This is a genomic window from Salipaludibacillus daqingensis (assembly GCF_029891575.1).
Lineage (GTDB): Bacteria > Bacillota > Bacilli > Bacillales > Salisediminibacteriaceae > Salipaludibacillus > Salipaludibacillus daqingensis.
The window spans coordinates 1-57,671 of the sequence record NZ_JARZHF010000013.1 but is presented as its reverse complement, the minus strand read 5'-3'; the positions used below and the strand labels follow the sequence as shown (position 1 = coordinate 57,671).

General features: G+C 38.0%; 56 protein-coding genes and 1 pseudogene (1 of these 57 running past the window's edge). 14 read left to right on the top strand and 43 right to left on the bottom strand.

The annotated features are described in order from the left end of the window. A protein-coding gene (locus tag QDN89_RS20590) for a MotA/TolQ/ExbB proton channel family protein (RefSeq protein WP_280772060.1) crosses the window boundary here: on the bottom strand, positions 1-487 show its beginning. 1,340 nt of this gene lie to the left of the window's left edge; only the first 487 of its 1,827 coding nucleotides appear in the window; the start codon lies at positions 485-487; its stop codon lies beyond the left edge, outside the window. Between the two features lie 234 nt (positions 488-721). Between QDN89_RS20590 and QDN89_RS20585 the strand changes: the two genes are divergently transcribed. After that, on the top strand, positions 722-1,171 hold the full coding sequence (locus QDN89_RS20585) for a cupredoxin domain-containing protein (RefSeq protein WP_280772059.1): 450 nt from the start codon (positions 722-724) through the stop codon (positions 1,169-1,171). A 313-nt stretch (positions 1,172-1,484) separates the two neighbouring features. Then, the gene (locus tag QDN89_RS20580; protein ID WP_280772058.1) at positions 1,485-2,387 is read left to right on the top strand and encodes an acyl-ACP desaturase; all 903 of its coding nucleotides are present in this window, start codon (positions 1,485-1,487) and stop codon (positions 2,385-2,387) included. A gap of 106 nt (positions 2,388-2,493) precedes the next feature. Here the strand turns inward: QDN89_RS20580 and fdhF are convergent, their stop codons facing one another. Together fdhF and QDN89_RS21970 are read right to left on the bottom strand one after the other, a co-directional pair. After that, a complete protein-coding gene (gene fdhF / locus QDN89_RS21975; RefSeq protein ID WP_342394395.1) occupies positions 2,494-4,440 on the bottom strand; it encodes a formate dehydrogenase subunit alpha in 1,947 nt (648 codons plus the stop codon). Beyond that, positions 4,429-4,572 (bottom strand): annotated as a pseudogene (locus QDN89_RS21970) (hypothetical protein); the annotation flags it as partial. The pseudogene QDN89_RS21970 and the gene fdhF, both read right to left, overlap by 12 nt. A gap of 1,223 nt (positions 4,573-5,795) precedes the next feature. Between QDN89_RS21970 and QDN89_RS20565 the strand changes: the two are divergent. Further along, the gene (locus QDN89_RS20565) at positions 5,796-6,470 is read left to right on the top strand and encodes a Crp/Fnr family transcriptional regulator (protein ID WP_280772057.1); all 675 of its coding nucleotides are present in this window, start codon (positions 5,796-5,798) and stop codon (positions 6,468-6,470) included. 167 nt (positions 6,471-6,637) lie between these two features. Next, positions 6,638-7,117 (top strand): DUF302 domain-containing protein, encoded by a 480-nt coding sequence (locus QDN89_RS20560; protein ID WP_280772056.1) that lies wholly within the window; start codon positions 6,638-6,640, stop codon positions 7,115-7,117. Positions 7,118-7,536: 419 nt separating this feature from the next. Here QDN89_RS20560 and QDN89_RS20555 read toward each other — a convergent pair whose 3' ends face one another. The 4 genes from QDN89_RS20555 to QDN89_RS20540 all read right to left on the bottom strand — a co-directional run bounded on the left by QDN89_RS20555 (position 7,537) and on the right by QDN89_RS20540 (position 12,560). After that, a complete protein-coding gene (locus tag QDN89_RS20555; RefSeq protein ID WP_280772055.1) occupies positions 7,537-9,330 on the bottom strand; it encodes a glycerophosphoryl diester phosphodiesterase membrane domain-containing protein in 1,794 nt (597 codons plus the stop codon). Positions 9,331-9,547: 217 nt separating this feature from the next. After that, entirely contained in the window at positions 9,548-10,108 is a 561-nt protein-coding gene (locus QDN89_RS20550; protein ID WP_280772054.1) for a TetR/AcrR family transcriptional regulator, read from the bottom strand. A gap of 24 nt (positions 10,109-10,132) precedes the next feature. Next, complete coding sequence (locus tag QDN89_RS20545) at positions 10,133-11,527, bottom strand: efflux RND transporter permease subunit (RefSeq protein ID WP_280772053.1); 1,395 nt, start codon at positions 11,525-11,527, stop codon at positions 10,133-10,135. Then, the gene (locus QDN89_RS20540; protein WP_280772052.1) at positions 11,520-12,560 is read right to left on the bottom strand and encodes an MMPL family transporter; all 1,041 of its coding nucleotides are present in this window, start codon (positions 12,558-12,560) and stop codon (positions 11,520-11,522) included. The genes QDN89_RS20545 and QDN89_RS20540 overlap by 8 nt, the downstream gene beginning before the upstream one ends. A 610-nt stretch (positions 12,561-13,170) precedes the next feature. Here QDN89_RS20540 and QDN89_RS20535 point away from each other — a divergent pair. Both QDN89_RS20535 and QDN89_RS20530 read left to right on the top strand, forming a co-directional pair. After that, positions 13,171-13,728, top strand: coding sequence for a class I SAM-dependent methyltransferase (locus QDN89_RS20535; RefSeq protein ID WP_280772051.1), 558 nt, complete (start codon positions 13,171-13,173; stop codon positions 13,726-13,728). A gap of 87 nt (positions 13,729-13,815) precedes the next feature. Further along, positions 13,816-14,487 carry a DUF421 domain-containing protein gene (locus QDN89_RS20530; RefSeq protein ID WP_280772050.1) on the top strand — a complete coding sequence of 224 codons (672 nt, stop codon included), beginning with the start codon at positions 13,816-13,818 and terminating at the stop codon, positions 14,485-14,487. 105 nt (positions 14,488-14,592) lie between these two features. Here the strand turns inward: QDN89_RS20530 and QDN89_RS20525 are convergent, their stop codons facing one another. From QDN89_RS20525 to QDN89_RS20515, 3 genes are all read right to left on the bottom strand, one after another. After that, positions 14,593-14,796, bottom strand: coding sequence for a hypothetical protein (locus QDN89_RS20525; RefSeq protein WP_280772049.1), 204 nt, complete (start codon positions 14,794-14,796; stop codon positions 14,593-14,595). Between the two features lie 230 nt (positions 14,797-15,026). After that, on the bottom strand, positions 15,027-16,391 hold the full coding sequence (locus tag QDN89_RS20520) for a PcsB-like coiled-coil domain-containing protein (RefSeq protein WP_280772047.1): 1,365 nt from the start codon (positions 16,389-16,391) through the stop codon (positions 15,027-15,029). Between the two features lie 297 nt (positions 16,392-16,688). After that, positions 16,689-17,165: a hypothetical protein gene (locus QDN89_RS20515; RefSeq protein ID WP_280772046.1), complete on the bottom strand. Its 477-nt coding sequence runs from the start codon at positions 17,163-17,165 to the stop codon at positions 16,689-16,691. Positions 17,166-17,569: 404 nt separating this feature from the next. On the opposite strand from QDN89_RS20515, the gene QDN89_RS20510 reads away from it, so the two are divergent. Then, positions 17,570-17,779 (top strand): hypothetical protein, encoded by a 210-nt coding sequence (locus QDN89_RS20510; protein WP_280772045.1) that lies wholly within the window; start codon positions 17,570-17,572, stop codon positions 17,777-17,779. Between the two features lie 355 nt (positions 17,780-18,134). Here the strand turns inward: QDN89_RS20510 and QDN89_RS20505 are convergent, their stop codons facing one another. From QDN89_RS20505 to QDN89_RS20475, 7 genes are all read right to left on the bottom strand, one after another. Beyond that, positions 18,135-18,767, bottom strand: a complete 633-nt coding sequence (locus QDN89_RS20505) for a TetR/AcrR family transcriptional regulator (RefSeq protein ID WP_280772044.1) — start codon at positions 18,765-18,767, stop codon at positions 18,135-18,137. A 100-nt stretch (positions 18,768-18,867) separates the two neighbouring features. Continuing rightward, positions 18,868-19,269: a hypothetical protein gene (locus QDN89_RS20500; protein ID WP_280772043.1), complete on the bottom strand. Its 402-nt coding sequence runs from the start codon at positions 19,267-19,269 to the stop codon at positions 18,868-18,870. A gap of 774 nt (positions 19,270-20,043) precedes the next feature. Next, positions 20,044-20,451, bottom strand: coding sequence for a DUF1667 domain-containing protein (locus tag QDN89_RS20495; protein ID WP_280772042.1), 408 nt, complete (start codon positions 20,449-20,451; stop codon positions 20,044-20,046). Beyond that, positions 20,448-21,716: an NAD(P)/FAD-dependent oxidoreductase gene (locus tag QDN89_RS20490; protein ID WP_280772041.1), complete on the bottom strand. Its 1,269-nt coding sequence runs from the start codon at positions 21,714-21,716 to the stop codon at positions 20,448-20,450. The genes QDN89_RS20495 and QDN89_RS20490 overlap by 4 nt, the downstream gene beginning before the upstream one ends. A gap of 33 nt (positions 21,717-21,749) precedes the next feature. Continuing rightward, the gene (locus tag QDN89_RS20485) at positions 21,750-23,198 is read right to left on the bottom strand and encodes an NAD(P)/FAD-dependent oxidoreductase (protein WP_280772040.1); all 1,449 of its coding nucleotides are present in this window, start codon (positions 23,196-23,198) and stop codon (positions 21,750-21,752) included. A 241-nt stretch (positions 23,199-23,439) separates the two neighbouring features. Continuing rightward, complete coding sequence (locus QDN89_RS20480; RefSeq protein ID WP_280772039.1) at positions 23,440-24,147, bottom strand: nucleotidyltransferase domain-containing protein; 708 nt, start codon at positions 24,145-24,147, stop codon at positions 23,440-23,442. 169 nt (positions 24,148-24,316) lie between these two features. Continuing rightward, positions 24,317-24,412: a YjcZ family sporulation protein gene (locus tag QDN89_RS20475; protein WP_280772038.1), complete on the bottom strand. Its 96-nt coding sequence runs from the start codon at positions 24,410-24,412 to the stop codon at positions 24,317-24,319. A 319-nt stretch (positions 24,413-24,731) separates the two neighbouring features. On the opposite strand from QDN89_RS20475, the gene QDN89_RS20470 reads away from it, so the two are divergent. Continuing rightward, positions 24,732-25,895 (top strand): DUF2157 domain-containing protein, encoded by a 1,164-nt coding sequence (locus tag QDN89_RS20470; protein WP_342394394.1) that lies wholly within the window; start codon positions 24,732-24,734, stop codon positions 25,893-25,895. Further along, entirely contained in the window at positions 25,892-26,338 is a 447-nt protein-coding gene (locus QDN89_RS20465) for a GDYXXLXY domain-containing protein (protein ID WP_280772036.1), read from the top strand. The genes QDN89_RS20470 and QDN89_RS20465 overlap by 4 nt, the downstream gene beginning before the upstream one ends. Before the next feature lie 81 nt (positions 26,339-26,419). Here the strand turns inward: QDN89_RS20465 and QDN89_RS20460 are convergent, their stop codons facing one another. Both QDN89_RS20460 and QDN89_RS20455 read right to left on the bottom strand, forming a co-directional pair. Continuing rightward, a complete protein-coding gene (locus tag QDN89_RS20460) occupies positions 26,420-27,505 on the bottom strand; it encodes a Gfo/Idh/MocA family protein (protein ID WP_280772035.1) in 1,086 nt (361 codons plus the stop codon). 53 nt (positions 27,506-27,558) lie between these two features. Next, entirely contained in the window at positions 27,559-28,548 is a 990-nt protein-coding gene (locus tag QDN89_RS20455; protein WP_280772034.1) for a D-alanyl-D-alanine carboxypeptidase family protein, read from the bottom strand. A 288-nt stretch (positions 28,549-28,836) separates the two neighbouring features. Between QDN89_RS20455 and QDN89_RS20450 the strand changes: the two genes are divergently transcribed. Both QDN89_RS20450 and QDN89_RS20445 read left to right on the top strand, forming a co-directional pair. Then, a complete protein-coding gene (locus tag QDN89_RS20450; RefSeq protein ID WP_280772033.1) occupies positions 28,837-29,118 on the top strand; it encodes a hypothetical protein in 282 nt (93 codons plus the stop codon). Positions 29,119-29,169: 51 nt separating this feature from the next. Beyond that, the gene (locus QDN89_RS20445) at positions 29,170-29,328 is read left to right on the top strand and encodes a hypothetical protein (RefSeq protein WP_280772032.1); all 159 of its coding nucleotides are present in this window, start codon (positions 29,170-29,172) and stop codon (positions 29,326-29,328) included. A 197-nt stretch (positions 29,329-29,525) separates the two neighbouring features. Here the strand turns inward: QDN89_RS20445 and QDN89_RS20440 are convergent, their stop codons facing one another. The 4 genes from QDN89_RS20440 to QDN89_RS20425 form a co-directional block, all read right to left on the bottom strand. Next, a complete protein-coding gene (locus QDN89_RS20440) occupies positions 29,526-30,776 on the bottom strand; it encodes a TraB/GumN family protein (protein ID WP_280772031.1) in 1,251 nt (416 codons plus the stop codon). A gap of 484 nt (positions 30,777-31,260) precedes the next feature. Beyond that, positions 31,261-32,721 carry a protoglobin domain-containing protein gene (locus QDN89_RS20435; RefSeq protein ID WP_280772030.1) on the bottom strand — a complete coding sequence of 487 codons (1,461 nt, stop codon included), beginning with the start codon at positions 32,719-32,721 and terminating at the stop codon, positions 31,261-31,263. A gap of 74 nt (positions 32,722-32,795) precedes the next feature. Continuing rightward, positions 32,796-33,095: a hypothetical protein gene (locus QDN89_RS20430; RefSeq protein WP_280772029.1), complete on the bottom strand. Its 300-nt coding sequence runs from the start codon at positions 33,093-33,095 to the stop codon at positions 32,796-32,798. 65 nt (positions 33,096-33,160) lie between these two features. After that, the gene (locus QDN89_RS20425) at positions 33,161-33,559 is read right to left on the bottom strand and encodes a nuclear transport factor 2 family protein (RefSeq protein WP_280772028.1); all 399 of its coding nucleotides are present in this window, start codon (positions 33,557-33,559) and stop codon (positions 33,161-33,163) included. A 724-nt stretch (positions 33,560-34,283) separates the two neighbouring features. Here QDN89_RS20425 and QDN89_RS20420 point away from each other — a divergent pair. Further along, complete coding sequence (locus QDN89_RS20420) at positions 34,284-34,766, top strand: PaaI family thioesterase (RefSeq protein ID WP_280772027.1); 483 nt, start codon at positions 34,284-34,286, stop codon at positions 34,764-34,766. 519 nt (positions 34,767-35,285) lie between these two features. After that, entirely contained in the window at positions 35,286-36,710 is a 1,425-nt protein-coding gene (gene pepV, locus QDN89_RS20415) for a dipeptidase PepV (protein ID WP_280772026.1), read from the top strand. A gap of 408 nt (positions 36,711-37,118) precedes the next feature. Here the strand turns inward: pepV and QDN89_RS20410 are convergent, their stop codons facing one another. The 16 genes from QDN89_RS20410 to QDN89_RS20335 form a co-directional block, all read right to left on the bottom strand. Beyond that, positions 37,119-38,594, bottom strand: coding sequence for a type VII secretion protein EssB/YukC (locus QDN89_RS20410; protein WP_280772025.1), 1,476 nt, complete (start codon positions 38,592-38,594; stop codon positions 37,119-37,121). Between the two features lie 105 nt (positions 38,595-38,699). Beyond that, entirely contained in the window at positions 38,700-39,488 is a 789-nt protein-coding gene (locus QDN89_RS20405) for a zinc-ribbon domain-containing protein (RefSeq protein ID WP_280772024.1), read from the bottom strand. 15 nt (positions 39,489-39,503) lie between these two features. Beyond that, complete coding sequence (locus tag QDN89_RS20400) at positions 39,504-40,421, bottom strand: serine/threonine protein kinase (RefSeq protein ID WP_280772023.1); 918 nt, start codon at positions 40,419-40,421, stop codon at positions 39,504-39,506. Between the two features lie 7 nt (positions 40,422-40,428). Continuing rightward, on the bottom strand, positions 40,429-41,367 hold the full coding sequence (locus tag QDN89_RS20395; protein ID WP_280772022.1) for a PP2C family protein-serine/threonine phosphatase: 939 nt from the start codon (positions 41,365-41,367) through the stop codon (positions 40,429-40,431). Next, the gene (locus QDN89_RS20390) at positions 41,358-42,908 is read right to left on the bottom strand and encodes a DUF6382 and FHA domain-containing protein (RefSeq protein ID WP_280772021.1); all 1,551 of its coding nucleotides are present in this window, start codon (positions 42,906-42,908) and stop codon (positions 41,358-41,360) included. The genes QDN89_RS20395 and QDN89_RS20390 overlap by 10 nt, the downstream gene beginning before the upstream one ends. A gap of 29 nt (positions 42,909-42,937) precedes the next feature. Then, positions 42,938-43,462: an A24 family peptidase gene (locus tag QDN89_RS20385; RefSeq protein ID WP_280772020.1), complete on the bottom strand. Its 525-nt coding sequence runs from the start codon at positions 43,460-43,462 to the stop codon at positions 42,938-42,940. A gap of 16 nt (positions 43,463-43,478) precedes the next feature. Then, positions 43,479-44,048, bottom strand: coding sequence for a TadE/TadG family type IV pilus assembly protein (locus tag QDN89_RS20380; RefSeq protein ID WP_280772019.1), 570 nt, complete (start codon positions 44,046-44,048; stop codon positions 43,479-43,481). 389 nt (positions 44,049-44,437) lie between these two features. After that, positions 44,438-44,728 (bottom strand): hypothetical protein, encoded by a 291-nt coding sequence (locus tag QDN89_RS20375; protein WP_280772018.1) that lies wholly within the window; start codon positions 44,726-44,728, stop codon positions 44,438-44,440. 263 nt (positions 44,729-44,991) lie between these two features. After that, positions 44,992-45,645 (bottom strand): DUF4352 domain-containing protein, encoded by a 654-nt coding sequence (locus tag QDN89_RS20370; protein WP_280772017.1) that lies wholly within the window; start codon positions 45,643-45,645, stop codon positions 44,992-44,994. A 20-nt stretch (positions 45,646-45,665) separates the two neighbouring features. Then, positions 45,666-47,870, bottom strand: a complete 2,205-nt coding sequence (locus QDN89_RS20365; protein ID WP_280772016.1) for a DUF5702 domain-containing protein — start codon at positions 47,868-47,870, stop codon at positions 45,666-45,668. A gap of 45 nt (positions 47,871-47,915) precedes the next feature. Continuing rightward, the gene (locus QDN89_RS20360) at positions 47,916-48,518 is read right to left on the bottom strand and encodes a TadE/TadG family type IV pilus assembly protein (protein WP_280772015.1); all 603 of its coding nucleotides are present in this window, start codon (positions 48,516-48,518) and stop codon (positions 47,916-47,918) included. Between the two features lie 12 nt (positions 48,519-48,530). Beyond that, complete coding sequence (locus QDN89_RS20355; RefSeq protein ID WP_280772014.1) at positions 48,531-48,713, bottom strand: Flp1 family type IVb pilin; 183 nt, start codon at positions 48,711-48,713, stop codon at positions 48,531-48,533. Between the two features lie 35 nt (positions 48,714-48,748). Next, positions 48,749-49,612 (bottom strand): type II secretion system F family protein, encoded by an 864-nt coding sequence (locus tag QDN89_RS20350; protein WP_280772013.1) that lies wholly within the window; start codon positions 49,610-49,612, stop codon positions 48,749-48,751. Between the two features lie 5 nt (positions 49,613-49,617). Then, complete coding sequence (locus QDN89_RS20345) at positions 49,618-50,556, bottom strand: type II secretion system F family protein (protein WP_280772012.1); 939 nt, start codon at positions 50,554-50,556, stop codon at positions 49,618-49,620. Positions 50,557-50,575: 19 nt separating this feature from the next. Further along, on the bottom strand, positions 50,576-51,799 hold the full coding sequence (locus QDN89_RS20340; protein WP_280772011.1) for a TadA family conjugal transfer-associated ATPase: 1,224 nt from the start codon (positions 51,797-51,799) through the stop codon (positions 50,576-50,578). Next, positions 51,792-52,916: an AAA family ATPase gene (locus tag QDN89_RS20335; protein ID WP_280772010.1), complete on the bottom strand. Its 1,125-nt coding sequence runs from the start codon at positions 52,914-52,916 to the stop codon at positions 51,792-51,794. Before QDN89_RS20335 ends, QDN89_RS20340 begins: the two co-directional genes overlap by 8 nt. 525 nt (positions 52,917-53,441) lie before the next feature. On the opposite strand from QDN89_RS20335, the gene QDN89_RS20330 reads away from it, so the two are divergent. Beyond that, a complete protein-coding gene (locus tag QDN89_RS20330; RefSeq protein ID WP_280772009.1) occupies positions 53,442-54,878 on the top strand; it encodes a zinc ribbon domain-containing protein in 1,437 nt (478 codons plus the stop codon). 237 nt (positions 54,879-55,115) lie between these two features. On the opposite strand, the gene QDN89_RS22035 is transcribed toward QDN89_RS20330, so the two are convergent. The 4 genes from QDN89_RS22035 to QDN89_RS20315 form a co-directional block, all read right to left on the bottom strand. Further along, a complete protein-coding gene (locus tag QDN89_RS22035; protein WP_425335432.1) occupies positions 55,116-55,376 on the bottom strand; it encodes a hypothetical protein in 261 nt (86 codons plus the stop codon). A 188-nt stretch (positions 55,377-55,564) separates the two neighbouring features. After that, positions 55,565-55,807, bottom strand: a complete 243-nt coding sequence (locus tag QDN89_RS20325) for a hypothetical protein (protein ID WP_280772008.1) — start codon at positions 55,805-55,807, stop codon at positions 55,565-55,567. A gap of 231 nt (positions 55,808-56,038) precedes the next feature. Further along, positions 56,039-57,259, bottom strand: a complete 1,221-nt coding sequence (locus QDN89_RS20320; RefSeq protein ID WP_280772007.1) for an MFS transporter — start codon at positions 57,257-57,259, stop codon at positions 56,039-56,041. A 244-nt stretch (positions 57,260-57,503) separates the two neighbouring features. Continuing rightward, on the bottom strand, positions 57,504-57,671 hold a 168-nt coding region (locus QDN89_RS20315; RefSeq protein ID WP_280772089.1), incomplete at its 5' end, for a zinc ribbon domain-containing protein.

Below are 57,671 nucleotides of genomic sequence, written 5' to 3'. Positions count from 1 at the left end.
CAATACTCGTGTAAAATGCCACATCAATACCAGCTAAGACAAGAGCGACATTTTCTACAAGCTGATCACCTGTAGCATTAATCGTTCCAAGTGACATCGTAAGCCCAATAAATGTCCCTAACACACCTACTAAAATAAACATCGAAACGGTCATTTGAATCATCTTTATAAGACTGATGACAGGAACGTTAAACATACGCCAACTGGAAAACTTCTGTTGCACAAACGTCTCCACTTTTACTGATTCTTCTTTTTGTTTCTTGTCAAAATCAGCTTTAAAATCCCGTATTGGTTCCACATCCAATGAGTTTGTCCCTTGTAAGACATGGCGTATTTTTCGAAGTTTGAAAAACAAAAGAAAGTGAATGACAAATGCTATGACAAAGAAAACAAATAGTACCATAAAAATCATTTCAATTAGTTGATTAGATAAAACCGATTGTGCTTGTTGCTCACTCATGAAACGCTCTAAAATCGCTTGCACCATAATGGCTGTCCCCCTAAAATAAAACTTCCGACTATCTTCAGAATTACTTCTTATCTCATGTTATTCCATTGGTGGACAAATCATGTTTGTTTTTCCAAGCACGAGGAATGGGGACGGTTCCCATTCGGCAAAATCAAAAATCATCCCCCATACTTTTCAACTATTTTTTGAAAAAGGACAAGTTTCCAACATTCCTACGTATAAATAACTATCAAACGAGAATGGAGGAGAGAAATGAATTTTATCACTTTAAAAGGGAAATGGATCATTATTGCATTGATTAGTTTTTTTATTGTCGTCACATTCCTTTTTTTAAACTCATTTACTCAAGTGACTGGAGGAATATTTAGTTCTGAAGATGATGAACCTTATCACATCAACATGATCACCACTGAATTTAAATCGGAAACCGAATCTGGGGAAAAAATTGAATCTTACCGCTGGGATCCTGGGACGGTTCATCTATCTAAAGGAAAACCGATCAAGCTGAGTATTTACGGGGTGAATGGAAAAGAACATCCATTTATCATTGAAGGAACAGACGTAACAGGTACCGTTAAAAAAGGAGAGGAAACAATCTTAAACCTTCAATTCAATAAATCAGGAACTTACAGACTGATCTGTACAGCTCACGAAACGATCGATGATAACGGTCCAATGATCGCTTATTTAGTTGTTGATTAAAGTTTGAGAGTGAATCTTGAGAGAGCATATTAAAAAATCTATTTTATGTTTCATTTAAAACCACCTGACTCAACTGTTAATCACATTTCACTCAGGTGGTTTTCATAAAATTTGTGCTATCTCCCTCACCTACACCATTTTTCACAACATATCCGTTCCCCATTTATCCTCTCAAAGTATTAAATATTATTAATTTATTAAAAATACAGATAATTATCTAAATTATCTGTATAATTAACCCCAACTAGATTAATACTTTTAAAACAGTGCTAATGATAGAATCGGCTCAAAAAATTATTAGGAGGAACCTGTTTTGTTAACGAATCATTTAGATTATAGGTTAGAACCTAAGTTACGAGAAATGTATGAAGAACATAAGGTAAGGGCTGCAAAGATTGATTGGGGTTATCACGAATTTTTACCATGGGACAAGGCCCAAAGTTTTCAGAGAGTGCCATGGGATGAAAGCCAAGTCACCTTGCCAAAGTCAATCATTACTGCTGTGGAAACAGCGCTGTTAACGGAGGTCAATCTCCCTTGGTTTACGTCACACTTAGATCAAACGTTTAAAGGGTCTTTGTCTGTCATTCGGGATTTTGTACATACTTGGACTGCAGAGGAAGACCAGCATTCCAATTTATTAGAAAACTATCTTTTAATAACTAGAAACGTTGAACCGATGCGTTTGCATCAGCTTCATAAACAAACGGTAGAAAGTGGATTTGATCCTGATTTTGAAACTCCGTTTGAAACGATGGTGTATACGACATTACAAGAATTAGCGACAATGGTTTTCTATACGAATGTGGCAAAGCTTGCAAATGACCATGATAAGGATTTAGCTACTATGCTCAGGCGTCTAGCAAAGGATGAAACGTTACACTATGCTTTTTATCGAGACGTCATAAAGCATCATTTGCAACTAGAGCCTAATTATTGCTACTATTTAGGACATGTTATTAAAAACTTTCAAATGCCAGGTGCTGTTATGCCTGACTTCGAAGATCGAATGTCGATTATTGCAAAAGAAGCAAACTATGGTCCATTAGAATATTTTGATCAAGTACTAGACGTGATCGTAGATTATTGGGAACTGGAAAAATTACGCCCTAAAAACGGACAAGCAGAAGAAGCTCGGTTAGATATTTTACGCTATCATGCAAGACTAAAAAAGGTGAGAGATCGTTTCTACAGACAAAAAAATCAAGCTAAGTAGAAAATCCTCAGATCACTTTTCCGCATTCGAATCATTACACATTAGGACATTTTTTCATAAAAAGAAAAAGCAAGGGCATAAACATATACCCTTGCTTTTTTTCGTTTCAATCTCCATGGGCAGAAACTGGGGAACTTTCCCGCTGTTTCCGGTCTGCTCGTTCTATTTTTACGGCACATGCTTTGAATTCTGCAGTTCCAGCGAGTGGATCGGTTGCGTTAATCGTTAACAAGTTCGTATCGGTTTGATCTGGGAAGTGGAAGGTCATAAATAACAGTCCTTTATATAGCTTTTTACTAATTTTAACTTTGGCCGTAACATGGCCCCTTCTAGAAATAATCCTTGCCATATCCCCATTTTCAAACCCTAGTTCATCCGCATCCTCTTGGGAAATTTCAAGAAATTCTTCATTGTCTTTGATTTTTTTATAATCTTGCGTTTGTACCCCTGTGTTATAAAAAGACAGACGTCTTCCGGTTGTCAACTGGAACGGATAATCATTATCCGGCATTTCCACGGGAGCTTGATAATTTGTCGGATGAAACGGCACTTTTTTCGTGACATTCTTTTCCCAAAGTCTATCGTGAAGAAAACCTGTTCCTGGATGAGATTCATCCGGACATGGCCACTGAATCCCCCCTTCTTTTTCCAAACGGTCATAGCTAATTCCTGCAAAATTCGGTGATAACAACCTCACTTCGTCCCATATCTCACCCGCCGACTGATAGTTCCAATCAAGTCCCATCGCATTCGCTATATCCTGAAGAATTTCATGGTCGTGACGTGCTTCGCCTGGCGGGGCAACGATTGATCGAACCCGTTGCACACGACGCTCTGAGTTCGTCACTGTTCCATCACTTTCAGCCCAACTCGCTGCTGCAGGCAAAACCACATCGGCCATTTGCGCCGTTTTTGTCATTAAAATATCTTGAACTACTAGAAACTCCAAGTCATTAAACAACTTCTGGATATGATGCCCATCAGCATCTGACTGAACAGGATTTTCTCCGATAATATAGAGTGACTTGATCTCCTTTTGTTCCATTGCAGCTAACATTTCCGTCTGGTGTTTTCCCTTTGTTTCAGGGACCGGAACTCCCCACACGTTTTTAAAAAGTTCCAGAGCTTTCGGGTCATCATAATCCCAACCGCCAGTTAAGCGATTCGGCAAGGCTCCCATATCTCCTCCACCTTGCACGTTATTTTGACCGCGTAAAGGATTTAAACCTGAACCATATTTACCGATATGCCCCGTTAATAGAGCTAAGTTGATGAGAGCGAATACATTCTCCGTCCCATTGTGGTGTTCTGTAATACCGAGGGTCCAGTTAATGATTGCTTTATCTGCTTTTGCATACATCCTCGCCACTTCGCGGATATCCTCTGCCGGAACACCTGTGATTCCCTCGGCAACTTCCGGTGGATACTCTTTCACACATTCTTTATATTGGTTGAAATGTTCTGTCGCTCGTGAAACAAATTCCTCGTCATACAATTCTTCTTCAATGATCACTTGGGCCATAGAATTGGCTAATGCAATATCAGCTCCTACTCGAACTGGCAGCCATTTTTCTGCTAATTTCGTTTGATCAATTTTTCTCGGATCGATAACGATCATCTTCGTTCCATTATTTTTAATTCCCCTTCTAATATGATTAAATATGATCGGGTGACATTCTTGCGTATTGCTTCCCCAAGCAATAAGGACATCGGTATTTTCCATTTCATCATAAGAATTTGTTGTCGCTCCTGTACCGAATACAGCCACCAAACTGGTGACACTTGGTGCGTGTCAGGTTCGATTGCAGCTATCAATATTATTCGTTCCGATGACTGTCCTCATAAATTTCGCTGCTAAATAATTCAACTCATTGGAAGATCGTGATGAACTGAAACACCCTAATGAATCCGGTCCATGTTTTTCTTTCAATCCATTAAATTTATCTGCAATAACTGCTAGTGCTTCCTCCCACGTTCCTGGAACAAGCTCCCCATTTTTTCGAATCCAAGGGTGTTTGATTCGTTTATCGCTATAAAGATACCTCCAGCCCATCGAACCTTTCACGCACGTTTCTCCATGGCTAGAAGCATTTGCTTTCGTGCCGACGACTTTCGAAATTTTATCATCTTCCACCTTTACGGTTAAACCGCAACCCGTTCCACAAAAACTACAAATCGTCTCCATCGCTCGTGGACTTTGTTCTTGCTGCAAATGATCCATACTAACCTCTCCTCTCTTTTTCTATTCATCTAGGAAATGGATGTGGACAAAACCTTGTTATAGAAGAATACCTCCAGCAAACATATACCGTTAATTCCTTTAAAGCCTTCTCGTCTGAAAAACAACAAAAGTGCCTGATCTCCATTAATTCCATTTTTAATGAATTGGAGGTCTGGCACTATCAATACTAGAACAAAGTTTGATGCATAAGCTTTGACTTATGAGGATTAACTATGAAAAACTCTAACGTATGCACTATTTGCACTATTGTAAACATTTAACTAAATTTTATATGTAACCGCTTTCAAAGTCAAGTTATTAGCTAGTTGGAAAGATTAGCGTATGCAAGATTTGAGGACAAATTAATTTGGAGATTAACAGAGGTAACAATTGCACTAGTTGATTGCATTGACACAATACGTACACCAAAAATATGCTTATCTACGATGTAAAAACCGACCTGACCGTGAGTTACAATCACTTTCAGGTCGGTTTTTGTGGCGTAACTTCCAATTTACCATTTACCCCTTTAAGAATCGCTCCTACACATCTTTTTTCTCTACTGGAATTTGAAGTTCTGTTTGTCACAACCAATCTTTCCTTGACGTTCCAGATTCTAAATTTGCTATAGGTTTGCCTCAGCTCACCTTTTTTCTAATAAAGTGATCTATTCACAATCATTCCTCCTTAGTTATCAATCAACAAAAAACCCTTTAACACTATGTATGAAGGGTAGTCCTAAGCACGCTAAAAGTAACCTTTTTATCGAACGGCACAGCGATTCGGTACAATTTCCATTTCCAGATTCTTCTCCATGCCTGGATCAAGTTTACCCATGAATGTTATCATTTTTACTTAGTTCTTCAAAACGTTGTTCTAGTTCACCAAGAGGTATATTTTTCACAAACTATATCCTCTTTGTTTAGAATCATGTAAATTTCAATCAAATACTCCTACAGTCCATTAAAATTTCCCAATTTGTATTGATTTCACTAAAGCTTCTTCTAAGCCTAAACGCATTATTTTCGGTATAATATAAAATAATATAAATAGTCAGAAAACCCGTTTTTTTTCAAAAAGCTATGTTATAGGTTGTTACAGAAAAAGTTGTGGATCGTTTCGTTAACAAATTATCGAGTTAACTCGGAGAACAGATAAATACAATCATCGTTTTTGGAGGGTACAAAATGATAAACGAACATACACTCGAAAAAGCTCAAAAACTATTTCCATTTTTCAATGAAATGACAGGAGAGGAAGAAAAGTTAACTCAAAATCATATGACTTTTTCTCAAATGGAGAAAGATCAAATTTTGATGGGTGAAGGATTCCATTGTCTTCATATTTTTTTTATTTTAAAAGGAGTAATTAGAGTATATAAATTATCTGAGGAAGGCAGAGAAATCACATTGTATCGCATGGGTGAAGGAGAGACGTGCCTCATGACCGCTTCTTGTATCATGACGGATATGGAGTTTAATGCAATGGCTCAAGTAGAGAAAGACATCGAGGTTGTTGCAGTTCCGGCAAAAATTTTTAAAAAGTTGTTATCTCAAAACGGAGCTTTCCAAAAATTTATATTCGCAAAAACATTTGAGCGAATGCATGACATCATGTCCGTTGTTGAAACGATCACTTTTGATAACATGGACAAAAGAGTTGCTTCCTTTTTATACTCCTTAACAGAGGAAAAACCAAACTTCGTTTATAAATTAACCCACGAAAATATTGCCTATGAAATAGGAACAGCTCGTGAAGTAGTAAGCAGAACGTTAAAGAAATTTGCTGCGAAAAATATTGTTCAGATATCAAGAGGGTCTATAAAAGTCATTGACCGAAATTCCTTGGAAGAGCTGTTATGAAACTGCTTTACATAATAGTGATTTTATATAATTCATTGCTTATGTGATTTAGTCACAGAACCTTTTTTCCTATCCGTGTATTCTTTAGTTAAGGTCATACTTTGAATGAATAAACAATTCATTTAATGGATGTCAACTTTAACAGAATGAACATAGGAGGAATTAAAATGAAAAAAAATATTGGTATTGGTATTCTAATTGGGGTCATCATCAGTCTTATTTCTATGCTTATTTTTGCTTTTCAGGCGGGACCAACCATCATGATGCATGAAGATGAGAGTAAATATGATTTTGACGAAACGATTGAAGTTTTTGAAAATGCAGTGGAAGAGGCAGGATGGAGTGTAGCTGGCACACATGATATGCAAGAAATTTTAGATGGACACGGTCATGAAGTCATTCCAATTAAAATTTATGAACTTTGTTCTTCTAAATACTCAGCTGAAATTCTTGCACTTGATGATGAAAGACTTGTATCACCATTGATGCCTTGTCGAATTTCATTTTATGAAAAAAGTGATGGGACAACATATATTACTCGAATGAATTCTAGCCTTATGGCGAAACCTTTTGGCGGTACAATTGACGATGTAATGCAAAAAGCCGCACAAGAAACAGAAGAAATCCTTGAGTCTGTTATTAAATAGAAATCATATCAAAAAAGAAGGTGGTTCATTCACCTTCTTTTTTGTCTCTTTAATCACTATCGAATCAATCCAAGCTATTCTTCTATACTTCACAGCAAAAAAATCATTAATGCCGAACGAGAACCGTCCGAGACCAGTGAAAAAGTGTTATATTTTCAGAAACGTTATTAAAATTATAAGGTGAGCCGCATAAAGAGGTTGACGAGCCCTGCGCAAACTCGCTTTCCGCGGAGAAGTCGTCAAGCCGCTTCGGGCTTTCCCTGCAGGGTCTTGACTGACTTCCTTTTCCGCAGGAGTCTCGCTTGCTCCAGTCTCATCAACTACCTCTGTAATAAGTCAAATTGGATTATCATGCATTTTAATATTGGTAAATTGACTTTTTCAGCAGTCCCGAACCGTCCCTGCGCATCACCTACACATCAATCCTGGACCATTTCAATTCCTGTCATGCGCTGAACTCTTACTGGGTAATCTGTAATGATGCCGTCAATGTCATATTTGAGTACTTCTCGTATGTTTCTTGGAAGATTAACCGTCCAGACCCATACTTCTCGATCTTGAGCTTTCGCGGTTTCTATAAATCGTTCGGTCAACATCGTTTGTCTAATTGTGTAAAAATCGACGTCTAAACTATCTAACCCTCCAGCCACTAAATAAAGGATTATACCAATTTTAATTTCACTATTCTCTTTACGCACTTCTTGAAGTGGTTCATAATCGAACGCTTGAACATATGCGTTATCTTCCATTTCATATTTTTCAACTAATTCAACGATACTTTTTGCCATTTCATTGCTTCGCGTAAGATCTTGAAGTTTAATATCAATGATCACAGTAACTGGTTCATCTTGCAAAAGGTCCAAAGCTTCGTCTAATGTGGGAATCGTTTCTCCAATAAACTCCTCTGAAAACTGGCTGCCAATATCTACTTCGGCCACTTCTACATAGGGCATTTCTTCCACTCTGTCGGGCATATCTGCAACCCGTCTGAGTGTTGGATCATGATTTAACACGATGACACCATCAGATGTTAACATAACATCGATTTCAATGGCATCGACACCTTTTTCTAAAGCTGATTCGATGCTACTTAACGAATTTTCTGGTGCATTTTGTAAATCCCCTCTATGAGCAGCTACTTGCACATTCCACTTTAGATATACAAGTTGATCATTCACCGTATAATTTAATGCAAACACTGTCGTGACATAGATAAAGATTACAGCTACAAGTGAGTATTTTCTTTTTGCGAAAAATCCAGTCAGTCCATTTTCAACCTTTGCTAATCTCTTCGATGGATAGACGATTAATTTATTTTTGACTGATTCGCCTCTGCCTTGCTGATTTTTAAAATGATAATATAAATTCGTCAAAATAATGATGTTCAATGGAATAAAGAGCAAAGAAATAATTAGCGCCATAAAACTGGAAAATGTAATCAAATAATTCTCGATGATTTGACTAACAAAAATAGTATCTGCCACGTTTGGTATATAGGACAGAATGGTAATGATTAAAAAACCAGATACGAATATGACGAGATTTAGCAATAGAACATTTACGATGATGTACACTTTTTTATATTTTGTAAACTTCCAGCTTTCTTTCATGGCATTCCATACAGACTTTTGTTCAATAAAAATGAAGTGAAGTGTGAATATTAATCTTGTTAAAAAGAAGACTGCCATGAGAAACATGATTAAAAATAGAATCATTGCGACTGTTGACATAGAGTAGAATTGGCTCGTTAGAATAATCGGTATATTAAAATCTAACAAAGCCGGAAACACTGGTGAATCAATAAACGGAAGAATCATGAAGAAAATGACCATAAGCTGGATCATTCCAAATCCAAGTAAAGCAGGTAGTTTCTTCACTGTTGTTACCAATGCTTCTGAAACGAGAACATCTCTTTTAAAGTAGGTTTGTTGTGCGATAATAATCATCACACCAAATTCAATAAAGAAAATAACTACTGTTAAGAAACTAATAATCAGCAATCCTATTAAACCGACCGTGCTTAAACCGATACGATACACTTCAGCATTGAGAAGAGAACCCGAACCGAATGCTTTTAACATACGATTAAATAAAAATGAAATGACTGGAACGAACAGAAAACTTGTCATCAACATATAGATTAATGCAAAAGCTACATATTTTTTATAAGAAAGATAAAAGTCTTGTAAACTTCTTTTTACAATTACTAACATAGCTATCCCTTCTTTTCATGCCTAGAAGGCTAACCATAACCTTATTCAGCGAGTGATCACTAAAATGAATTCTTTTCTTCATTATATCAAAAAAAGAACGGGAATCTCGAAACGAATTTGACTTTATTACTATACTCTTATTTTTTCAGTTCAGATTTGAAAAATATATTACTTCGCAAAAAAACGAACCAATTGGCTCGTTTTCAAAAAAATTCTCTTATATGTTGCCAATCATAGACGAAACATATCGGTCTAAAAGGAGATTTTTTTCTTCTTCCGAAAGTTCATGATAAGCTTTACTAGATGGTAAGATGAGATGGCTTAAAAATATTCCACTCAGTTGCCTAGCAAGCGTTTCTGCATCAATAGTTTGTTCCTTATGCTCAGCATGAAGAACAATCCCTTCTTTTAATGTGGCAAAAATAATCTCCGGTAAATCAATTTCTGGAGGCAAATGCCCCATTAAACTTTCAGAAATAAGCATTTTAACAAGAGCTTGGTGCCGAGAAAGCACATCTAATCGATTATCGATCAGTTCCCGCAAAAACTTTTGTGAATCACTTGTTTTAGCTTGTTTCATTAATTGACTAGAAAACTTGTTTTCGATAACTGATTTAAGTACAGTGACGAACAATTGTTGCTTGTTGCCAAATTTACGATATAGCGTAACTTCAGCTACATTTGCTTCATTTGCTAATTCTTGAGTTGTTGCTTGTAATCCTTTACGAATGAACACTTCGATTGCAGCATGGATGATTTGGTCTTTTTTATCTTTCAAGTTATCCCCTTCAATCTCTTATTGTCATGACACTGATTTTACATTAATCCATCTCCCTACAATCATCAAAAGGGCGGGCATGACAACTAAGGTACTAACGACGGCCAATGCGATGTTTATCAACGTCATCATACCAAAATTACTCAAAATTTCAAAGTCAGAAATAAGAAGTGCACTAAAACCACCAAGGGTGGTCAAAGCAGAAGCAAGAATTGCCTTTCCTACTTTCTGATTGGCAATCAAAATAGCACGTAAGTTTAATTCACCATTTTTTCGCTCTTCGTAATAGCGCTCCATTAACAAAATTGTAAATTCTGTTCCAATACCGATGATGAGTGCTCCTAACGTTGCAGTAAGAGGTGTATATTCTATACCAAGTAAAGAAACAGCAAGACCAGACCAGCCAACGATCAATACTATCGGAAAAAGTGGTAACAGCGCTTTTATTGGACTTCGATAAAAAGCGAACAATCCAAGAAACACAAAAGCCATACCAAGGAGTGTCATTTGATATCGACCAGATGTTAGTGCAGAAACCATTTCTAAGTCTACAACTGATTGACCAGTAATCGTTGTCTCCACACCCCCAATTCGTTCCTCTTCTATAAAGATTCCTAAGTCCTCAATAAATATTTCCAAATCTTCCGTAGGTAATTTTTCTATTCCAATGTGGAGAACCCCTTTTGTCATAGAGGGATTAACGAGACGATCACGTTGATCAGTTGGCAAGGAATCTAGTACATCTCTACCAAACTTTTCTTTTCCATCCATTTCACCGGTACTCTCTAATACTGCTGGTAGCGATTGTACTGTAACGATTTCATTGAAAAACTCTTCTTCTAAATCCCCCCCTAGATCATCAACCCACTGCATTGTTTCTTCAGCCAAAACGTTTTCACTTTCGTACACAATTGATACTTGTTCCGTTGTACCAAGAACATTTCGAACAGTTTCAATATTCATTAGTGCTTGTGACTCTTGTGGCATAAATGACTCCACATCGGTTTCTGCCTTTGCATCAAGATCTAAGTAGACACCAACACTTGCTGCAACAATTGAAACGATAAGAATCACCCATTTTAATTTTCCGACTATATTCGTCCATCTACGCAAAATAACATCCATCTTCGAAATAGATCGATTTTTTTGCGACTTTTGAGAGTCATTATTTCTTACAAAATATCCATCTCGGATAAATAAGAGAGGAATTAAGATAAATATACCAACAATAAAACTGATAGTCATACCTATTGTCAGCATTTTCCCAAAATCTTGAATCATTGGCACAGGAGAAGTATATAAAGCAATAAATCCAAGAGCTGTCGCTACAAGGGCAGTCAAAACGGCAGGAATCATCTGATTAACTGTTGTCTTCAGTCGTTTCCTTGCTTCGATTTTTTGACTCGTTAATCTACTCATTTGTTTCGTCCTCCTCTCTTAAATCTTCACTGTATCGACTTTGAAACTGAATGGCATAATCAATACCGAGTCCAATTAAAATTGGGAATACAGCCATAGACACCATCGTGATTGGAACACCGATCCACCCCATTAGGCCAACTGTTCCTACGAGTGCAATCAGAATGATTACTAACGGTAACAAACGCCACCTCACTGGAAAAACGACAAAAAGAATAATAATCATGAACCCAGATGACATCACCAACATTATTTGAATGCTTTCCTGCATCGAATCACGAATATCATCATCAAGTACTGGCTTGCCTGAAATAATCATCTCCATATCTGTTATATTTCGATCATCTACCGCATCATGTAAACTTGCGACAAAATCACTTTTATCATTATCATCAATGTTCCCTTTGAATGTAATTATCATCGTCATAAACTGATCATCAATAGTCATATCTCGAAACGTACTTTTGATCTCCCCGTCTTCGTAAAGTATTTGATCAAGTGTCTCTTGATCCCTCGGGATCCCTTCATGAAATGCACCACTTTGGGACTTTAACTGGTTAAACTCTGTTATTACCTGTCGTATATGTTCTGGCGACTGCTCATTAGATTGCTCCATTTTTTCAGCCAGTTCTTCTAGACCATCCTCCATTTCTCCCAATCCCGATTCTATTTCCTGTCGACGTTTTGTAAATATCTGATCTAATACTGTATACGGGCTGACAATGCTATGAATTACTTCAGATTCCTCCTTAGCAAACGTCGTCAACTTCTCAAGAACACCTAGATTATCAACTGAAAACAATGTTTCAATATTTTCAGCTTCAAAAAGGATAATTACCGATTCACCACCGAACTCCTCGGCTAACATTTCGTTATCTTGATATACATCCGTATCTGTTTCTACTAACGTGTCATTACCAGTGGCCATTTCAATAAATGGTACACCAGTCAGCAACAATATGATGAGTAAGATCATATAAATAACACTTTTCACTGGATGACGGATCAACCATCTATTCAATAAACTTTTCATTTGTTACATCCCCCCCCCTTTTCTATTCCTAGTGACAATTCTTTGAATCAATACATCGTTTTGTTTGTAAGTAAGTACTTACAAACAATATATGATTATAATGACATTGTCAACTAAATAAATGAAATACTCCTTTTGTATTGCTGAAAGTTGAACGAACCTACCTCTATACAAACTGCTGATTATTCTGGGCTTCTGAGCCGGTGCCATTTATTAGTTTTTACAGGACGCCTCTTTCATGGCTTCTCTTTCCACGGAGAATATATTTACTCAAAAAAAATTGAGCTTCCATGTTTTTTACACGTTAGCTCAGCTTTAAATGAAATATTGTTTTCAATCTTACATATTTGGTTTTCAAACTTAATTATTATTTTCTCCCTTATAAAACTCTATCTTCCACTGGTAGATGGATCGGCAGCCCAGTTGCTGGGAAGACAATAAATGTGTATTGCATTTCTGTAAGACTGTAATTAGAAATAAAATCAGCATTCATACGCCAAAGAAAGTGATTTGCTGTATAGTAGTTATAAACTAGATTTCCTAGTGAGAAAAACAATAATGTTGCGTGATATTTCCCAATTTTACTACTAAATTTATGAGGGAGGTACCCATGGACGTAAAACAGAAATGGAACAGTAAACATACTGATCGTCTATATCAAAATGTGGTGGCGACACCAAACACTCGTCTGATGAATTTGGCTCCTTATTTATCAGGCGGATCTGCCGTTGACCTTGCTTGTGGGCTTGGTGCTAACAGTTATTTCTTAGCCAAATGTAATTATCATGTCAAAGCATTTGATATATCTGATATTGCTATTAATGATATCCAAGTCAATGCTGCTAAACAACAACTTCCAATTGTTGCTCACGTCAGAGACCTTACTGAATGGAATGAATTAGACCTAGAAGAAAACACAATCGATCTAGTCGTCATTACTTATTACCTCGACCGTCACATTTTTCCATTTGTAAAATCCATCATTAAACCCAACGGATATTTTTTCATGGAGACGTTCTATCTTTCTTCTATAAATGATCAAAATAACGTATCTGATCAATATAAGCTTCAGCCAAAAGAATTATTATTAGAGTTTTCTGAGTGGGACATTCTTTTTTATGAAGAAAATGAGCAAGAAAGCCGGCAGACGATTTTAGCTAGAAAATAATGATAATAAGCATGTTATTTCTGACATATATTTTTGTTTTTTGAAGACAATAAAAAATGTCTAATAATCATGAAAGTTGGATATCACATGCTGATTGAAACACTTAAATTAGCCTTCTTATTTCTTTTAGTATTTGTTGCCATGCGTATTTTGGGAAAAACACTATTATCTCAATGGACCGCGTATGACCTTGTGACAATATTTTTCCTAGCATACTCTGCATTAAGTGCAGTGGAAGTCCAAGGTTTTATTCATGCTTGCATCTGTATTTTTTTAATCATGTCTTTGTACTTGGTTTTATCAAAACTAAGTATGCACCGGATACTTAACCATTTCATTATTGGTCAACCGAGTATTTTAATAAGAAATGGCGAAATCATTCAAAAAAATTTACAAAAAACGAGGTTCTCACTCATTGAGCTTCTCTCAACTTTAAGAAGTTCAGGTTATCCAGATATTAAGGATCTTGAATACGCCATATTAGAGCCAAACGGGAAAATAAGTATCATTCCTAGAGAAAACATGCGACCATTAAAACCAAAAGATATGGACATAGATGTAACGTTTTCAGGTTTACCAATAACTGTTGTAAATGAAGGCAACATCAATCATCGTAATCTCCAATTAATTGAAAGAGATGAACAATGGTTGAAAAATAAATTGGCGGACTATGGTTATGACAACCTTCATCACATTTACTATGCCTACATAAAGGATAATGGTGAATTAACGATCTATCCTGACGTTTCATATATATAGAAGTATCTATAAATACTTCCGAACGAATGTACAATTTCATTTATTATAGTCCTACAAGTGGTATTTTTAAAAATAAACTGAATGCAAACAAAAAAACGCAGGAGGTTAAATGGTAACCACTGCGTTTTCTATCGGTACATCTAGTGACTTTAACGTTTCAAAAAGCTCATCTTCTGAGAACTTTTTCTTTGGAATAACTTCTAGCGAATTAGAATTTTTAAAAACTGCTATTCCTCTATAAAACCCTACATATTGCCTTATTTTTTCCTTTTCTGTAGGTGTTAAATTCCGTTTAAATTTCACTTCCATAACAGAACCTCCAATAATAATTTAACCCAAAATAACAATTTTAGACAGAATATATTTTACCAAGTACACATCCGTTACACCAGCTCTTTTTTTATAAATACTGAATAATTCCCATGAGTTGACCAACTTCTGTCACATGATACCAATTAAAGGCATCTTCATCAGAATAAAAGAAAACCTCTGTCTTCTTAGAAAAGAGTCAGAGGTTCTTTAAGTCTATCGTCTCATATTTAATCTAAAACACGTACTTCCACCGATCGTCGTCCAAATGCTATCGCATCAGAACGGTCTGCCATAAAGATGTCAATCTTTCGTCCATTAATCGCTCCTCCAGTGTCTGCAGCTAAAAAAGTGCCATAGCCTTTCACTTCTACTCGGGACCCGAGTGGAATCACACTTGGATCAACAGCGATCACTTGAGCATTCGGATTGGCATTTAAGTCAATCCCAGTTCTCGTCACTCCTGAACAACCTGTACAGGAAGCTGTATACGCTGTTGCTGAGAATGTCTGCCAGTTTCCACCTTCAGAGGATGAACCCGAAGAATTGTTTGAACTAGAAGAACTTCGGCTACTCAAGCTTTCCGAGCTCTTAGATGAACTACTGTCATTGGTGTTTGAACTATTCGTTTGATTTGATTGACTAGCTTTTTCTTCTGCCGCTTTCTTTTCAGCAGCTTTTTTCTCTGCCTGGCGAGCCTTGTCAGCTTCTTCCTCAGCTTGACGAGCTTCTTCTGCTTCTTTTTCTTCCGCTTGACGAGCCTTTTCTTCTGCCTTCGCCTGCGCTTCTATTTCTGCTTGCTTTTCTGCTTCGATTCGAGCTTCTTCTTGTCGACGAATTTCATCTTCGATTCGTTCGAGAATTTGTTCTTCTTGAGAAGCTAAATCTTTATCTTCATCCACTAATTGAGAAATGAGTGCTTCTTGCTCTGATTCATTATTTTCCACTTCGTCTCTTACTTCTTTCGTTTTATCATGTTGCTTTTTAATCTGTGCATGTAATTCCTCAAGCTCTTTCACTTGATGCTCAAGTTCGAGGAGAATTTCCTCATGTTTTCCTTGTGCGTTTTCTAACTCTTGTTGATTTAATTCAAGTTGTTCAATGAAGTCGTTATCTGCTTTAGCAATTTTAGATATTGTTACGATACGACTAATAAAGTCACCGAAGTTCTCTGCTCCTAAAATAACTTCAATGTAAGACGCATTTCCACTCCCATTTTTCTGATAAGAGCTCGCACGATCTTTTAATAATTCGAAGCGTTGTTCGATATCATTTTGAAGTCGCTCAATATTTGACTCTAACTCTTCAACTTCTGCTTCATTTTCATCAATCTCTACTTCCGTCTCGTCAATCGACTCCTCATTTTTCGCAATAGCGTCGTTGAGATCTTCAAGTTGTTCATTTAGTTCGTCTAGCTCCTGTACTAATGCAACTAGTTCAACCTCAGCATCTGAGAGGTTCGATTGAACAGCGTCACGCTCTTGCTCTATTTGTTCCCGTTCGTCCTCAAGCTCCTCTGTGGCAAAAACTCCACTAACAATAAAAAATGGAGACAAACATATGAGCATCATTACTATTATTAACTTTTTTAGCACACTTTCTTCCCCCTAAGAGTTATTAGTGTATCGTTCTTGGTGTCTAGTTTTAAACTCAAGTTATCATCTTATCATTCCATACTGTAACAGACAAACATAACAGTCTTGTAATAAAAATATTATGATTGTGTTTCAAAATAGGTCTATTCACCGATTTGTAACATATATTTGAAATTTAAAATGAGGGTATAACCAGTTCTTTTCTCATAATAGGTTGCTTAAATTGGCACAACACTCGAAAAAAAGCTTAGAAGTTAAATCTAAGCTTTTCTAAATAATGCATTGGTACTCAGTGAGTTATTTTTCCTCTATTTTGTAATATTGTTGAACAGACGGTAAAAGTGTAACCGCTTGAATCGCCACTCCTATTCCTATATATACGAGATGAACGACTTCTACAGCATTGATAAGAAACACTTGTACATTTATCCAGATAATTAGTGCAAAACCAATATAAAGAGAGAAACTCCACGCCCAATAATTATCTTTAAACAAATTGAAACGTTGCACTCGTTTCCTTTCTTTTGTTTTTAAAAGAGAGATAGCGATAATTAAAGGGATAATTCCTAATATGAAAAACAAAATAAGCCCTGGTACAAAAAAATTAGTAAACGGAGTTGACTCTAACAAACTGATTGGCATATTAATTATTTCTCCAGTATTATCAATGATGAACGCTCCGCCTCCAAAAACTGCCCCTACACCTAAAAACACATGCAAGAAAATGAGGACTTTACAGGAAAATGGTTTCTTATCTGTTTTATGCTTGACCATGATTACCTCACCTCTCTTCTCTATCTGAAACAAAAAATTTACCTTTCCAACTTGCTGTCCGAAGTTGGCCTTTTCAGTTGCTGCAAAAGTACATATGTTAGCTTTAATTATAGCGAAGAAAAGTTGTTCAAATTATGTCTTTCTCTTGAACAAATTCTTTGGCAAAGAAGGTATTCAAGAAAGAGTTTTTCATTTATTCGTCCAGTTTATCCCATTCATATTTTCAACTTTTTCAGGAAAAAATACTGTTAAAAGGAGGGTTTTCTATGAGTAAACGATCAAAATCGAAGAGAAATATGCAGGAAAGTAAAAATGCAGTTCAGCCCAATAATAGGAAGGAACGTACTACGATTTCGAAAGTTGCCCCTGAAGACGGTGGACCCAGAAGCAGAGCGAGGGATTAGATGAAGAAGAAAAATGATCATCCATTCGAAAACGCCAATGAAGGCAAAGAAAAATATTTTATTGATGTAGACCGAATGATAAATGAAGGCCTCGGTGGAGGTACGGTGAGTATGAGAGAGAATTCAGGCAAAATCGAAGCTGCACGAGAGTTGGAAAAAGAAGAACCACCTCATGAAGTGGCTAAAGAAAATGAAACAAGGCCCAGTTAGCTGATAGGGCACTCTCATTTAGTCTAATATATAGCTGATAACCCAACTGGATTATAAATCGCTCATATACCTTGAAAATAAAAAGTTACGGAAGATCTCCACTCGCTTTCCCACGGACGAGCATTGAGCTTCCTCGGGCTCATGCGCTGCCGGGTTCTCATTTGGCTCGTTCTTCCGCGGGAAAGAGCGTTTACCTTTACGAATAAGCTTCGATTTGCTTCGACACAGCTTCCAAAAAGAGGGAAACTTGCAGAGAAAGAAGCAGTCTCATGGGGACTTCCTCTTTCTTCGCATTATAAATTCGTTCAGTATAGCCTTTTTCACCCTTCAGGTGCCAAAAATAGTAAAATAATGGTTAACCTTTCCCTATACCATTTTTAAATAGGTGGACCGTTTCATGAACAAGGTTTGCATATACGTCTTCATCGACTTCATTATCCTCCTTTTCCTTTTCACGATTTCGATAATAGTCTCCAATGGAAATAGACATGGATGTTAGCATATGTGCATGATAAAGAACGTCAATGTTAGAATTAATTTCATTTCGATCAATGCCTTTTTGAATCAGTCCTGCAAGAAATTCGTTGCTTTTATGCACATTTTCTCCTAAGATTTTTTTTCTTACTTCATTACTATTTTTCATAAATTCATCACTGATTGTAGCAAGCTTCGGATTGTCTTTCAAAAACTCAAGTGCCCCCATATACATTTCTGTCAAAATATCAAAAAAAGGTAACTCGTGTATCTCTTCCTGGATATGCTTTAGATAAGCAAATTTCTTTTCTGTGATTATTTCTATTACATGGGAGAATAGATCATTTTTATTGATAAAATACTGATAAAAACTTCCCTTCGCAATTCCAGCTTGCTGAACAATTCTGCTAATACTTGCTTTTTCAAATCCATATTCGTAAAATTCATCGATGATCACGTCAATGATGAATTGCCTCTTTTCACTAGGTAGATTATAGAAAGTATCTTTTGGCATCTATGACTTCTCCTCCAATTCCAATCTTTTTAAGTGTTTCTGTATTTCATGAGGAGTCTCGTAGATTCTTCAAATACAACAAACAAGTAACAACGCAACATTAATATATGCTTACACCAAGTACGATAAGGATCACTCCTAAAACCGTCGTGACAATGTTTATTTTCACTATAATACTTCGATCCTCTGTCAATGCTTTTTTGGCAAACTGTCGAAACCGTTCATAATTAAAGATGACTTGGGATACCTTCACTAATGTTAATGTCACAACAATTGTTACAATCATTGACATAGGAACTTCTGATGTTAGCTGCATGTACCAAGTTATACTTACAATAATAAGCGAAATCATTCCCACAATCCAAACCCACGAAGGCCTTTTCTGCTTATAAACATGATCAAGTTCAAACCTCGCCCACTTCTCAGGCATAATATGAATGAGAAGCCTCCCCCCTATCAAGACGATTCCAAATAAAATACTAATTACTTGAAAATAATTCACCGTCCTCCACTCCCTTCGCAAGGTAATAAACATATGTGACTATATAGTCATATGACTATATAGTCATATTTTATTCTGAGGAATTATTTTTGTCAATATTAAAAAGTGGTCTGGAATAAATCTCATGAACGAAAACGACATTTGTTCACTAATTTGTCATTTTTTCAGTTTTTAGTCCCATCCCTTCACCCTTACTCATTTAAATTAACTTCATAACAGTATTTTCTTCTTAAACTGAAAGAAATTTGATGTTAGACCGACGTTTTATTGCAATAATAGCTTAATTTACACCTTATAATGCCAACGATCATTAATAAAGTCTCATAATTTCAACATCCTCTATCATTTGTTTGCAAATATCACCATATTTTAACAAGACATTGTATTGCGAAAATTCTGATAACGTGTTAGTATTTGATTATCTTACTACCCATTTCTTCCATGGAAAAGGAAGTTCTATGTCCAAATATGTAAGAAAAGATAAAAGCAATAAACAAATTTCATACATATGAAGTTTTATCTAAGGTTTCATACAAAGCCGAATGAATGAGAATACTAGGAGGACTATAATGACGGAGAATGACAAAACAAAAGAATGGAAAGATTTAAAAAAAGAAGCAGAAGAACAACAAATTCAGTGGCAAAAATCGGTGATTAGAGAAGAGTATCTTACAAACGAAGGGTCATAAGTTCACTACAGATAATTATATTGCCTGAAACAAAGACAGCCTGCAGCGGATCAATACGCTGCGGGCTGTCTTTTATCTAGTTTCATTACACGTTAACTGTTTCTGTAACTTTTGTTCTTTTTTTCATACTTCGTGAAGCAATGATATTGATATCTAACCCTAAGAAATTCTCGATAATCACATCTCCACACGTTACAGGTGCATGAATTTTAACATCATTAATTACTTTCATACATTCAAAGATACTCTCCTTTGGAATCGGTTTGGATGTTTTCACAGGAATTCGAGACAAGTGAGCTCCATCCACTTTCACCGTGGATGTCACCATCCTCGTAGGAGCTGTCATTTCTTCAATACCGTACTTTTCTCCCCGTTTGCACGTATTCCCTCGAACAATATAACTAACCGTTTCATTATCATCATTGATGACCTTTTCCACTTCTAAATGACAGCCTATTGGACAAGTAATACAAATTAATTCGGTTACACTCATTGGACAACCTCCTCTAATTCCAAAGATACAGAAAGGGTTCCAGCTTGGAGTTTTTCGATATCTCTCGTTTTTAAATGAACTGACTCCATTTCAGCAGGAACAAGGTGTCTCTTTTTAATTGATTTTATTTTCTCTTCGTTATTCTTGATAACAATCCTTACATTTTCATAGACACTGTCGACTCGAAACATGAGAGTAAGCTTATCGACAAGATTATCTGTTTGAACGTGATGTGGAACGATATACCGTACGCCATTTTCTGCTTTCGTTACCATTGGATCGTCGTTTTTCACAAGTTTATCTTGAATGTATAAAGCAGCGTGTTTGCCTGCTCTGCAACTTTCTTCTGTTACCCAGTCGACTAAATCATGCACATGAACAACATTTCCACAAGCAAATATTCCAGGTACGGATGTTTCCATCGATTCATTCACAACCGGACCACCTGTTAATGGGTTTATTTCCACACTTGCCTTTTTAGAAAGTTCATTTTCTGGAATTAGTCCAACGGATAATAATAACGTATCACATGTAATGACTTGTTCTGTCCCTTCAATCGGTCGATTTTGTTCATCCACTTTTGCAATAACCACTTCTTCAACTCGACTCTCTCCTCTTACTTCCGTTACCGTATGGCTTAAAAGCAAGGGGATATCGAAATCGTTCAGGCACTGAACGATATTTCTCGCTAATCCTCCTGAATACGGCATCAGCTCTACAACCGCATGAACATTTGCTCCTTCCAATGTCATCCGACGTGCCATCACTAGTCCTATATCTCCGGAACCAACTATAACCACATCTTTACCAACCATATACCCTTCCATATTGACAAATCTTTGTGCTGTTCCTGCAGTATAAACTCCTGCTGCGCGAGTTCCAGGAATATTAATCGCACCTCTTGTCCGCTCCAAACATCCCATCGCCAAAACAACTGCTTTCGCTTGAATTTGAAAAAATCCATCTACAGTATTTACTGCACTTACCAGTTTTTCTTCCGTAATATCTAACACCATTGTGTCTAATTTAAATGCAATCGATAGCTCGTGTAATTTCATAATGAATCTTTCCGCATATTCAGGACCAGTTAACTCTTCTTTAAATCGATGCAATCCAAATCCATTATGAATACATTGTTGCAAGATTCCGCCTAGCTCCCGATCTCTTTCTAATACTAAGATGGATTCCACTCCATTTTCCCTTGCCTCAATAGCAGCTGCTAATCCCGCTGGTCCTCCGCCAATAATTACTAAATCATAGTTCATTTTCTTTTTCCCTCCTCTAAATAGCTGATCACATCAGACGAATTCAACAGTTGTCGCTTTTGTTTCACCAGTTAAGATATACGAATCTTGTTTGTCTTTTACAATAGATAAAACATCCACATTCCTTTCTCTTGCTAATATTTCCATCACTCGAGGAGCACAAAAACCACCTTGGCATCGACCAGCACCTGCCCTAATTCTTCGCTTCACACCGTCAACCGTCGTTGCTCCAGCATGTCGATGAATCATATCAACAATCTCTGCCTCCGTGATGTTTTCACAACGACATATTACCCGCCCGTATCGATGATCTTTTCCAATTAACTCTGCTTTCATTTCGTTCGACGATTCCATAAACCTCGTCACAGGTCTTCGTGTAGGAACAAATGTCATGTTTGCTTGTAGATCAACGAGTTTATCCTTCAGCATTTCCATAACTTTTTCTGCAATCGCAGGCGCTGCTGTTAAACCAGGAGAATCAATCGCTGCTACGTTTATAAAATTAGCCGTTTCGGATTCTTCGATAATAAAATCGTTGTGAGCCACTTTCGCACGAAGTCCAGCAAAAGAAGTAATGACTTTATGAAAAGGAAAGTTCGGTACCACTTTCGCTCCTTTTTCACGAAGTTCTTGCAATCCATTTCTTGATGTCTTAAGATCATTCGGTTGTTTCGGTCCTTCAGATGTTGGTCCAATTAAGAAGTTTCCCTCTACCGTTGGCAACGATACAACACCCTTTCCTTTGCTAGAAGGAGCTTGAAAAACGATCGTATTTAAGAAATCTCCTGTTGATTTATCAAACAAGTTATATTCCCCAATAAATGGCAATATTTCAAACGTCGGTTTGTTTACGAAGTTATTGATTTTGTCTGCGTAAACGCCAGCGCAGTTAATAACAAAGTGACTCACCAATGTTTCTTTACCCGCAGTAATCTGAAAGCCTTCCGCTGTTTTATCGATATTTGTCACAGGGCTATTCAATAAAATGTTGACACCATTATCTGCTGCATTTTCTGCTAAAGCGATCGCTAATTCATAGGAACCAACAATTCCCGCCGACGGAGCATATAACGCTCCAATAACATCTTTTGAAAGATTAGGCTCTCGTTTTTCAACCTCCTCCTTTGATAAAATCTTCAAACCAGGTACACCGTTTATTTCTCCTTGCTTTTTCAATTTATCAAGAGTGGTCAGATCATCTTCATCAAAAGCTACGACGAAAGAACCTATTTTTTTAAAAGGGACGTCCAGATCTTTGCACATTTGTTCATACATTTCATTCCCTCTTACGTTCATTTTTGCTTTCTCGGTATTAGGTTTACAGTCAAATCCAGCATGAACAATAGCACTATTTGCTTTGGTTGTTCCATTCGATACATCATTCTCCTTATCAACTAAGACTGTTTTCAGATCGTATTTTGCTAATTCACGAGCAATCGCTGTTCCAACAACTCCAGCACCTATAATCGTTACATCATACATTTGCCAATCCCCTCTCTACGTTTTAGTACGCTCTTTTTCTCAGAGAATAAAAAAATCGCATGAAACAGGACTAAGGTCTGAAATCTCTTAGACTTGTTCATGCGATACTCATCATCTCTGCATTAAATATTAAGTTACTTAAAATATATCATGAAAAATAACTAAAAAATCAAAACCCTTGACGAATTCATAAAAGCGACACAATTTTCACATTCAAAATTGGGCTCGTTGAGTCACTTTTTTATAGGCGATCTATATACCCCTCAAACAATTCTCCACCATGTTGTTCTAATACGTTATCTATAAAAGTACATAAAGGCTCACTTTTTCCAGTCTTCATAAAATCCTGAAAAACGTCAAGATGCTGTTTTGCAAACTGCTCATCAAAATTTAATAAAGAGCGATACAACCACTTTCCATATCCAATCCAATGACCATTTGCTCTCAGTGTGAATTCGGCGACATAATCAAATAGCTTATAAGCTACAAATATTTTCTCTTCCACATTTATATTGCTTCTTAAATCATCTAGTAGGTCCGAGATCATATATTGCATGGATTCTTTATTGTCTTTTGTCCATTTTACTGGTCCTTTATATAAAGCATCCATCGCTTGACTTTTTATTTGTGAAGCTAATCCATTATCTTTTAAAACGATTCTCTCAGCACACATGCGAGGAATCGTTGGAATAGCCTCCAATCGACTTGCATCAAATGCAAAAGAAAGAGATGTGGGATGATTATAAACAAACGTCTCCATTTTCCAATCATGCCAAACGAAACATTGACGAAAATTGGATGATTGTGTTTGATCTAGAATCACTACATCCAAATCTGAATGGCTAGTTAATTCGTCTCTTGCAGCACTTCCAGCTAATAACGCAACATCACAATTCGGAAATTTTTCGTTTATAAAAGCAATTGCTGCTTGTTTACTTACTATTTTCACCACTTCTCCTCCTTCATTTAATCTTAGTCAACGTATGTATACTAATCACCTCCGAATTTTATGCTTTATATGTATCTAATTAACTTATGATCTATGTATATAAAGCAAAGGCAAGAATTGCCTTTGCTCGTCATTCATAAAGAGGTTTCAAATTTTATTCCCGTTGTATTTACCAAGTCACATAGGCTGTTCCTACGATGACTAATAAAATAAACAGGACGACGATCAATGCAAAGTTGTTAACAGGTTTATGAGCATACGACATGAAGAATCCTCCTTTCATAACTTTTTGCGAAAAGTTCTTCGCATAAATAACATATGTCGTTGAGTTCCAATTTGCGAACGGTACTTGTCACGGGTTAGAAATATCTTGTTTAGTTAGGACAAGATTATCGTGCATTATAAAAGGGGAGTGAATGCCAATTGAATAAACAACTTTGAAGTTGCCAAATTTAAAAAAATTCAACCACGATAACATATATTCCTATTAAGCATTTATTAAATAGGAATAATATTCAAATTATTCTGTTAAAAAAGAGTTATAATAAAGATAACAACACATTACGGAGGTGACGAACGTGGAAATGAAGCGAAAGTTGTATCAGTGGCGAGATGAAGGTTTCATTGATCAAGCATCCATTGAGCGAATATTGGCTTTTGAGAAACAGCAACCACAAAAGAAGAAAGTACCTCTGCTGTTAATGATCAGTCTTATTTTCTTGGCACTTGCTATTTTTAGCTTTATTGCAGCAAATTGGCAACTCATGCCTGACTTGTTGAAAGTTTCTCTCGTATTACTTCTCATGTGGATCTTTTATGGTCTTGGTTACGCTGCCGAACGAAAACAATTCGGTTGGCCAATCCTGTTTAGACTTATTGGCCTAGCTATGTTTGCAGCAAGCATCATTGTTACAGCTCAAACGTTCCACTTTTCCTTATCGAACTCCGTTTTACCTTGGGCGATGTTCCTTGCAGCCTTGGGGCACTATTTTTATTGGCGACACATGTCTTATACTTTGGTTGGCTTCTTTTTCGGATTACAAGTTTTAACATCTGCCCTTCCAGCGATTAGCTGGGTAGAGTGGGGATTGTTTATCGCTATAACACTTGCGTGGTTTTACTTCAGTAAAGAAGCTTTGCCAATTGTATTCAGTTGGCTTTTATTATTTGGTTCGGGGTTAATGTTATGGAGCTTAATTGATTACACTAGTGCATTATGGCCAATCTGGACATTATTCACGCTTGTTTTCCTTCTAATCCTTGCACCTCAAAAGGAACCAATCCTTCGTCCACTCTACTTAATTATTGGTGCGATACAGCTAATCGTCTATCTTGGGGTACGTGGAGAAGCCAATTTATCTTTTATCGATTTCAGCTGGTTAGAAGTGATTTTATTAGCCGTTGTTAGTATTGGGATATTCGGACTTTGTTTTATCAAGTTTCGTACGATATCATGGATCGCAATTCTTGGTACCGTCGGTCTGCTATTAGTTGACGACACAGCAATTGGTATCGCAATTGTTGCACAACTATCAGCACTTTCTTATTTAATTATGGCACAACGACAAGAAAGATCACTAACACTTGGTTTTGTCTATTTCATCATTGTGCAATTTGTGATCTATGTCATCTATGTGTGGGAACGATTGGACATGTCCTTATTTTTCTTAATCGGTGCCCTCCTGCTATTTATTCTTTCCGGTATTGGTTGGTGGATTAATCGCAAGAAAGAAGGTGCGATAACATGAAAAATTTTCTTTTTCCATTCGCTCAAACTCTTTTTGTTTCGATCCTTGTCCTTAGCTTTTATGCCATATCATGGTTTGGGGAATCGTATGTCCTCCGTGCGGAACCTTATGATCCATTCGATCCTTTTTACGGAGAATACGTCATGCTTCAATATCCCGACCTAACAGCAACGGACACCATTGAGCCAGGCACTATTTACTTTACAATAAAAGAAGGGCCTGACCGTTTTGCTGTCATCGACAAAATTGAAAATGAACCATTCTTCGGGGCTATTCGTGGGTACTCCTATGACAATCGAATTGTGACCGAACAGCTAGAGCAATTTTATGTGGAACAAGGTCTAGGTCCAGAACTAGAGGATGCTAGAGATCTCCAACTGACAGTTGATGTTGCACCTTGGGGTTCTATTCGACCTAAAGATTTAGAAATAAGAAACGAATAATTAATAAAACACGTGATCGTCAGCGCATAAGAGCACTGGCAATCACGTGTTAGTAAAGTCTCCTGAGATGACAAACCTACCTTATTTGTTCAAAAATACAGGTTCTCCTGTTTCAGCAGAAGTATAAATTGCTTCTAGTATTTCGGTAACTACTAATGCTTCTTCCGGTTTCACAACCGGCTCCTTGTCTTGTAAAATCGCTTCGATCCATAACCTAGCTTCTTTATCAGCATCGCTCTCTTCTGCTCCATCATAGAAAGCTACACCTTCGGCACCTAACTCTATTTTTTTCGTAAATAATTCACTATACTTCTCTCCATTAAGACGTAAACCATCTTTCATATCCGCTCCACCTTCTGTCCCGCTAAGGGAGCACTTTGCTTCATCTACATCCAAGGAGTTCAGCGCCCAACTCGCTTCTAACATGATCGTTGCTCCATCTTCCATTTTTATAAAACCCATCGCCGAATCTTCCACGTTAAACTTATTTGGGTCCCATGGTCCCCATGCGTTTGCAGCATTTTCTTTTTTTCCTAACTTATGAAAAGTAGACCCCATAATCACTTTTGGCTTGTAATTATTCATCATCCATAAGGTTAAATCTAAGGCATGAGTTCCTATATCGATAAGAGGACCTCCCCCTTGTTTTTCTTCATCTAAGAACACTCCCCATGTTGGGACAGCTCGTCTCCTTATCGCATGTGCTTTGGCATAATAGATTTCTCCAAGATCACCACTAGACGTAACTTTATGTAAATATTGGCTATCTGTACGGAACCGATTTTGGTAACCGATCGTCAATTTCTTTCCTGTGCGTTTTGCTGCTTCCACCATTTGACGACCTTCTTCAGCGGTTTTCGCCATTGGCTTTTCACACATGACATGTTTTCCAGCTTCTAAGGAAGCAATGGATATTTCACTGTGAGAGATGTTCGGTGTACACACATGAACGACATCAATCGAACGATCTTTCAATAAAGCTTTGTAGTCCTCAAATACTTTTGCAGATTCTGTTCCAAAAGACGAAGCTGCTTCTTTCGCTCGTTCCGGTATCGTATCGCAAAAAGCAACGATATTCACTGTTTCTAATTTTGTCAAGCTAGGCAAATGTTTTCCAAGTGCAATTCCACCACAACCGATAATACCTACGTTCAACTTCTTTTTCATAATTGATTCCTCCTGAAAAGTGGTTTAATAGATTGCTAAATTTAATATGGTAGTTAGTCAATATCTAATAAGAGTTGTTCAATAAGTACCATGATTTGTCGATTACTTTCAAGGTCAAACCCTCGACCAATAAAAGATAAACCATGATGAGAATTCGATGGAATATTTCCTTTTATTGGAGAAATGAACGGATTGCTAAATAGACTTAAGTATGCTTGATTTGAGTTTAAATAGTTGTCAAATCCGTGGTTCAATAATCTCATCGTATCGTCATACCCTATATCTGCTGAGTCGGCATTTAATGTTACAGCAATTAATTCTACACCATTTCGTTCCGCAGAAGTGACCAATGTGAATCCAGACTTGGATACGTACCCATTTTTAATCCCAGTTACCCCTTCAAAATTATCTATAAGACGATGATGATTATAGAGCGTTGTTTCCCATCCCTCACCATTCCATTCTAGTTCCCTTGTACCTACAATTTTTTTGAATAAGTCATTTTTCATCGCATATTGCGCGATTTTTGCCATATCATAAGCCGTTGTATAATGATTTTCATCGAATAATCCATGTGGATTCGTAAAATTTGAATTCCTAACCCCAATCTTTTTTACAAAATCATTCATTGTGCTAGAAAACATGCGTTCACTTCCTGCAAGATGTTCGGCAATCGCCGTTCCTGCATCATTACCAGAATTAATTAAAAGACCTTTTACTAGACGTTTTAACTCTACTTCTTCGTCTTCTAACAAATAAACTGTCGTTCCAATAACTTCGGTAGCTTTTTTACTAACGGAAACCGTTTCCGCTAAATCTCCTTGTTCGATCGCAATCAATCCAGTAATCATTTTCGTAATGCTTGCTGGATACATTTGCTTTGAAGCATTTTGATTAAATAAGATTTGACCTGTTGTTGCATCCATTAAAATTGCCGCTTCGCTATTCAAGCGAAGCCTGTCCTCCGGATGAGCGTGTCCTGTTGAAAAAGTAGAAAAAAAGATCACAAGAATAAGAAAAATACTAATGCTTCTGCTTTTCAAGATGTTAGACCACCTTTCAACTTGTTCATCTATTTTTGTTCTTTATGCGTTTCTCTTCATTATAAATGAATTCGTTTTCAAAAAACAGATTTTTTAAGAGTAGTTATCTTATCGGAGGGTTAGGGACATGAAACCGCATGGTCTTCCATTAGGAATGCCATGCGGTTCGTTTATATAAAATAAATCGTTTAGCACGATTGCTTTATGGAATTGGTTAACATGCGATAAAAGGCATTGTAGTAATTAGCAGCCACCTTGCTCATTTGTTAATCTTCTTTGAGATCTGGCATGAGTTCTACTTCTGTAAGAGGTTCTTGTCCTTGTCCTACAAGCACTTTGTTATCTTCCGACATGACTAACGTTCCTTCTGTACCGAAAATATCTAACTTCCATCCAGTCGCGTGTCGTGCTGCTGTGACTAAACCTACAGAAAAGGTTCCCCCATCGCTAAATGTACCTGTCGAAGGAAACAGAAAAGTAAAACCATTGTTAACCCTTTCTAAAGAGATGATTTATGGAAGTGATATAGTTACATTTATGCATGAACTTTCTGTCATAGCAATTAGTTAGGGAACATAAACATAGTTAAAATCAGCCAACCAAAAAGGAGGGACGTCGGCTTTGGTTATTCCCGAAATACTCATTCAAATTGCTTGGGTCTTTATCATAGCTAGGTGCGGCTATAAGGCGATAAATCTTATTAATGTTGGTAGCAAAGCTTGGTTTGACATTGGCTTTTATATTTCTGTTGTGATTGTTTCCTTTTCCTTTTTATTATAGAAGTACACCATTCAGATCTTTTATTTAAGTCTAGTATCGAAAACGAAGAGCCTAAGTTAAATATGACTCGTCATTCCCGTGAGTATAGAAAAACCTCTGAGACCAAGTGAGTTCACTAGGTTCAGAGGTTTTTGAAGATGATTGATGTTCGTAGGATCTTATTGACCTGCGTTTTACCAAAGGAGTATGTTCGTTTCTTATTCTACAAATGTAACGTCATATCCTTCGGCTTCAAGGAGCCCTGGAATGCTTGTATCACCTGCTAGGTGGAGGGCACCGACGACGACAAAGTAGCTTTCTCCGCTACCGCTTTCTAAGTAGTCGACGATTTGGTTGGCCATTTCTTCGTCTCTCATGTCCATCATTTCCGTTCCATGTTCGTCATCGTTATCACGAAGGTGTTCAAAGACGTCTACATCTCCTTTTTTCCAGAGGTTGAGCATTTGTTCCATTTCTTCTTCATAGATTTCGAGTCCATCAAGAGTAGCATGTAAGCCGTCAGTTTGTTCGTCGAGTGGTGCTGAACTGATTGTTTGTAATTGACTTTCTAGTGTTTCGAGACTAATAATTTCTAAATCTCTTTCATTAGCTTCATCGATGAAATATTGATCAATCCCTTCATCACCTGTTAAGTCTGTTTGTTCTCTTCCCCAGTCGTTTAATAACATGGAAACGAACCAAGGCTGAAATTGTTCAATATACTCAGCTGGAATCATGAATTCTGATAAATATCCGGAAATCTCTTCAAACGTGTCATCTTCAACATAATTTCTTAAAGTATCATCATTATGAAACGAGCCCATGTTCATCATGGTGGCACTTGCTTCCATTTCATTAATGTCGTCTATATCGATTTCAACGGACAAGCTTGATGATTCAGCAAAGGCCGATTCTACTTCGTCTCGGAGTGGGTAAAGGCTTTCGTCCCCGACATGGATCGAACCGAACAAATAAACGGTCTGATCATCATGCGTAACTTCATAAAACAATCCATTCGAAACACCGTCGTGTTCTGGAAAGGCCAATCGAGTTCTAGCATCGATTTCAACACCATCGTCTTCAAGTTTTGTCATGACTTCTTCGATAGCATTGTTCTGTTCGATATCTTCGGTGAAAAAAACGTCTCCTACATGGATTTCTTCTAAATGATCTAATGCTAGTAACGGTTCGAAATCTTCGATGGCGTTCTCACGAAAGTCAATCGTTTTCAACGAGTTGAGTGACTCGATGCCTTCGATATTCGTGATACCTGCATCAACTGCTTCTAAATGTTCGATGCTTTCTACCTCTTCTGCGGTTAATTCCCCCTCGGTTCCTGCTGTTTCCTGAACCGCATCTTCTAACCCATCATCAGAAAACGAGACTTCTCCGTCGTCTGATGGGGAACATGCAGCTAATAAAACAAGCGTTCCAATAAGGCCTTGCTTCATTCCTAAACTTTTTCTCACTTTTTCCATCCCCTTTTGTTCCTGTGTACATTTCCATCTTTTCATACGGTTTTGATGCGACAAAAGTTCCTGTTTTTTGAAAAAACATGTGGAAAAGTTGCTAATTATGCAATTATTCCCACTTAATGGTAAGTTATATATTTTACGTTGTAAAGTAAAAAAACGCGCACTGATGGTCAGATCAGCACACGATTTTCTTTTATCTATTCTGATGAATTGTATCGTGGTTTCTTCACCTTTTCCAATTACGCTGCTCTTCCTTAGTCGGACGATATAAGACCTCCAAACTATTTTACTTAGAGTATTTTATCTATAGAGATTTGAGACTCTATTAAACAAAAAAACTCTGATTCTTAGGAATATCCTAAGTTCCAGAGGCAAATGTGCATTATTAAACTATGCCTTCAGCTTTGATTAACAAACATACTTTAAAAACAACATCCTTCTTTATCCTTATTCCTGTTATTCGTTTTCTTTCGTTGCTTTATATTTCCTTCGCTGTTTCATTAAGGTCTTCCGCTGATTCTGCTACTCTTGTAGAGGCATCACCTATCTCTTGCATAACGGTTAATAATGACTTGAATTCTTTTTCAGCTTCATTAACGAATTTGGTTCCTTCAGTCATTGAGTCTATAATTTGTTGAAAAGAATCAGCAGTCGTTGATGTTTCTTCAGAACCGACTTCTATCAATTGATTAACTTCTTCAATGGCGTGATTGACTTTGGAAATATATGAAGATGATTTTTCAACTAATGACTCAATTGTTTCTACTGAATTTTTTGTCTGATCTGCTAACTTACGTACTTCATCAGCAACAACTGCAAAACCTTTCCCATACTCTCCAGCTCTAGCTGCTTCAATTGCCGAATTCAAGGCTAATAGATTCGTTTGATCTGCAATCCCTTTTACAATTCCGATAACCCTTTTTATTTCCTCAGAAGAATCGATTAACTTCACAGTTAGGTCATTCATCACATAAGATTTATCTTTTAAATTATCCATCCCACTAGCTAATTTATCCATGCTTGAGCTACTATCTAACGCAATATTTTTTGTCTGTTCTGCTTTTGTTGAGCTATTTATAATCGTATCACTAACGTCATTACTAGTATGAACTAATTGCTCAACAGATGCTGACGTTTCTTCTGAAAGGGCTGCTAGTTCTTCTGTAATGGACGTTATTTTATTTTTTAAATCTTGTTTAACTTTATCTTCACCCGCTTGCGTTTTTAATACATTCTCTTTTTCATAAGCATCTAAAACGAGCTGTTGTTCAAAATTTAACATTTTTGTTATGGCACCGAGTGCTATTTTTTGTTCGTTTGGGAGTTGAATATTTTCAACAACGATTTTTATCATGGAAAGAGTTAAGCTTTGAAAAGAAGCCATATACCATTTAGGAGTTAGTCCAATCATAAGGTGAACTTTAGCTACTATTTCTCTTTTTTGGTAAAACTCCTCATTTATTACACCATCAAATATTTCGATAATATGAGTGCGCAATGTTTTTTTCAAACGGTCTGTTGAACTATGTTTTTTGATAATTCTTTCTAAGTCAGGCACAGCTAACAACTTATCATAGAATTCATCCATTACCTGATCCAGATTCTCTTCTATCAATGGTTTCATCGATTGCAATACATGCAGATCTTCTTCTGCTATTTGTGTTAACATTAATTGTTGCTTAGCTTCTTTTGATGGCGGGTCTATGATAACCTTACCATTAAAAGATAAATCTGATTGGTTTCTTACTTTTTTAGTTTGGAAAATGCTTAACAGACTCAATACAATACCCCTTCCACTTTCACCTTTTTGTTTTAGTAAGATTATTATATTGGTAATTCCGACAATTATCAACAAAATATGATCTTTTATACCTATTTCATCATTACTAATGTGGTCACTTTGGTTCAAGACAATAACAATAAATTCTCTGAATTCCACACAAAAAACACCGAATCTATGTGAGACTCCGTGTTTTTGAATGGAATTCATTTTCTTTTTATGCTTACATTTGTTCAATCATACCGTTTTGTTTCGATACCATCGATGATTTCTTCCATCTCAATAGTGAAGTTCAATTGGAGAGGATCAGGTAGTGATTGTTGTATCCTTTTAACCTCTTCCATCTCTTCTAGTTCTTCCAATGTTTGAGGTGGATGATCTAGCTGTTGGAACCAGCGCTTAAACTCTTCACTAAATCGATAGAAGTTCGTTTCAAATCGCTCCGCCGCTTCCTCTCCTTCATCTCCTTCTGTTTTCTGCATTCGTTTCCAGTCTTCCAAAATTGTATTCAAAGCACTATTTACGTGATCCATCGTTTTCCTCCTTCATGGTTTAAAGGCGTTTCATGATCATACGTCTTGCTTCTATGCTTCCCTTTTTATATCAGTGAAAAGTCATGATAGTCGTTCACCTCTTGGATGATTGTCCCTTGGTGGAAATACATCCGCCACTCCCCTTCTATTTTTTTCCATATCGAACTCCGCAACGTATGTTGTTTTCTCGTTTCATCATTCACTTTATAAGTAACGAATGCAACGTCATTAGCTAACAAATTTACGTCAAGATCATATAGAGATAGTTTCCTATGGTTTTGTTTGTTAAGTCCTCCGTCTCCAATCTGATCATCTAACCGCCAAATACGTCCTGAACTTCCGAACTCGAAAAAATCTTTCGCTAACAGTTTTTTGATTTCTTGTGGATTTGAGCGAACTTCAGGTTCTAATAGTGTTTTTTCTAGTTGAAGTAAGTGATTCTTTACATCCTTTTCTTCTTCCAAAACCAATCACCTCGTTGCTTCTAAGTTTATTTTATACGCTATTTCTTAACAAAGATTCTACTCTAGACTGATACCTATATTCAAGAACCAGATTAACAAGCAATTTGATCATTGTCATTTATAAATAAAATATCATTTTATGCATAATTTCCATATTTTGTTGCACCCTAGTTCATAAAAGGGTGTGAGAGCAATGCTGTTCAGGCTATTTTATAGGTGTTTCTGCTATATTGATAAAAATGGTTTCCTTTTAAATAACTATTTGAAATGGAATTACCTCATCCATAAAAATTACTATTTTTCATCTTCCTTTCATTGTTTTGGTGCTCTTATTCACTTGGAATAATCACGTCATCAGAATATGTGAAGGTCTTTTTTGCTTTCTTAGCTATGTTGTTGCGTTCATATTAATTTTGTTGCGTTTCGGCTCAAACATGTTGCACTTAGTCCTTATTTTGTGGCGCTTCCCACACTCGAACTTTTTGCCCTACCTCTCCATCTTGTAGCACTTATCCCCGATTTAGTTACACTTGCTAATTTTTTAAATATGATAGATTACTCTCACTTACATGCACATAAAACGTCATCCCTTCAAGTTACATTCCACTTCATTTAATAATTGATTCACGGTATCCCCAAATAATCACGTCTTCCCCACTATAGTGATAACGCTTACAAATATACCATTTCCTATGATATACTTTTTTAAAAGGAGGGTTTATATATGGTTGATAAGGTCGAATATGCTGTGCAAGATTACTATTCGGACGATTTCGCATGGTGTTACGGTTGTGGCAGACTTAACAAAGATGGACTTCAGCTAAAGACTGGCTGGGATGGGGATCATACGGTTACCATCTATACACCACGAGATGAACACATGGCTTTGCCTGGATTTGTTTATGGTGGATTAATGGCTTCTTTAATCGATTGTCACGGTACAGGATCAGCTGCTCTTGCGTTACATAGACAAAATGGACATGAACTTGGAGACGGCGCGGAACCTCCGAGGTTTGTGACGGCTTCGTTGCACGTGGACTATTTGAAACCGACGCCCCATGGTGTGCCATTAAAAGCCATTGGCAAAGTGGAAGCGATTCACCCGAAGAAATGGAAAGTACATACAGAAGTTTATGCAAACGGCCAGCTTTGCGCAAAAGGGGAAGTAGTTGGAGTCGTCATGTCTAAGAAATTTACAGAAAGCTAATTAAATTAACTGGTATGGTGATTGGCATTTACGTAAATTTTTAAATGAAGCACTGACATATATTAATAATAGTGAAAACATTTTATAAAAGCACTTGTTCGATGGTTATCGAGCGAGTGCTTTTCCATGTTTTGAAAACATATTTTTCTCCTCCAATAAACGTATGGAACACTGCGTTCCTAATTAGGAACTTGTTTCTCCTTCTAACCCTTATACCTATAACCCCGGAACATCTTTACCGTTTCTTGAAAATACGAAATGCTAGAGCTAGCTACATCGATGAAAGCTTAAGAGGTTTGACATTTATCTTTATGCAACGCTTCATACGTTGCTTTTCCGAGCATCTCGATAAAGAACATCTTCCCCAGTTTCAATGAGCGATGAACATGAGTGTATCTCCTAAGTACTTTTCGGAGGTACACTCCTTTTTTATAACCTCCCCTATCCACCAAATTTTCAAGGTTTTTGTTATAATGGGGAGGCTTGCAAATACATAGATTGTTATAGGAGTTGTTGTTGATGAATTGGCATGAAGAGGTTTTGAAACGAAAAGACCATTTATTTAACGATTTAAATCATTTACTAGAAATAGAGAGTACGAAAGACATTGCTTCTGCTTCAGATGGAAAACCGATGGGGCCGCGAGTAGCAAGGGCACTAGATTTCATGCTCGAACTTTCTTCTAAAGAGGGATTTCGTACAACGAATCATCACGGATATTATGGATATGCAGAGTATGGTCCAGCTGAAGCAGAAGAACATATTGCGGTTCTCGGACATTTAGATGTCGTCCCTGCAACAGGTGAATGGACATCCCCTCCATTTGAACCAACGATTCGAAACGGTAAGTTATTTGCTCGTGGAGCGATTGATGACAAAGGTCCAACAATGGCTGCTTTTTATGCTTTGAAATTGCTGAAAGAAATGGAAGTCCCGATGAAACGAAATGTACGAATGATTTTTGGAACAGACGAAGAAAGTGGCATGAGTTGCTTGAAAAAATACCGTGAAGTGGAATCTCATCCCGTCGCAGGTTTTGCTCCAGATGCGATGTTTCCGATTATCCATGCTGAAAAAGGGCAAATGCACGTGAAGTGCGTGTTAAATCCTAAAACAGAAGAGAGTGACGAAACCTTTAGCCCTCTCCGACTCTTATCTTTTTCAGCAGGTGAACGACCGAATATGGTTCCTGAAACTGTGACAGCAATGGTACTAGGAGATGTTCTAGAGTTAGAGAAAAACTACAGAGCATACTTAAAGAAAAATGATCTTCGTGGCGACATTTCTACTTCTGCGAACGGACAAGGTGCAACGCTTACGTTATATGGTCAGTCTGCGCACAGCATGGAACCGTTTAAAGGAATAAATGCTCCAGTAGCTTTGGCTCACTTTCTCGTGAATTTATCGTTTGATAAACGAAGTCAAACTTATTTATCATTTATCGATGACAAGTTTTATAAGGAACATTATGGAGAGAAGTTAGGGGTTCATCATACGGATGAAGTAACCGGACCATTGACCGTAAATCCGGCAATTTTCGATTACGAAAATCAAGAAGGTTTCGTACAGCTAAACATTCGCTACCCTGTTAGTGCCGAAGCAGAAATAATAGAAAGACGCTTGGCTGAGACTTCAGAAAAATATCATTTTTCTCTTAAAGAATTACGCAATAAAAACCCGCATCACGTGGATCAACATACACCGATGATTCAAGCACTTCAAACCGCTTATCAGGCAGAAACCAATTTGGAACCGACGCTGCTTTCAAGTGGAGGTAATACGTATGCTAGTTTATTACCTAACTGTGTCGCCTATGGCGCTGTATTTCCTGGCAAGATCATGACAGCACACCAAAAAGATGAGTATATTGAAGTAGATGACCTCTTAAAAGCAACAGCCATCTACGCCCATGCTATTTATCTATTAGCAAATATGGACGAATAGTTTATTATCTATTTTTTGTGAATAGATTTTGAGGGAGTCCCAAAATACATGTGGAACATCCTTTTATATAACTAGATCCGAAATCAGTATCGATGGCCAATTTCCTCCCGGGTTCATTGCGATTGTCGCTCTTTCCTACAGCTGATGATATCAAGATGGTATAGAAAAACGAGTCAGATGAATATTCTCTGGCTCGTTTTTTTGAATGAAAAAAACTTTTGACAAATTATCTTTCTTTGTCTTTAATACCATATTGATCCTCTTTCCTTATAAGTCAGTATTCCTTTATTAAAAGGATCTTCAATAAGATACACACAAGTTTTTTTGCATACTTTAATAAAAGAAAAGTGTTGTGGAAAACGTAAAATTCTTCTTTGGGTCTGGAAGCGGTCAACACCCTATCTACATTTACTCTTCTAATGCTTCAATTTGTTCTAATAAACTTTCAATAGCTTCCTCACGATCTTCATCGTTTTCAAGCTCTGCAATCTGCGCCTCGATCACACTGATTTGAAGACTCGTACTGTCAACGGATTCAGCTAAAGAGAGAGCTTCGTTAAAATCTCCATTAGCCAAATGAGCATTGACAGCGAGAGATTGAGCACGGTCGTCTTCCCTTAGTTCCTCCTCCTGAAGTATAAGCACCGTGTCATAATCATTTTCAAGCCAGGCCTGCTCAATTAAAATAGGAGGGGAATGGCTCTCCATACCGAGGAGGGCTTCATTCGCTTCCTCTGTATTTTGACTTACAAGCTGTGTTGCCACTGGTCTGGCTAAAGTGCTATCCAATTCATATGCCATAACGACATCCTCAGGGGTATCAAGGGATAAATAAAGACTAGCTAGAACTTCTATGTCAGTTTCTGAGAGATCCTCAGCTGCTTCAAACGAAGCGATAGCCTCTTCGTTATTGCCCTGCCCCATCAGCTGATAGCTTGCTAGTAATCGTTCATTTCTAACAAGCTGTTCTTCTAATTCCGATACTTGCTCATTCGAATCCTGTTCCATTTGTTGATTTTCATCGATGACGTTCGTTGCTATTTCTGCATTAGGACGTGATTGAAGCGAATAGTTCCCAACCGCGCCAATGATGATTCCAATGGCCATGGCCCCTAGCAGCGGGATAAGAGGAAGCCCAGACACACGCTTTTCTTTTTCATCTGTCCTTTTCTCCTCTGGTGGGGAGCTTTTGTTTGGTGTCACTGGTGCAGGTGGGACGATGTTATTTTTCTTTTGACTTGGATTTTTTACATGCGTATTAGAAACCTTCTTCTCAGTTCCCACTTTCTGCTTGTACGACCTTTTTAACACCTCTTCCAGTTGGTGCAGAGATTTAACTTTTCGAACTTCCATGGATATGGGAGAGTGGTCATAAGAATAGGCTGCGACACCCTTCTTTAGCAAGCCTTCATATGGATGACCAGATAAAAAGGAAAGAACGAGACATTTCATTTGAAACACAAATGCCTTTCCTTCTATTTTTTCTGGCGGTAATACGGAACGAATTCCTCGGTGAGCAAATTTCACTTCACCCGTTTTTGTTGCAAACACATTAGCTGGATGAAGATATGTAGTGAATTGCGTTCCTGCTGTATTTCTAACCGCCAACAGTGCCAAGGATATGCGTTGTTTAACAGAGTCAGGAGCTTGGTGCCATTCTTTTAATAAAAAATACGATTCAGGCACTCGGTAAGTAAGAGACACGTGATCCCCTGTTAATTCGTCCCTCTCACACGTTAAAAAAAGTGAATGAGGCTTTGATAACTCGGCTAATTGCTCTTTTTCAACAACTTTCGTTTCGTCCCTGCTAAAAGACACATTCACATGCTCCGAAGAATACGAAAACGTTGCTTTATCAATGACAACGGACTTTTGTACAGGCATGTTCCTTCCTCCTTTTCTTCTGTTGTATCTACTTAATGATCAATTTAAAGACCGCCTCACAAAGGAGGAAATCTCGTCATGAGACGGTCTGGAATTCCTACACGATTAAAATGGAAGTAATCCACCGATAAAGTGTTGGATAAAAATATCTGCAGTAAGGGCAATGAATATGGCGTATCCTATAAATACGATAAATAATGCGTAAATGGGGTCAAACGTTGCCTTTGCCTGATCTCTGAAGGAGAACAACGTTAGAATGAGGGCAATATGAATCCCAGCTAAAAGAAGCAAGGAAACAAATCCTAGAAATGTGTGCAATCCAGGGATCGCAGCTAAGAAATAAAGACCTGATAATGCCACAGGTACGGTCATTATGGCCCCGAATCGAGCTAATACATCATGGAAAGAGAGTTGATCCATTTTTAGAAGAAACTTTGAAACACCGAAAACAAGGACCGCTCCGATCATTAATGAGGCAACAGAGTAAAAGAACATCGAGAAAAAGGTGCTTCCAAAGCTGATCTCACCACCGAAAAAGGAAAGGGGCGTAGCTCTTGCTTGAAAATAAGTCCCAAGGCCGAAGAATATTCCGTAAATGGCAATGTTGATGTAAGCATAAATAAAATCATTGTTGGTGTTGGCTAGACCTCGCTGCGTTGGAGCCATTAAATTGGCCTTGACAAAATTCCAATAATTGATGGCTGTTTCTTTAGACTTTTCAACATATTCATTGGAACTCTGCTTGTTCGTTTGTTCTGGTTGAACCACAACCGTTTGTTCGGCTGAGTCCACCGTCGTCGCTGCCGTTTCTTCCTCTGTCTTTACGGGATGGCCGCACTTCATACAAAACTTGTCATTCGGGCTTAATTCGTGTCCACATTTTGAACAATTCATGGTATCTCTTCCCTTCTAAAATAAAATAATGAATAACACAGTTAATAAGGCTACCGTTGATCCTACTCCTGCAAAAATGAACGAAAGACGCTTCTTATTCATCTTCACCGGGCCTTTCTTCTTTTTAAGATCCTTTTGGGCTGCCAATAACAACTCTTTTACTTCATCAACATGTTGAATGCGCTTGTCACGATCTAGTTTCGTCAAACCTTCAATACTTTTACGAAGGTTCTTTGTCAGACCCTCTTGAAAGGCTTCTACAGGTTTTTGGGCAACATACACATACTTGCCCCCTGTCAGAAGAAAGTAGAGGAGCGCTCCTAACGAAAACAAATCCGTTCGTGTATCAGACTGTTCTCGTTCAAACTGTTCAGGAGCTGCAAAGCCAACAGTTCCTATTTGTACCGTGTCTTTGAGTTTCAAGTGATCAAACTTTCTAGCAATACCAAAGTCAATCAGCTTCACTTTTCCCTCCCCGGTAATCATAATGTTCCCGGGCTTTAAATCTCGGTAAATCACTGGTGGTTCCTGATTATGGAGATAAGCTAGAACATCACACAACTGTACGCCAATATCTAAAACAACCGATTCGTCTAACTTGAATCCGACCACTTCGCACGTATCATATAGAGACCTCCCATCTACATATTCCTGTACAAGATAAAAGTATTGTTCGTCTTCTGACGAAAAAAAGTCGGCAATTTGTGGCAGCGCTGGATGATCTAATTCACTTAGCATTTTTGCTTCTGACAAAAGGCGTCGCGAGATCTTCTGACTCATATCTGCTACCTTTATGGCCCACAGCTTATCCTCATGTTCGATTTCATTCGCTAAAAACACTGCGGACATCCCGCCAGATCCTATATGGCGGACAATCTTATAGGTGTCTCTTAATACATCCTCTGGTTTTAAGTCAATATTATGCTTAGCCATAGCAAATCTAGCTCCATTTTTCCTTGAGGCGTGTAAGAAATGATTTCGAGTTCACTTCCGGTTCTTTTCCATAGGCATTTCGAATGCACATCACAGTGACATTGTCTTTCGTGCCAGCAAAATTAGCCAGATTCACTAAATAATCAGTCATCATTTGCAGATCTCTGTATTCTTTAGCGAGATTCCCTAACGTTTCAGCAATTTCACCTTCTGAAAACATGGCATGGAAGCCATCACTACATAATAAAAACATGTCACTAGTTTGATAGGTTCCAATACGCGCATCAGGTTCTACCCCGTTCCCAACTCCGAGACACTGAGTTAGAACGTTCCTTTTTTTGTGCTGGCGAGCCTGTTCTTTCGTCAGTACACCTCTCTTTACTTGCTGTTCAACCCAGGCATGGTCTTCTGTCAGCTGCATGATGTCTACCGTTGTTTCAAGCTCTTCGGTAGGTTGTTCATCGAATGAAGAAGGGCGCTGTTGCAGGTCGCGAGAGAAGTGTTGAAACCCGACACGCCCCCCACGAAGCTGATAAATTCGACTATCCCCTACATGGCAGGTGGCGTATTCTCCTTGATAGAGAAGCAATACAGATAAGGTGGTACCCGCCTTCTGTCCGTTAGTTTCAAGCTCTTTATTGATTTCAGATAGGTATGCACTAAGATGACTTGCTAATTGTTGAATGGTTTGTTGTTTTTTCAGATACTTAAAGAGGCGTTTGTTCCACCACCTTTCAAGCATAAGAATTGCCGTCTTACTCGCTTCGTCTCCATTCCCATGGCCTCCCATCCCGTCCGCAATAGCTACCATGGAAAGTTCCTCTCCCCGAGAGCTTTTCCCCATCTTCATAAGATAGAAGTCTTCATTCGTTCTTTTAACAGGACCAGGGTGGGTGGAAATTCCAGTTTGCCAATTCTCAGTAAACGTCATCGCTGTTACTCCCATTTAAAGGTATAGTCCACTTTTCCAATAGAGACGACATCTCCCTCGACCAATGAGTAAAGCTTGTAGGGTACGAGACTGTCTTCATTAACCTTCGTCCCATTTTTTGATCCTAAATCCTTCACTCCGTAGCTGTCATCAATACGAATGAATTCAGCATGTACTCTGGATACTCCCCTCGTATCTTCTACATAATTCGCAGAATCAGGGTTTCTTCCAATAATGAAATGACTGTCGGAGATGACAATCCTCTCTTCTTCTCCGTCTCGTTCAACAATAAGCGACGGGTCAGGACGATTAGCGGACCCTGTTTCATCCTCGTCATCCCCTAATAGAACCGTGTCATCTTCGTCACTGAGCAAGCTCGTATCCATCGCCATTGAAGGATCATCTACTTCCATTTCATCAGCGTGAGTGTACATATTTCCTTTAGATTCTGGTGCTGGTGGCGCTTGTTGAGCCTGTCCGTAAGAGAAGCTAGAAGGAGCAGGTGCTGGTCTCGAAAATGATTCCTCTTGTTGAACTTGCTGTGCTGGATAGGGTTGGGACTGCTTTTGCTCTACTGTTGGCGCTGCTTCAAGCTGTGCCAACTTCTCTTCTCTCACTTTCGTGTGAAAAAAGAGCAAGTAAACAGTCGCGCCTCCTATCAGCACGGTTAATAAATAACTTGTATACAAAAGGGATTCTGCCGGAACTGTTTCGTATCCCTTCCATATCAAAGCAATAAGAAGAAGCGCTCCAACGAGAATATAGACTTTCATTCGCTGGGTTAGAGCCGGGATCTTAGTTACCACCTTCGCAATCGATTTCTTCTCTTTCTTCTTGTCAGATTTCGTCGCCTCTTGAGACGAAGCTTGCTCTTGCTGAGGATAAGAGGGTTGGCCGTTCTGCGATAAAGGTAGACCTTGTTGATCTCGCTCAACCTCGCCTTGTGCCCCCGCATATGTAACATCCGGCCGAAGACTTTGAAGTTCCATGAGAAGATCTTTAAGTCCCGTAAAGCTGAACGAAGAATTATCAATGTAGTTCGTGATGCCTTTCTTTTCACTACTTTGCATGTTCTCTACTTTTTTCAAAACTGAGGTCAGTAAATCCTTAAGTTCAGCAAGTGAATCTTTCTCTTTGTCCACGTGTTTAAAGGGAAGGAAGGTTAAATACAAATCCTCAGTCCCTTTTCCTACAAAAATAAATTCTTCCTTTAAAATATAGTGATGTTCATTCAGCATGTAGAGTTTACTCTGTTCAAGTGTCGTCACGATATTGATAAACAACTGATAGAACTCATGTGAAGACAGGGAATCTTTTTGAAGAAACGTAGCCAAATCCTTTTTAGATGTAACGTTGTAAAACAGTCGTACATTGAAATCAATCTCTTCAATTGAAAGAGGAAGCAGATTTGGAATTTGATTCGATTGCATCATCTTTAGCTGGAGAGGAACAATGTCCTCTTCTGTCACTTGCTTCTCTTGCTTCTCATGGAAAAGCAGGTAATGGCCATTCTTTTGGTGAAAATCATACGTCAAATCGTAAACACGTAAACTCATAAAGTATCCTCCTAGAACCCTTGATTAAACTACATTGATAGAAAAAAAGAATAAGCGGCTATTGTAGCCGGGATGACTGCGTACATAAATGGAAACTTTGTTTGTTTACCTGCTTTGTACTCATTTAATCCAGATAAATCCTTTGAGATCACTGACCCAATCACATTAAAAAACGTTTGAGTTGCCCGCTGTAAAAACGTCCGGGTGAATAAAAGAATGATAATGGCGATCAGACCGGCAAACAGAATCGAATACATCATCATATACAATACTAGCTGCACCCCCACAATTGACCCGATTGCCGCGAATAATTTAACATCTCCTGCTCCGAGAGCTTTGAAAACATATAAAACTAAAAAGATACCCCCGGCAACGAGCATGCCGAGAACAGAGAAAATCAGTCCGTCGATGCCATTTACAATGAGATGATAAATTAGACCAAAACATATTCCGCTCATCGTCAGCCAGTTCGGAAGCTTTTCGTCTTTGACATCTGTGATGAGAGCGATCAGTAAAAATAAAAACAATATATAATCATGGAAAGCAAGCCCCATGTCACCCCTCCTCTATCTATGATCCAGTCCAGAGCCGCTCGTAAGCTCGTTGCTCAAGCGTAATGGTTTGATTCACAAAAGGAACCTGGATCGGTATTTCATATGTGGCCGCTACTCCTATATACGAATCTGATGCGAGACTTGGGAACTCAGTAATTTCTACTTCTAATGTGTCATTAGAAAACAGTCCGTCCCCTCCAGTCGTTTCGGAGAACTTTGCCTTCATTATTTTTTCTACTTCTCCTTCGACTGCGTTGGTCAGAATTGCCCCAGCATCAACTCCAAACTCTTGTAGGATATGATCCGCAAAAGAGGAAGCTTGATCTAAATCCAGTTCTTCCTCTGTATGATTTCGAATCCACCGGTCTGCGTACGATTGAGCACTTTGTCCAGCAAGAACCACTGGATACGCATGGGTTGCAATGATTTCAGTGGATTCACTAACGGCTTGCTTTAACGCCATGTCTGCTATGGATATGCGTATCATCGTAGCTAGGAAGACCGTAAAAAGAAGGAACACGGGCATAACCAAGGCAGCCTCCAATGTTAAACTGCCATCTTCCTTTCGTATCCAGTTTCTTTTCACTTGCATTCCTCCTCAAACGAATAAGAGTTCCAAACTTTGTGATTCTTCTATTTATCTTGATACCTTCCACCTTCCTCCGATTTCTACAACTCTAATAGAAACGAAGGGGTGTATACACCGAAAGATATTTTAATATGTTACTCTAGTTCTTCTTGACTAAAATGCCACATAACTTCGTTATATACAGCACCTGATGCTATGAGCCCTGAGTTTACAGTTAGATAGTAGTTGTCTGATTCACGAGCATCGAACACCTTTTGGCTTGAGATTTCTTCTCTAGTTCTAAGTACTTTTCAAACATTTGTCCTAGTTAGGGAGTTCAATTCAGTGATTTAGTTTGCCTAATGCACAAAACGATGAGCCATGAAGAAATGCAATACATTAATTCTTCAAAGTAAGTTTTCAATTTCCCTTTTCCATTTCTTTCTACCATTCACCACAAATTTTTTCTCTTCACCATTTTTTAAAATGACGATTAAACCATTAGGCATAATCTTGAGTGTATTATAAAATTCAATAGAATCTATGTCAGAAAGTGCAACAGAATATTTTTCACTTTGAAAATTAAGCCTATGTGGAACATGTATCAGGTTTTCTTTAGTTAAATATAATTTTCCACCAACTGATTCGAGACCTTTCCACATGTTAGCGTTACCTTTATTTATGTAACCTTCAATCACAATAAGTTCCCCCTTCTTAAATCTCCTTCTTTGTTGATCGCCATTTTAAACTTCTAATCAAAATAATAATCAACAAAAATCGTTCTGAATCTTCCATATAACAATGGTGGTGTCTGATAGAAATCCCTTGAAACCTTTCTCATCCAAATCAATTACCTGTAATATTCACTTGGATCAAAAAGTTAAGGAGCCAAGAGGAGCAACTCCTCCTCTTGGTAGTTATTAATTAATTTAAAGACTATCGAAAGTACAGAAACATTTACTTATTCTGCCTCCGTCTTCTCAAATGACCAAATAACTTGGTTATTTACTGCCCCTGAAGCAACTAATCCATCTCTAATAACAATATGTTGTTCTTCTTCGTCATGGGCTTGAAAGACCATTTCTCCTGTGACCTCTTCACCAGGCTCAATTTCTCCCTCAATCTTATCTATCTCTGAATAATGAGAGGAGAGATCAGAAAAACCCGAACCATCTAAATTTCTTTTTAATTCCAATGTTCCGATTGGGTCTTCTGCCTGAATCGGATTACTACCAATATTATTGACAGTAACATTTGCTACAATAAAATAATCTAGTTGTGAAGCTTCACCTTCAATATCATCACGAATTTCAACTGTATTAATCGTTATTTCATATTCACCTGTATTTGAAGAAACCTGTCCCGTTTCTCCAATTTGTAAACTTTGGTCATCATAATTATTAGCCGATTCGTTTTCTTCACTATTTCCATCATTGGTTTCTTGGTTATTTACTTCATTAATTTCATTATTATTTGAATTAATCTCATTTGCTTCATCTACTTCGCTATTCACTTCACCCTCGTTCTCTACCTGTTCATTATTGTTTTCGTTACCACAAGCAACGATCGTAATTAACGCAAAAGTAACTACTGTTAGGTTAATTATTTTATTCATAATATACCTCTCCTCAAAAATTAATATGAATATATCAAGTCTTTTTGAATCTTATATCTGTTATTTTGAACTCTACCATCTAAAACCTCAGTTCTACTTAACATATCAGTGATACCTGGTAAGAACCATAAATCTAATGATGATGCAGAAGAACTTTCTAAATAAGTAGATGTTTTAGTAAGATCAACATCCGTATTTTTCTCTATCAGCCCCATCATTCTAGCAATCTTATTTCCTTCTAAATGAACAAACAAAAACAACCTTAGATAATCTTTATATGATGTTATAAAGGGGATACCTGCAAAAAACTCGATCGGCCCCTCTTGAATCTCATTCATATCATTTATAGTCTCTTTAAGTGCATATACTAGTGCGGCTACCCACATGAACTTTCCAAATGCTCTTACATCGTTATCAGTAAACGCCTCAATAAAATTCACCGCAAATCGGAAGGCAAAGAGCTCGGTCATCGCTGCACCAAAGTTGGCTCCTGGTGTACTTAATCCGTACATGATGAATTCTACTTCATTATTTTCCAACAAGAATCGTTCTGATCCTTCCAGAGAAAAGTCATGATGTTGGAACTTCGTGAGGATGTATTCATTTACATAAATTTCATCCCTTGCACTGAGCAGGACGTCTCCGACTCTTGCGAAAATCGCATCGACAATGGACATGGCGTCTTCCGTTAATTCGTCGGTCGTCTCTCGGTTAAATTCCTCGGCATTTTCCATCGCCCCTTGATATTTGCTGACGAGGTCTATGAGTTCTCCCATCATCTCTACTTCTCCAGCTAGCTGTTCAGCTTCATCTAGCAAGTCATCGAGGGTTTCGTTGGCGCCATCAAGCTGTTCGTCAGCGTCTTCTCGTTCATCATCAACGGTTCCATCATCCACTTCTTCTTCATACATCTCTGGGCGGTCATTTGTCATCATGTCATAGGCGCGAGTCACAGCCGTACTCAAGTCGTTAAACGCTTCTTGCGTTGAATCAATTGCGTTTTCAAGCCAGATGATCGGACTACTTTCAAGATCGCTCTCAGTCACCATTGGGCGAATGAGGGAAAGTTCAGAGAGTTCGTCCGCTTCAGCTTCTTGGATAGCCAGTGATATTCTGCCTTTTAGTTCTGTAAAGAATTCCTCGTCTATCACGACATCTTCTAGTTGTTGATTAGCATCATTGATGCCATCCATCGCATCATCGTAATCACCACTTTGGCCTGGATTTTCACTGAGATCATCTCGTGCGTCTTGAGATTCAGCATAATTTCCTCTAGCTTCATTTCGACCGGCGGCTATCTTCTCCTCAATTTCCTGATTTTTCACTTCTGCCACTTCCAGAGCTTCAAGGGCCTCATTTAACAATGAAGTAATGGATGAAATACGAGTTTCGATTCGTTCAAGAAATTCCTCTACGTTTTCCTGGAAAGTGTCAGCATCTTCAATACTCTCATCCAATTCTTCTCTTTCTTCATCATCCATGTCCTCGTCATCTTCACCGTCTCGTTCATCCTCGCGGATTTCTTGATACTGTTCAACGTGGGTAACAAGGTCATTTAAATCATTCACTTCAGGGAACTCACTATTAGTAGAACCATTCATCCAAGGATCCATATCATCTGTAAGACCTTTGGCTTCTGTTAACAGCTCGTTTACACGATCGAGGTTTTCTTCCCGATCTTCTACAAGTGGTTCAATGTCCGAAGCAACTTTTGCATATGTAGAGGCTTCTTCCATCGCCTCTGAGATTTGGAGAAAGCCATCGATAATGGACTCTCCGATTTCGATTGGTGCAATGTACTTCATTTCTTCTAGAATTTGATACTTTATTGTCTCTTCTGATGAAAGCATTCTACCTTCATGGAACGAAACGCTTGTTTCTCCCTCTACAGGAGTGGTATCTGTGTATTGGAAGAAGTCACCTTCCCCCATCTCAAGATGCTTAGTAAATACATTTTCAAAGATCTCTTGCGCTTTTGCTTCATCCCCGTCGAAACCAAATAACCCGTAGCTTTTCAAGTCTTCGTTATAAGCTGACATTGTCGAGCGCAGCGCGGCTTTCGTTGCTTGATCAGCTTCTCGCTCGGCTACCATGATACGAGCAAAATCAATCAATACCGCATTAAAAATAAAAAGGAGGAGGGTGATGATGATCGCATAAAGTGACACTGCTCCGTTTTCTCGCATAAAGAATTGACGCACAAGCGATTTTAGTGTAGACCTCATACCCCTCAAACCTTTCCAGTAGAATGATAGTTGCTATAAACATGACTAATCCTCTCTAAACCGAGCTATATATTTTTCCGCGCTGCTATGAGCCTTTTCGGTAAAGTACACAACGAAATCCGTGTTTCGGATGAGTTCAGTAGGCTCGGTAATGGTTCGTGTAGAGTTTCCATGAAGAACACTCAGACCAAATACGTCAGTAAAGCCGGAAGGGAGAGGAACCGGTTGTTGAATAGTGACTTCAATTTGATTTCCTAACAGCTGATTTTGAAATTGCACTTCCACCTCATAATTACTAGTGAACCGGCTTGTCTTCGTTTGGACTAATGCTGATTCCCCACCTAGTCTCGGAATGCCGAATTGTTCTAAAAAATGATTGTCGGCAATTCTCCAGTAAAGCCCATCATCGTTGTCGGTCGTATATTCATTGAATTCGCCCGTTCTGGCATCCTTCGAGCTGTTATTCCACGTATAAGCCATTTCGTCAGCAATCCGATTGGCTTCAAATTGCAACATCGCTTTGTGATAGATGACGATGCTAAAGAAGATAAGCAGAAAAGTAATGATTAGGATCATGGGAAACAGCATCGAAGCTTCTATTGTGAAGCTTCCACTAGTATTCCGACGAAACTTTTGCAACTTCTTCATAAGAAGCATCGCTTATTGGAAATCTTGAATTTGGTCATCACCAAAATCAAGTAAGTCTTGCACCCAGCCCATAATCTGGTCTCGAAACATTAATGCGATTACAACCAGAACAGCAATAATTAACATGATTTCAAGGGTTTGCAAACCTTCTTCTTCGTTCCAAAAATCTTTCATCCAAGATACAAATGTGTCCATGATGAATCCTCCTTTAATTTAGTAAGTTGATATATTTACAAAATGGTTATAGCCGGATAACCGACAATAATCATTACTGCAACAAAAATGAAAATAAGTGGAAAGACAAGCTTAGAAGAAGCTTCCTCCCCTTTTATTTTGGAAATGCTTTTACGCTTCTCCCAAAGTTCGTGGGACAATTCTCTTAAAGAAAGGATCAGGTCTTGTCCGCCTTTCCGATAGTTTAAGAGAACGGTCGTGGTAAAGATCGATACTTCCTGAATCGAACACTTCTTACTGAATTCATTCATGACGAGTGGGAATGGCTCATTACTCGTTAACCTGTTCACCGCTATAGTTAATTCATCGTAAAGAGGAGAATCACTTGTATATTTCAGCTCTACACAGCGAATGAGTGCCTGTTGCACAGTCTCTCCGGCGTTAATGAGCAAAATAATTTTATTTACTACTTCAGGCAATTCTAGTAAAATTGCCTGTTTGCGTTCCTTTTCCTTTTTGGCAAGGGAATTCACTTGTAGAGCAGGGATCATAAACGTAAATACCAATCCTGCAAAGAACAATACATCATCCCCATCTCCCAGTAAGGGAACAAGAAACGTTCCTAGCAAACCTAATAGAGAAATAGAAAGCAATTGTGAGACAAATATTCTCGTGTGTTTTAAGCTATCCCTGCTTCCATAGAGGCTGATCATCTTTTGCTGAATAAAAGAAATCTGACTGTGAAACCGCTCCATGATGTTGAAAGTCGCTAAAATATGTAGCGATACAGGGGCCATAAACATCAAAGGATAATCATCTTTGAATTCATTTACAATATGATCGTATTTATTTCGTGAAGCCATTGAAAAACTAAAATAGATAATGATAATAACTAGTGCACCTATTCCATAGATCCACATATGCATCACACCTTAATATTCATAATCCGCTGTGTCAGCCAGAAGGAGAAAACAAGAATCCCGAGACAGAATGTCATGATCACGGGTCCCATATGTGACCAGTCATACATTGGAGCAAGATAATCACCTGATGTGTATTTTAAGAGAGCAATCATAGCCAGAGGCATAATTGCGAGAATACGAGATTCGAAGCGCTTTTGCGCAACCATCACTTGAACTTCTTGCTGAATATCAATCTTTTCACTAATCACATCGGATGTTCTTCTGATGACTTCTACCAAGTTGCCACCCGTTCGTTTACACGTAATAAACACATCTGAAAAGTTCATGATATCTTCTGAATCAGACCGTGTAGCAAAGTCCTGAATTGCTCTTTCCACGGTCTCCCCGTTTTCGACTCTTCGATTAATAATTTCAAACTCCTGGATAATATACGTGTTAGGATCCGGGTAAAGGAGTCGAAGGTCATTAACCACCTCAATAAAGCTATTTTCAATTGACCGCCCTGCAGCAAGAGAAGAAGACAAGGAGGCGATCGCTTCTTTAAATTGCAAGTTGAGCTTGTCTTTCCGTTTATCTCGGAGGCGCTTCTTCTGAATTTTTGGAAACACTAGACCTAATAAAGATAAAATAGTTGCTACAAGCATACTTTCATAAAACAGCTCCCCCAGAATGAAAAAAACAGCTCCTGCTATGACAGCATAAAAAATAAATTCTTTCACTTTCAGGCTGTATGACGAGTAGTCGATCAAATGGGTTTCTACTTGTTTAATTCGCCTTCGATCTGACTCCCTTTTAATTTCTTGTGCCCGTTTTTCAAAGGCGCTTTGTACCTTTGGTGTTTCATCAGTACGATTTTCTTTTTTCTTTCGTTTTCGAACAGTCATAATATAGGTAATAATGATTCCTACTAGCAGAAACACAAGTATCATATCAAGGTTCATCTCATCACCATCTCACTATCTAATAAGTTATCCCTGCCAGCTTAATTTTCGAGGTTGATTGAAGTTTATTTCCAGTTGGCTGTAATTTCCCAATAATATCACCTGCTGGCGTCTCCTCTTCCTCAACAAATTCGTAAAGAGGATTTAACTTCACCTCTCCATTTTCAACGCCCAACATCTCTGAGATGGAGACAACTTTTCGTGAATGATCTCTCAGCCGAGACAAGTGAACCATAATATCTAATGCTGAGCTGATTTGCTGACGAATGACCTCAACTGGTAAATTGGCTCCGCTTAACACCATTGTTTCGAGACGGCTAATCATATCTTGAGTAGAGTTGGCATGCCCCGTTGATAACGAGCCGTCATGTCCCGTGTTCATGGCTTGAAGCATATCCAGCGCCTCTTCCCCTCGAACCTCACCAACAATCACTCGGTTAGGTCTCATTCGAAGAGAGGTCTTAATCAGTTCCCGAATAGTAATTTCACCTTTACCCTCCGTATTGGCGTTTCTAGTCTCAAGACTAACGAGGTTAGGAACATTTTTGATCTGAAGCTCAGCTGAATCTTCAATGGTAATAATCCGTTCATCTCTCGGAATGAAATTAGAGAGAACGTTCAAGAAGGTTGTTTTCCCTGAGCCTGTCCCACCACCAATAAAAATGTTGTATTTCGCTGCAACGAGATCATGTAAGAAGTTTGCAGCCTCTTCAGTAATCGCTTTTTTTTCAATTAAGTCTTCAATAGTCAATGGTTTTTCAGGGAATTTCCGTATCGTAATCACTGGTCCTTTCAAGGCAATGGGCGGTAAAACAACATTTACCCGGGAACCATCTTGCAGCCTGGCATCAACTATTGGAGAGGATTCATTAACGACTCGGTCAACCTTGGATACGATCGCTTGAATGATATCCTCCAGCTTTTGTTGATTTTCAAATGCTACTTCAACTTGAGTGACTTCCCCGTATCTCTCAATAAATATTTCTTTATGATTATTAATCATAATCTCCGTTATCGTCGGGTCATCAAGTAATGGTTGAAGCACATCATAGCCTCTAAACGCGTGATATATTCTTTCTACTAACCATTTCATTTCCGTTGACTTCAGACGATTTTCTTGAGCATATTCAAATACAATCGCTTCAACATATTCCATTAATTCCTCGTTAGGGATCGAGTGCATTAAATCAAGAGTTTCACGCAACTTATGGATCAGTTCTTTTACGACTTTATCTTCAGTCAATCGTCACACCTGCCGTTCTGTTCCTTGTGATGTCCTCGATCAAAGAGAGAAGTTCTTTCGTATATAAAGGATGATGGAAAGCGTGATCGCGATCCGTCATGCTCACCCATTCTGGGATAAAGGGCAAGTAGCCTCTCACTGGAATATTAAACCGTTGGAATTCCTGTGGGAACGCCCCTTGAAAGCGATTGATGACAAAATAGGATTTGTCTTTTAGTACATTCTTGTCGCCGAAGAAGTCTCCGGCATTATCAAGCATGATATCTGTTTTCTGAAAGCTATGTATATCGTTATTCAGAAGCCAAATGACTTGGTTCGATGCTTGAAGTCCCGCAAGCGTTAATTCTTGAATGGCACTATCAAGGTCGATCACAATGTAATCGTAATCTTCTGTTTGAACCAGCGCTGTAATCAAATTTCTTATCTCTTCTTTTGTAACTTCCAGCATTTCCGCAGGCCTTGGTAAAAGGTCCAGATAATGAACTCTTGAAACAGGATCGTATTGTTTCAATTTTTCTAATTTGGAAAGAAAGACGTTCGGCTTTGCTTTTAAGTAGTAAAACACTTGTAGTGAGGGCTCATCCTCTGGTGATTGAAAATACAATGAAGTAGAGTTTAAAAGCTCAAAATTAAGATAAAAAACACTGTCGTTTTTCATCGCAAGCTGCCGTGCAAAGTTAGCTGAGAAGGTCGTTTTCCCTGTTCCTCCAGCTGGCGAATAAACAGAAAGCACTTTTGTTTTGCTACTTTTTATGGCATGACCCCCAAAGGAGGCTGTTTCGGAGTAGTAATAAGAAAGAACAGACGACAACAACTGATTTAATGGTTGATATTTAAAAACATTGTTCTCATGGTCGCATGATTCTATCTCGCTTTTTAGGACGACCTTGCACCTCTCATTGGTCCCAAATTCTTTCTCTGCCCCGTCTTCAAATTGCTCATCCATAACCAAAATGTCATATTCTGGTTCTTTGGTGATATAGTGTTGAAGGTTTTCTTTCGTAGAGAAGAGCTTCAGTTCAAATCGTTCATTGCTTTTGGAAGACAAAACATATTCACTTACAGAAGTTAAATACGTCTGATCTGGATCAGCAAATAATAACTTGAGTTTGTTCATTGCGTTCACCTGCTTAGTATGAAATAGTTACTCTGCACTTAAAAATTGACAAATTTATGGACTTTTCTAAATCGTTGTTCAGTATACTACAAGTTCCACATAACTTCTTCCATTTTTCTACAAATTAGTAAAAATGAACTGTGTAATTTTGAAGTTCGACAGTAAGCGACATTTTCTAACAAATAGAAATAGTTACTTTAGATCTATCTATAAAATGTTTTTGCAACCATATATTTCAACTCTTTGTTTTTTATTATATATCCATGTTTATATATCAGCATTTAAAACCTGTTCAACATGATAATTACTTCATATTACCTGTCGAAATTTATACCGAAACACGGGCTAAAAGTAACAACAACCTCTACCATGGCGATTTGGAGAATAATCATATGAGGACTTAAGCTATTGCTATGCCGGCAGTCTAATGTTAATATTTTACTTGTTTAATATTTACATAGAAGATAATTCCAACCAAACTTTTAAAAATGATTTGCAAAATGTGAAAAAGGTAGGGGAGATTTAATGAAATGTAAAAAATGTGGTGCTGAATTACCTCAAAACGGGGAATTTTGCCCGGAGTGTGGCACGAAAGCTTATGAAAAGCAAGAACATAAGAAACCTTTGTTTACCAAACTGCGAATTACGGCACTTAGTCTATCCGCTATAGTGATCGTCGCTCTTGTTGTTCTCTATCAAGTCTTAGCAAATGGAGTTACACCTGAACAGGTTGTCGATGATTTTCAACAAGCTGTTTCTGATAGTGACGCTGAGGCCCTAAATTCCCTTATTGTATCGCAAGTTGAAGACTGGTCCGTTGATGAAAATGATACTGAAGCCTTACTTACCTACCTAGAAGAAAATCAAAGTGATCGAGAATATCTGTTTCATTCTCTGGATCAACATGTGGAACTACACAACAGTGGAGAAGAGGACACAAATGCTGCAGTAGAACGAGCACTAGAGGCTCCCTACGCGTCACTGGCGCTTAAGCAAACGGGAAAGCGATGGTTGATTTTTGATGAGTACTCAGTGGTGATGACCCCTAGCTACCTTTCTGTAACCACAAATGAAGACAACGTTCAGCTTCTTATTAACGGCGAAGAATCTGCCTCACGCGTTGAAGCAGATGAAGAAGAGCTTATCGGTCCATTAGGGCCTGGAACCTATGAAGTGAAAGGAATCCTTTCCAGTCGTTATATGGATATTGAGGAAACCACATCGATTCAGCTTTTTTATAGTAGAGAAGACACTACTACTGTCCCAGTTGAATTTGATGTAGGCGTGGTTTCCGCTTCGACCATTTATGATGACACATCGCTGTATATTAATGGGGAAAACAGTGACATCACGTTAGGAACGAACGCTACTGAAATTGGATTGCTCCCTCTCGATGGCCATGCTTCCTTCTCATTGAAAAGGGAGTTCCCATGGGGTACGATGACTTCATCGGAATTTGCTGTGGAAAGGGAAAGTCACCACTTGGAGGATTTTGAAGTTGTCCCAGAAGGTGACCTTTATGACATCATGGAGATGTTAAATGAGAACTGGCAGCAACAAGTGGACGCCCTTGTGAATAATGATGTCTCTGGAATGGTCCATGCTTCTGACGATTATCGAGACGACATAGCTGAAGAGGCCCACGACCTTGCCAATGGACGCCAAGAGTATGTTGCGGAATTCGTTCGTGCTCGTTACCGAATGGATTCCATAAAATACCCAGAATTTAATAACAGCACAGAGCGGTACGAGCTTGAAGTTGAGGCGGAATATACGATTTATGAACCTCAGGCTCGAACGTTTGCGATTCATCGTGAAGATGACGATTTCAACCGGACCATGTACGATATGAACATTTATTTTGACGAAGATGAAGAAACATGGCGCGTGGAGAATTTTGATTTAGCTTTCTTCACTATTACTTCTTCCGCTTCAGGCATTCAGGAATATGAGTTTGACTAATTACTATAGTAAGGCTGTCCTTTAAGTTGTCCATCTTTGGCTTTACGATCGACCCTTTTCTCTAAAATGCCAAACAAGGAAAGATAATAATATAAATTAACGCGCATGGAATCCATGCGCGTTAATTTCTTTGTCGTCCATAGACTCGAATCTTCTCTTCTGTAGAAAACTTATTTATCTGCGTTTTATTACATCAAAAATTCCGTAGTTAAACCTTGTGTATTAGTGGTTTAAAATTCATCTACTATTAAATTTAACGTATTCTATTACCCGAATGAGCGTCATGTTGAATGGAAGAACAAATGACATTAGTAGAAATATTAAAATTGTAACTGTAAAAACGATAAAGGTAGGATAATATCTCAAAAGCACATTCATAGAAATCATAGGTATTAATATAATAAGCAAGATCCCCTTCAAAGTTGAAACAATACGATGATTTGTTCCACAATTACTGCATCGGATGTGAGGTCGAAATTTGAATAGTGAACTGTACATTCTTCTCCAGCCAAACGTTTCATTACACTCCATACACCTTGGTAATGCCATGAGCATCTCCTTTGCAAAGTAATTTCGATCTTTCATATGCTCTTGTCATTTTAACATATTTATCCAAAATACTAACTTCTAAAAAAACGACCTACCTATTGGTAGATCGTAAATCCAGTTTCATTTAGAAATAATCGTTATTTTAAGTCAAATTCCACATCATTTCCCATGGACCTTAGAAACTGTTGAGCTGATTTCCAAGTTTCAAAACGTTGGTGATTATGCTCACCAATCCAACTTTCTGTATTAAAATAAATATCTTCATTTGCATCAGTCAATTCATCTTCTACTTCCATCACTAACATTTTCTTATCATATGTAGCTCGAACTAACACACCACTAACCGAATGATGAAAAACTCCAGTATATACTTTTGCCACCTAAAACACCTACTCTCTGTTTCCTATTATAACAAAAGTTCAGCGTAACTGCTCCATTCGTCTCAAATTGCTGAATTACATATATATCCAACATTTATTGGTGGTGTTCTAGCATTACGGAATATATGTCATTTATTTCTTCTTCCACATCAAATATCATGACATGAAAATGTGTTCCATCTCGTTGTGTTCAGAAACCAAGCACTTCTTCTGCCCCCCATCCTGATTTTGTTAATCTTCTTCTAGGTAGTATCTTTTTTTCACCGGCAAAAACACTGCTACTGAAAAGATAATGGACAGAACGAGCATCGTAACAGATGACATGACGATGGTTGATCGTAATGGAATAATATCAGCAGTTATCCCAATTCCAAGGATAAACATTACTTGCAAAATACTTTGCATAAGTTGAAAAATACTCGTGACACGCCCCATCACTTCCGTTGGCACATTGTTTTGATAAAATGTTGTAACACCTGCATTTAAATAAACTTGAAAGAAACCGAGTATGATAAATCCAGTTGCAATTGTTTGAAATGACCAAGAAAATGCATAAACAATATAACCAACCGTTGTCATGACCATCCCAATCACCATCATGTATCTAAGGGAAAATCTGTCTGAAAAAACCGATAATATCGTTGCACCAGCAACGGAACCAATGCCTGTAATGCTGATTAATAAACTATACTCAACTTCTGACAACCCGATGACTTGCTGCGTAAAGACTACTTCTTGGGCGTCCATTGCAAATGAAAACAACATAATGAAAATAAAACCTATATAGATAGATGCTACATATTTATTTTTTAAAAGGAATGCCTTCACAATCGAGAAGTCACTAATCACTTGTTTCCCTGTTAATTTAGGGATTAATTTCTTATCAACTCTTTCAATGTCAGGTAAACGAGCAAGCAATGCTGCTGCAAAAACAAATAGCATCGCATTAATCCAAAGGGTCACTGTTATTGAGGTTAGTAAGATAAGCGTTCCACCGACAGCAGGCCCAACAATAAATGCCCCGGATGAGGTAAAGGAACGAATCGCATTAAATCGTTTTCTCTTTTCCTTTGGAACGAGCATTGCCACGTAGGTCATCGACGATGGTCCGAAAAACGCTTTGGCTACACTGAGGCAAACAAGAATGCTATAGATGACGATCATGTTTGGTGCTAATGGAATAAGAAAGATAAACCCTGCCCTCATTAGATAAGTAACGATCATCACTTTCCTCTTACTTCGATAGTCTATGTAACTTCCTGTCCAAAACTTCGTCACGATATTCGTCAAAGGACCAATGATCCATAAACCTGCTACCGCAGTGGCCGATCCAGTAAGTTGATATACGATAATATTAATCGCGACGAGGTAAATGAAATCACCAATTCCTGCAATTCCTATGGAACCTAGCAATAATGCCGGTGCCTTCCATTCTATTAGTCTATTTCTCATATCATAATCTCCATCAATTGTGATTTACAAGCAACATCATTTCATCGACTTCTTTTCTTCATGTTTCCACCTAATAAATGTATAGATTAATTGACCAGATCCTACAAGAATCAATACACTAGTAAATAACACATTTCCTAGGAAAGTATAAGGATTAGTATTGAACTACCCACCACTTAACTGCTCTTGTGAGCTGTTGGAAGTGGGGGATTCCTAAGAACACCTTCGTAACCGAAAGTTTTGATTAGGCTATCCCCGTCGCACCGACGGTTAGAATCCTTATAACTTCATTTTTAAGATTTAATCCTGCGTTCCTATCGCGGTCGTGATGCACGCCACAAACACACGTCCACTCCCGCAAATTCAAATCTTTCACGTCTTTGTTTTTATAGCCACAACTGGAACATCGTTG

Coding starts and splice junctions, on each gene's coding strand:
- QDN89_RS20585 (WP_280772059.1), top strand. CDS start 722: ATGAATTTTATCACTTTAAAAGGGAAATGGATCATTATTGCATTGATT.
- QDN89_RS20565 (WP_280772057.1), top strand. CDS start 5,796: ATGATAAACGAACATACACTCGAAAAAGCTCAAAAACTATTTCCATTT.
- QDN89_RS20560 (WP_280772056.1), top strand. CDS start 6,638: ATGAAAAAAAATATTGGTATTGGTATTCTAATTGGGGTCATCATCAGT.
- QDN89_RS20555 (WP_280772055.1), bottom strand. CDS start 9,330: ATGTTAGTAATTGTAAAAAGAAGTTTACAAGACTTTTATCTTTCTTAT.
- QDN89_RS20545 (WP_280772053.1), bottom strand. CDS start 11,527: ATGAGTAGATTAACGAGTCAAAAAATCGAAGCAAGGAAACGACTGAAG.
- QDN89_RS20540 (WP_280772052.1), bottom strand. CDS start 12,560: ATGAAAAGTTTATTGAATAGATGGTTGATCCGTCATCCAGTGAAAAGT.
- QDN89_RS20535 (WP_280772051.1), top strand. CDS start 13,171: ATGGACGTAAAACAGAAATGGAACAGTAAACATACTGATCGTCTATAT.
- QDN89_RS20530 (WP_280772050.1), top strand. CDS start 13,816: ATGCTGATTGAAACACTTAAATTAGCCTTCTTATTTCTTTTAGTATTT.
- QDN89_RS20525 (WP_280772049.1), bottom strand. CDS start 14,796: ATGGAAGTGAAATTTAAACGGAATTTAACACCTACAGAAAAGGAAAAA.
- QDN89_RS20515 (WP_280772046.1), bottom strand. CDS start 17,165: ATGGTCAAGCATAAAACAGATAAGAAACCATTTTCCTGTAAAGTCCTC.
- QDN89_RS20510 (WP_280772045.1), top strand. CDS start 17,570: ATGAAGAAGAAAAATGATCATCCATTCGAAAACGCCAATGAAGGCAAA.
- QDN89_RS20505 (WP_280772044.1), bottom strand. CDS start 18,767: ATGCCAAAAGATACTTTCTATAATCTACCTAGTGAAAAGAGGCAATTC.
- QDN89_RS20495 (WP_280772042.1), bottom strand. CDS start 20,451: ATGAGTGTAACCGAATTAATTTGTATTACTTGTCCAATAGGCTGTCAT.
- QDN89_RS20490 (WP_280772041.1), bottom strand. CDS start 21,716: ATGAACTATGATTTAGTAATTATTGGCGGAGGACCAGCGGGATTAGCA.
- QDN89_RS20485 (WP_280772040.1), bottom strand. CDS start 23,198: ATGTATGATGTAACGATTATAGGTGCTGGAGTTGTTGGAACAGCGATT.
- QDN89_RS20475 (WP_280772038.1), bottom strand. CDS start 24,412: ATGTCGTATGCTCATAAACCTGTTAACAACTTTGCATTGATCGTCGTC.
- QDN89_RS20470 (WP_342394394.1), top strand. CDS start 24,732: ATGAAGCGAAAGTTGTATCAGTGGCGAGATGAAGGTTTCATTGATCAA.
- QDN89_RS20465 (WP_280772036.1), top strand. CDS start 25,892: ATGAAAAATTTTCTTTTTCCATTCGCTCAAACTCTTTTTGTTTCGATC.
- QDN89_RS20460 (WP_280772035.1), bottom strand. CDS start 27,505: ATGAAAAAGAAGTTGAACGTAGGTATTATCGGTTGTGGTGGAATTGCA.
- QDN89_RS20450 (WP_280772033.1), top strand. CDS start 28,837: ATGAGTTCTACTTCTGTAAGAGGTTCTTGTCCTTGTCCTACAAGCACT.
- QDN89_RS20430 (WP_280772029.1), bottom strand. CDS start 33,095: ATGGATCACGTAAATAGTGCTTTGAATACAATTTTGGAAGACTGGAAA.
- QDN89_RS20420 (WP_280772027.1), top strand. CDS start 34,284: ATGGTTGATAAGGTCGAATATGCTGTGCAAGATTACTATTCGGACGAT.
- pepV (WP_280772026.1), top strand. CDS start 35,286: ATGAATTGGCATGAAGAGGTTTTGAAACGAAAAGACCATTTATTTAAC.
- QDN89_RS20410 (WP_280772025.1), bottom strand. CDS start 38,594: ATGCCTGTACAAAAGTCCGTTGTCATTGATAAAGCAACGTTTTCGTAT.
- QDN89_RS20405 (WP_280772024.1), bottom strand. CDS start 39,488: ATGAATTGTTCAAAATGTGGACACGAATTAAGCCCGAATGACAAGTTT.
- QDN89_RS20400 (WP_280772023.1), bottom strand. CDS start 40,421: ATGGCTAAGCATAATATTGACTTAAAACCAGAGGATGTATTAAGAGAC.
- QDN89_RS20395 (WP_280772022.1), bottom strand. CDS start 41,367: ATGGGAGTAACAGCGATGACGTTTACTGAGAATTGGCAAACTGGAATT.
- QDN89_RS20390 (WP_280772021.1), bottom strand. CDS start 42,908: ATGAGTTTACGTGTTTACGATTTGACGTATGATTTTCACCAAAAGAAT.
- QDN89_RS20385 (WP_280772020.1), bottom strand. CDS start 43,462: ATGGGGCTTGCTTTCCATGATTATATATTGTTTTTATTTTTACTGATC.
- QDN89_RS20370 (WP_280772017.1), bottom strand. CDS start 45,645: ATGAATAAAATAATTAACCTAACAGTAGTTACTTTTGCGTTAATTACG.
- QDN89_RS20365 (WP_280772016.1), bottom strand. CDS start 47,870: ATGAGGTCTACACTAAAATCGCTTGTGCGTCAATTCTTTATGCGAGAA.
- QDN89_RS20360 (WP_280772015.1), bottom strand. CDS start 48,518: ATGAAGAAGTTGCAAAAGTTTCGTCGGAATACTAGTGGAAGCTTCACA.
- QDN89_RS20355 (WP_280772014.1), bottom strand. CDS start 48,713: ATGGACACATTTGTATCTTGGATGAAAGATTTTTGGAACGAAGAAGAA.
- QDN89_RS20350 (WP_280772013.1), bottom strand. CDS start 49,612: ATGTGGATCTATGGAATAGGTGCACTAGTTATTATCATTATCTATTTT.
- QDN89_RS20345 (WP_280772012.1), bottom strand. CDS start 50,556: ATGAACCTTGATATGATACTTGTGTTTCTGCTAGTAGGAATCATTATT.
- QDN89_RS20335 (WP_280772010.1), bottom strand. CDS start 52,916: ATGAACAAACTCAAGTTATTATTTGCTGATCCAGATCAGACGTATTTA.
- QDN89_RS20330 (WP_280772009.1), top strand. CDS start 53,442: ATGAAATGTAAAAAATGTGGTGCTGAATTACCTCAAAACGGGGAATTT.
- QDN89_RS22035 (WP_425335432.1), bottom strand. CDS start 55,376: ATGTACAGTTCACTATTCAAATTTCGACCTCACATCCGATGCAGTAAT.
- QDN89_RS20320 (WP_280772007.1), bottom strand. CDS start 57,259: ATGAGAAATAGACTAATAGAATGGAAGGCACCGGCATTATTGCTAGGT.